A 57671-nucleotide genomic window follows, 5' to 3' on the forward strand; every position below is an offset into this window, starting at 1 on the left:
ACCGTACATGTGACGCAGTTTTTGTTTCTCCAAAAGCTGCATACCGTAGTTGGATACCTTTCTCCGTTGGTTAGGACCATGTTGTCCCGGAGGGAAAGGGCGTTTCAAATCTTTGCCTGTTCCGCTCAAGGAAATGCCAAGGCGGCGGCTGAGTTTAAATTTAGGACCAGTGTAACGTGCCATTGTATAGGTAGACTCCTTTTATCATAAAATTTTATGGGTAGGGTTCTACTTGCGCGGGCTTTGTTTGGGCGGGCGGAGGATAGATAATCCGCTCTCTGACAAGAAAGTTCAGCCGCTGTCTTGTCAGCAACAAAAACCGAGAGGGTGCTTCGCATGATTTACGCCCTAATCAAAGACTCTATCCAGTCTTTATCAACAATATATATTATAGGACCCCGGCGAGTATTGTCAAGCGGTGGATTTTGTTTAAATATAAAGGATTTTGACGATAGGCCTTTGGGCCTAATAATACTTTGAAAATGAAGCAAATTATAATGCAAAACGGCTACGAAGATAGTAAAATGAACATATAAACAAGGAACTGAACAAATATTACTATGATATTCGTGTAATTCTAAAAGGCAGAGTGAGACGGCTTCGTTTAAATTATCTCGCTGCGGGGCTGGGAGCGGCGAAAAGGAGCTTTTACATGACAAAACAAACTAGAGACGACTCGATGCAAGCGTTCATGCCAACACCAATCTACACTCTGCCGAGTTGGAATCCCGAGGAAGATCAGGATCCGATCAACTGGCTCAGATTGATGGATATTACGTCTCATGACTATCCATATATTATTGCATTGCTCGAGAATACCTGCCGTAATTGGGCCCCCCAGCTGCCCTCGACGCTGGCTTCTTACCGGGCGGAATGGTTTGTTACGGATTCGGCCGGGGAGTTCGTAAAATCCGGAGAGGATTCCCCGCCGCCTGAAACGGAGCGGACGTTCGTCGAGATGACCCGTCGCTGTCTCAAGGAGAATCAGGTGGTCATTTCCCGCTTTCCGGGAGGCTTCTGTGTGGCGGCCCCCGTACTGACCAGGCATACGGCCGAGCTGTTCGCCGTGCTGGGATGTACGATTCGCGGCCCGGAGACAGCGGCGGATTTCGCCGAAAGCTGGGTCGTGATGGCGGCCCAGTTTTTCAAAACCTGCTTCTATAAGGAATTTGAAGCGATGTTTATCTCCGACCTGCTGCACGTTCAAAAGCTGGCCAAACGGGAAGAATATCGCCGGTCGATTTTGTTCCAGGTCATTCAAGAACTGCACGATAAGAAAGACGTGGATTCCGTATTAACCGAGGTGTTCGGGCGAATCGCCGGCTTGTTTCCGGAAGCCGATGTGGAATTGCTGATGTCCCAGGATTACTTGAGTCGGGATCCACGGGTTAAATCCCTGCAACTGCAGGAGGCGCGGGATAGCATCTGCGCGCGGGCCTTCATGGAGGGCGTGCCCCTCCGTTCCGGGAATGGGGGAGGCGACGGCGAAGATTGCCTGGAAATCGCGGTCCCGCTTGTGGGAAAACAAGGGGTTTATGGCGTTTTTCATTTGGTTATGCCTCCCGGGGATGTCGAAGAGGTGGATCTGCAATTGGTCAGCATGCTCGCGGATACCGCGGGATCCGCTTTTGAGAGCGCCAAGCTGTATGAGCAGTCGAACCTTCTGGTCAGTGAGCTCCGGCTTATAAACGAATTGACGAAGCGCCTGAATCAGAGCTTGCGGCTGAAGGAAGTTTTCAAGTTCGCCACCGAGGAGCTCCTTTCCATTTTCCGGGCCGAATTTTGCTGCATCACGCAGTTGGACAAGGAAGGCGAAGTTTTTGAAGTGATGGCGTCGAATGTCCCGGCCCTGTCCAAAGCGTTTTTTTCCAAGGATTACGGCTTCAGCGGACTTGTACTGAACACAAGGGAGCCGGTGATTTTATCCGATTACAAGGCCTACGGAAAGGTAAGCTCCAAGCTGATGGATGAAACCGACTCCCGGTCGTTGATCGTAGCTCCGCTGATCGTGCGGGGCGAGGGGATGGGGGCGATTATGCTGGCCCATCGGGCGGAACGCTTTTTCTCCTACGAGAACTACAGGCTATTGCAGGTGCTGTCCTCTCACATCGGTCTTGCGATAGCCAATGCGTCCCTGCATGCCGAAGTGCAGCGAATGGCCAATCACGATATGCTTACCGGCCTGTACGCCCGGCACTATCTGGATGACCGGATCCAGAGTTTCCAGAAGCGGGACGAAGGCGGCTCCCTCATCATCGTCGACATCGATCTGTTTAAGCAAGTCAATGATACGTACGGCCATCAGATTGGGGATAAAATCCTGAAACAGGTTTGTTCGATCATTCTGCGTACGGTGCGCAAAACGGACATCGCCGCCCGCTGGGGGGGCGAAGAGTTGGCTATTTATTTGCCGGGGGCGGACATTCATAGCGGCTACCAGATCGCCGAGGCGATTCGCCTTCAGGTAGCGGCGGAGTGCGAACCCCGGGTCACCGTCTCTTGCGGGATTGCGGAATGGAACCAGGAGAGCGATAAAATCAGCGTCGAATCGCTTTTTTATCTGGCGGATATGGCGCTTTACAAAGCGAAGAAGAACGGCCGGAATCAAACGCAGATCGGCCTTAGCCCCGAGGGGGAACGATGACCAATTGGCAAGAACGTCTTGGTGGACGTTCTTTTTGTTTGGGGCTTTAGCCAGTTGAGCTGGTGAAGCGTGCGAAACCACCTGCTATGCGGGGGGTATAGTGATGCTTATAGTCAAAAACCACCTGATGGGGTCGGTTATCATAATCACATCCAAAGAGGGCGCCTGTGTGCTTCCAGGCTTCGAACTCCAAAAAGATGCAAATCTGCAGGTGTTTTAGGCCGATTCCCGGGGGAATGCGAAAAAAGATGCAAATCTGCAGGCATTTCCAGCGATTTTAGAGAAACGAGCCGGTTTCGTCGAAAATTCATGCAGATTTGCAGGTATTTAGAAATTTTGAGTCCAAACAGGAAAAAAGCATGCAGATATGCAGGAATTTTATGTTATCAAGGTTGTTTGACGAGGTACTAGGGGTTTAGTAAATAATCGCACCCCTTCAGAGATAGGCAAAAGCGGTAACGGCGCATGTAGCTTGAACGTAGTGAAAGCAAGCGCCTTTAGACGCGAGCCGGTAATAAAGGCTTATAGCCTTAGAGCAAACCACCCGTTCACACGGGTGGTTTTGATTTGCGCATAGTTTCCAACGGGCGGGAAAGGATACTGCGTAAATACGTTTTCCGGATCATCCTAGTTGCCGGAAGTAGAGGGGCGCAAGAATGAAATGAAATCCGCATACTATAGTTTCATGTCTCTGCTGTTTGCCGTTCTTCTGTTGGTCTCCTGCAGCCTTCGCGACAATAAGACGCCGGAGCAATGGTACCGGGTCACCTGGTCGGGGCTCGCCGGATGCGACTCGCTTACGTTCCGGGGCGAGGCGGCTTTGTTTAGCGGGGCTGAAGGCAAGCTTACGGAATCATTCGCTTATTCGGGTCAGCTGGACGATCATCACCGTCTGCGAATGGCCACGGTTCTTCCCGTTCCGGCGGAGGGAACAGGCCGGCTGCCGAGGACCGCGGAGTCCAAGGCGAAGGCCTATCAAGTTAACTTGCTGTGGAAAAGCGGGAACTGGAGTCTGGAAGCGAACGAGGGGGATGCCGTCCTCCAGGGACTCGCCCGGTTGAACCCGCTGGATCAGTTGGAGGGGATTCGGACCGCGCGGAAAGTGATGAGTTCGGATAAAGGAGCGGCCCGGGGAACCAAGGTGCTTAGGATCGAGCTTGACCCGGATGAGGCCAAAGCCCGCCTGAAGGCAAAGTTAACGGAGGAGATGGAGGCGGTGAAGAACGGCTGGAAGACGCGTTTGCAGCAGGTTGAAGCGCCCCGCCGCCCCCGGATGGAGGCCGAACTGAACGAGGCCTGGTCGGACAGCAAAGAACGCTTGTTGACGATGCTCGACCAATCCGAAGCCAAGGTGGTTTACCACCTGACCATCGACCGTCACAACGGGCTGCCGACCCGGTTGACGTCGGAAACCGAATTGGTGTACCCGAACAGACTGGGGCTTAAAGTAAAGGAGGCCCTGTTGACGGACAACCGGTTTGAAAACTACCGCTAATCCCCCGGAGGCTGACTTCGCGCAAACACCGTGCTACAATAGGTAAGAAGAATTAACCATTGTTCAACACATTGCAGGATCCATATGATGAATCCGCAGGGCTTTATGGGAGCCCGTTATTTTGAGGAGGCTGAAGCTGTAATGAGAGATCCAAGAATCCAGAAGCTGGCGCAGAATTTGGTAGGTTATTCGGTAGACGTGCAGCCAGGGGAAAAGGTACTGGTGGAAATGATCGGAGAAGAACGCGATCTGCTTAAGGCGGTTATCGAGGAGATCGGCAAGAAGGGCGGGCATGCGTTTGTCGAGCTCACGGACAAAGCCGTTCAGCGCACGCAACTGAAATACGCCACCGAAGAAGGCATGAAAATATGGGCGGAGTATGATTTGGCCCGGATGAAAATGATGGATTGTTACATCGGTATCCGCGCCGGCTCCAACGTGAACGACCTTTCCGATGTGCCGGAAGACAAGATGAAGATGTACAATGCCCTGTATTCCCATCCCGTACATAGTGAGCAGCGGGTCAAGCATACGAAATGGGTCGTACTCCGCTATCCGAACGCCAGCATGGCTCAACTGGCCAACGTCAGCACGGAAGCTTTTGAGGATTTCTATTTCGACGTGTGCAATCTCGATTATGCCAAAATGGACAAAGCCCAGGACCCGCTTGCCGAATTGATGAGAAACACGGACAAAGTCCGCATCACCGGACCGGGCACGGATTTGACTTTCTCCATTAAAGGAATCGGGGCGGAAAAATGCTCCGGGCAGAAAAACATTCCGGATGGCGAGGTTTACACCGCGCCGGTACGGGATTCCGTCAACGGGACGATCAGTTACAACGCGGCTACCCTGTATAACGGAGTTACGTTCGAGAACATCAAGTTCCGTTTCGAAAACGGCAAGATCGTGGAGGCCACGAGCAACGATACGGAGCGGCTGAACGAGATTCTCGATTCGGACGAAGGCGCCAGATACATCGGTGAGTTCGCTATCGGCTTTAATCCCTACATCCTGCATCCGATGAAGGATATCCTTTTTGACGAGAAGATTGCGGGCAGCCTGCATTTCACCCCGGGCCAAGCCTATGACGACACGGATAACGGAAACCGCTCGTCGATCCACTGGGATCTCGTGCTGATTCAACGTCCCGAGTACGGTGGCGGAGAAATTTATTTTGACGACCGCCTGATTCGTAAAGACGGCATCTTCGTGCTTCCGGAACTGGAAGCTTTGAATCCGGAGAACCTCAAATAAGGAGAAAATCCCTTGCCTGGAAAGCGGATTCAATGTATCATGATAATATGTTTATCTCAAAGTTGACACGGAGGGATCGCTATGGCCACAAATAATCAAGCAGTTGTGGAAATCGCCCAAACGGCGGGGAAATTCACTTCTTCGATCGTATTGCAGGCGGACAACAAGTATATCGACGTTAAGAGTATTCTAGGTCTTTTCACAACCCTGGTGAATACCAAGAGCTATGAACTGCATGTTCACGGGCCGGACGCGGATGAAGCCAAGAAGGCGGTATCGGAAGTATTCGCGAAGCACGGTTTGGACGTGAAGGTAGTGGCCGAGTAAGCGGGTCCAAGAAGCATATCTGCCTTTCCCTGGCAGATGTGCTTTTTTATTTGTCCACAGGCTTGACCGGCAAAGCTTTCCGGGACGGCGATTATTTGGCGAGGTTCTTGTATTGGCCCCCGATTTCGTCTAATATTAAGAATATGAATGTGTGGAGACTTGGAGGACATAGGGGGGATGAACATGACTTCATCTGATTTGCAGGAGCAATTGAATCTTAAAGCGCTGAATCTTCTGAAAGAAGATGCCGATAAAATAGAAAAGCTGATCGAAGTGCAGATGGAGAATCTGGCTACACGTTACTGCCCTCTCTATGAGGAAGTATTGGATACCCAGATGTACGGTTTCTCCAGACAAGTCGATTATGCGGTACGCGTCGGACTCGTTCAGGAAACGGTAGGCAAGCAGATCCTGAGCAAGCTGGAGCGGAATCTGGCTACGCTTTACGAAGCGATGAACAATAAGCAGCAGTAGCCATAGCCTTTATACAGCGGTTATATTACAAAGCGCATGACCCTCCAGAGGGCCATGCGCTTTTTTTTTTGATATCTTGATCAGACGAGGAAGAAAGAAACGCCGAGAATCAGGTAAACGGCCAGCAGAAGAAAACCTTCGTACCAGTTGGTCTGACCGTCCTGTGTAATCGATTTGGCGATAAAAACGGATACCCCGATGGCCGCAAGCTCGATCACCGTGAACACGATATCCATCGGTTTGCCGAACAAATGGCTGACGAAGATGAGGACCGGCGCGACAAAAAGGGCGATCTGCAAACTGCTGCCGACGGCGATTTCGACCGCGGCTCCGATTTTGTTTTTCATCGCCAGCATAATCGCCGCGCTGTGTTCCGCGGCGTTCCCCACGATGGCAACGACGAAGGCCCCGACGAAGAGCTCGCTGAGCCCGAAGCGGGAAGTGAGCGTATCCAGCGTATGTACCAGCCATTCACTAACGAGAGCGACCATGACGGTGGCAACGACCAAGTAGAGAATCGACTTTTTCTTGGACCAGGCGGGCTCGTGTTCGTGAGGGAGTTCCTGATCCCCGCCTTCCGTCACATCGGCCAAGTAGTTTTTATGCGTGATCATGGAGAACACCAGCCACAGCAGATAAGCCACGATCAGAATTCCGGCCACGACAAGGCTGAGCGAGTTCCGGTCTTCCTCATGGAGCACATGCGTGTTCAGGAATATGGCCGGTACGAACAACGCGATGATGGCGACAATCATCAAAGAGCCGTTCATTCCGGCTAACGTGACGTTGTATTTCTGTACCTTGAACTTTAATCCGCCCGCAAACAGGCTAAGTCCGAGGACAAGCAGCAGGTTCCCGATAATCGATCCGGTGATGCTGGCCTTGACCATATCAAAAAGGCCTTCCTTCACGAGCAAAATCGCGATAATCAGTTCGGCCGCGTTGCCGAAGGTGGCATTCAGAAACCCGCCCAGCCGCTGCCCGGCGTAATGGGCGACGCTCTCCGTCGCTTTTCCCAGGAATCCCGCGACAAAAATAACCGCAATCGCGGCGATAAAGAACTCCAAGGTGGCGGGCCAGTGGGCGTAGTGACCGATGGCGCTGAGTACGAAGAAAAGAATGAGTAAACCGGGAGACAAATATTTCTTCATTTTTACACCCCTGTTATTTAATTTTGCATTGGCAGTGAAACCGGCAGGTGTAGGGAATAACTACACTTCAAGTTCAATATAACCAATAACGTGATGATTATAAACGAAACGTGAAAATTGGTCTATATTTGCTTAATAAGAAATTAGCAATTACAATGGGTAATAATGAGGTTTGAAGGAGGAAAGACCATGACCGAGCAATTGCAACTGGATTTGGGGGTAATTCGGGTTTCTGATGATGTAGTTTCCAAAATCGCGGGAATGGCGGCCCTGGAAACCCCCGGCATTGCGGCGATGTCCGGCGGGCTGTCCGAAGGATGGGCCAAGCGGTTAAGCGGCAAAAATGTGCAAAAGGGCGTCACCGTAGAAGTCGGTCAACTGGAAGCGGCGATCGATCTGCGGATCATCGTGCTTTATGAGACTCCGATCCACGAAGTGTGCCGGATGCTGCAGCAGAATGTACGTGAAGCCGTTGAGAACATGACCGGTTTGAAAGTGGTGGAAGTGAACGTGAAGGTCGAAGGCGTGGCGTTTAAAGACGACGAGGCCTAAGCGCCCGGGCGTCCACAGTCCGATCGGCATTGTTCCTGCAAAAATCAAAAGACTCCAGGAAAGGATCCTGAAGTCTTTTTTTGCGTTCACCTGGATTCGTCAGCCTTGACGGCGTCTGCGTTGGCTCCAGTCGTAAGTGGCCGATTCTTTCATGACCACGGATTTCGTACGCTCCTGTTTGGCCGGCAGGGAGGATTGGCGGGAGATGCTCAAAACGATGCCCATCGCCACCATCATCACGAGCAGCGAGGAGCCTCCGTAACTGATGAACGGAAGCGTGACCCCCGTGACCGGAATCGTACGGGTAACGCCGCCGATGTTAACGAAAGCCTGAATCGCGATCAGGCCCATGATCCCCACCCCCATCAACGTTCCGAAGGCGCTCTGGCAGCGAAGGGACACGAGCAGACCCCTCCATATAAAGTAAATGTAAAACAACAGAAAAATCAGGGTGCCGAGAAAACCGAATTCTTCCCCGATGACGGAGAAAATAAAGTCGTTATAGGCGTTCGGAAGATAATGCAACTTCTGTATGCCTTGTCCAAATCCGGTACCGGTCACGCCGGCATGTCCGATGGCCGTCAGGGATTGAATCAGATTATATCCGGTATGCTGCGGATCCGCCCACGGATCCAGATAAGCCTGAATCCGCCCCATCTTGTAATCGCTCCCCGTGTCGGCGGTATCGCCCGGGTTGATCTTGTCCCAAAGGGCTCCGACCCCCATCACGATGCTCGCTCCCAGAACCAGCAGCGCGATGGAACCCATGATATGCTTCAGATTGGCTCCGCCCGCAAAAATAATCAGGCCCGCCGTGGCGACGAGGATCATACAGGAACCCAGGTCGGGCTGAAGCATGATCAGACCGGCCACAAAACCTACAATGACCATGACCGGTATGTAGCCTGTGCGAAGATCGCGGAATCGTTCGCCTTTCTTGGAAATCAGGGCGGACAAATACATGATGGTCGTCACCTTGGCCAATTCCGTGGGCTGAATCCCGAGCGAGCCGACGTTCAGCCAACTGCTGGCCCCGTTGATGCCGCCGGAGAACGGAACGATCATCAATAGAATAATGGCTAATATAAATACAGGGACAAACAGTTTCTTATATTTCTCATAGGGAATGTTCATCGCTATAAACATGCCGATTAGGCCTACAAAAGCAAATATGATTTGCTTTTTGGTAAAATACAACGGATCGTAGCCGAAGTTTTTGTTGACCATGGCGATGCTGGAGCTGGAGCTGAACACCATCACAATCCCGAACCCCACCATAAGCAGCGTCAGTACGAGAAGCTGAAAATCAGGGGTTCCGCGCCGGGGCTCTTCTTTGTTGTCTCTCATGAAAGCCGGGCTTAAGCCTCGAGGAGTTCCTTCAACTCTGCGAGCTTATGCGTCGCCGTCTTCATGACCAGCGCCGGAATTTCCGATTCGTATTCCAGCCCGTGTGGGAAAGTGGCCCGCCCCATGTAGACCGCTTCGATTGCCAGAATCGTGTCCGGACGCTCCAACTTGCCTTCAACCGCTCGCGTATTGATGCGAAGGTAGTATTCATCGTTGTTGTGTTCGATTTTATAGTCGTATGTAGCGCGGTAATATTCCCACTGCCAGCGAATAAAGCCAACTTTCTCGGCAGATTCGTCCAAATAGGCCAAATCGCTCTTTAGTCCATCCAAACCTGTATTTTCAACTATCATCTGTCGGAAGGCCTCCTTATAATGTTCGTAAAAAAGTCATGAGTTCTCTCCCCATGATATTATGTTTCCATCACTTGTGCAAGCACGGAAAGCCTTGTGCAAAGTGAAGTTTCCGCCTTTTCGTCCGCGGGCCGCGCATATTAAGAAGACTTGTTTTCTGTTACAATGAAATCAATGATTTCGGTAGAGAGGGAAGTGGGCGAATGGATAGGGGAGCGCTTAAGGCTTTATTTAAAGGCATGGTGGAAGACCGGCGCTATTTGCACCGGCATCCCGAACTCTCTTTTATGGAAAAAGAAACGGCGGATTACGTGCAAAAGCGGCTGGAGAAACTCGGCGTGGAGGTGACGGCCGGCGTCGGGGGATTCGGCATCATCGGGCGCGTGCGCGGCGGCCGACCCGGGAAGACGGTGGCCCTGAGAGCGGACATGGACGCGCTGCCCATTCAGGACGAGAAGGACTGCGATTACGCGTCCGGCGTTCCCGGGGTGATGCATGCCTGCGGTCATGACGGGCACACGGCCGTTCTCCTGGCCTTGGCGGAATATTATAGCGGCCGGAGGGAAGAACTGAGCGGGGAAGTGCGGCTGCTGTTCCAGCCGGCGGAGGAAGTTTGCCCTGGCGGCGCGGTGTCGATGATCGAGGCCGGCGCGCTGAACGGGGTGGACGTCATCTACGGGGTCCATCTATGGACGCCGATCCCCGCGGGCACGGCAATGAGTGCGGCGGGGCCGCTGATGGCCTCCACGGATGAGTTCTTCATCGACGTCCAAGGGAAAGGCGGGCACGGCGGGATGCCGCACAGAACGATCGACAGTGTCGTCGCGGCTTCGGCGCTGGTCCTCCAACTGCAAAGCGTGGTCAGCCGCTCGGTCGATCCCCTCAATCCGGCGGTGGTTACGGTCGGATCGATTCAAGGGGGGACCGCGCAGAACGTGATCGCCGACCGCTGCAGGTTATCGGGGACCGTCCGCTGCTTCGACGAGGACACCCGGGAGCTGATCCGGACGCGGATCCATGAACTGGCCGCAGGAACGGCCGCGGCTTATGGAGCTACGGCCAACGTCGACTATATGATGGGCTATCCCTGTCTGGTCAACCATCCCGGCGAATTTCAGCGTTTTTACGAGTCCGGAGCCCCCGATGCGGGATTAAAGCCGGCCACCTCGCCGAAGATTATGCCGGCGGAGGATTTCGCCTATTATTTGCGGCAAGTTCCGGGCTGCTTTATGCTGGTGGGGGCGGGAAACGCGGAGAAGGGGGCGGTTTATCCCCATCATCATCCGAGGTTTGATATCGATGAGGAGGCGATGCTTCACGCCGCCTTACTCATGGCGGCGATGGCCGATGCCTACTTTGCGGAGCATGCGTCCGGATCCGGCGCATAAACCGGCTCCTCCTTTGGAATTCTATTGACCGAAGGAGGGATCCAACATGAGAAAAGTGAGTGAAATTATGACCCGTAACGTCGTAACGGTGTCTCCCGAAGACAACGTTTTTGAAGTGGCGGTCAAAATGAAGGAGCATGACACCGGTTTTATTCCGGTTTGCGAACAAGGAAGCGATCGGCTGCTCGGGGTCATTACGGACCGCGACCTGGTCATCCGGGGCATCGCCGAGAAGCATCCGGGTTCGACCGCCGTCGAAAAAGTCATGACCCGCGGTCTCAGAACGGCTACGCCGGACACCTCGGTGGACGAAGCGGCCGAGCTGATGGCCGAGCAGCAAATCCGGCGGCTGCCGGTGACCGAGGGCGACCGGCTGATCGGGGTCGTTTCGATCGGCGACCTGGCCGTGCGGGGCATCTTTGCCGACAATGCCGGCGAAGCGTTGTCGGAGATATCGGAGCAGGTGCATTAGGGCAGCCGACCCCCGGTCTACGGGGAGGCGCGGGAGAAGAAGTTCGCGGCCGACCGGCTTGCGGGCTTCTTTGTTTTTTAACAGTGTGAAAGGGAGGATGCCGATGAACAGGGAAGGATCCTGCATTGTGCAGCGGGATTTGACGGTGCTGCTTGAAAAAAAACATCCCGGCTACGAATCGGCGCGGGAAAGGCTGGCCGGGTTTGCGGAACTGGTGAAGAGTCCGGCTTATTACCATACATATCGCGTTACCCCGTTGTCTTTGTGGAACGCCGCCGCGGCCGGGATGAGCGCGGAGGACATTCTGACAGAGCTGCGGCGGCTGTCCCGCTGGGAGCTGCCGGGCGGAGTGGACGAGGAGGTCCGGATGTGGGTTTCCAGATTCGGCAGCCTCAAGCTGTTCAGGGCGGAAGAGCCGGGACGCCTGGTCCTGGAATGCGTGAGCGGGGAGGAAGGCCTGATGGCCCGGCTGCTGAAGGAGAAATCCCTTGAGCCGTACAAGCTTGAGCCGGCCGGTGACTACCGCTGCTTCCTGCCCCAGGTGTGGCGCGGAGCGCTTAAACAATCCCTTGCCCATCTCGGGTACCCTGTGCTGGACGAAGTCGGGTATCATCACGGACAATCGTTGCCCATGGCCTTACGGGACGTAACGGGCGGCGGGAAACCTTTCGCCCTCCGGCCCTATCAACAAGCGGGTGTCGAAGCGTTTGCCGGGGGAGGCGACGGCGGAGGCAGCGGTGTCCTCGTTCTGCCTTGCGGCGCGGGAAAAACGGTCATCGGGCTCGCGGCGATGGCCCATTTTCAGAGTGAAACCTTGATTCTGACTTCCAACGTCACCTCGGTGCGCCAATGGATTGCGGAAATCCGGGATAAAACGACACTGCCGGAGGACGCGGTCGGCGAATACTCGGGGGAGAAGAAACAGGTTTGCCCGGTTACGGTTTCGACCTATCAGATCCTGACCCATCGCGCTAAGAAAGAAGAGGGCTTTAAGCATATGAGCCTGTTCAATCAGCGGGATTGGGGGCTGATCATTTACGACGAGGTACATTTGCTTCCCGCTCCTGTGTTCCGGGCAACCGCCGATATCCAGGCGACCCGCCGGCTTGGGTTAACCGCTACGCTCGTACGGGAGGACGGCTGCGAACGCGACGTCTTCTCGCTGATCGGGCCGAAACGTTACGAAATCCCTTGGAAGACGCTGGAGGAACGGGGGTTCATCGCGACGGTGGAATGCCGGGAAGTCCGGGTCGGCATGCCGGATGCGGTCAGAGAGCGCTATATCCGCGCGGAGGGAAAGGAGAAATACCGGATTGCGGCGGAGAACCCGCGAAAAACGGAAATGGTGCGGCGTTTGGTCAGCCGCCATGCCGGCCGGCAAATTCTAATTATCGGGCAGTATTTGAATCAACTGCGCGAAGTGGCCGAAACGCTGCGCGTTCCGCTTATTACCGGCAGTATGCCGCAGCAGGAGCGGGCAACCTGGTTCGCCCGGTTTCGCGAGGGGAAGATCCCGGTGCTTGCCGTTTCCAAGGTGGCCAACTTTGCCGTCGACTTGCCCGATGCGTCCGTCGCGATCCAGATTTCCGGAAGCTACGGCTCCCGTCAGGAGGAGGCGCAGCGGCTCGGGAGAATACTGCGGCCCAAACAGGATGGCGGAGGCGCCTATTTTTACACCCTGGTCTCGGAGGAGACCCGGGAGCAGGATTTTGCGCTGCGGCGCCAATTGTTCCTGATCGAACAAGGTTATGAATACGCCGTTACGGGAGAACGGGGGGAGGGCGCATGATCGAAGCGATTTTCCGGCGGTTCGCCGGACTGCCGTTCAAGCTGGAGAAGCTTGATGAGGCGGCGTCCGGCCGATTGACCGGAGCCGATCTGAGAGCGGCCCTGCCGGGGCTGCTGAGAGGCGGACAACTGGCCGCCGTCAAAAAGGCTTGGGGGGAAATGCTGTACTACATCCCCGCGGAGCGGCTGCCGGAGTTATGGGGACGAACGCCATTTCCCGAGCTTACGCCTTTGGCAGCTACGGATGCCCGGCTGCAAAGAGAAGCAGGTCCCGGCCTGGCCTTGGACCTATTCCGGGCCCTGACGTGGGCCGGCCGGAACGGGCTGCCCGTTACCTCCAAGGGAACCCTTCATCAACGGTCGATCGGCAAGCTGGCGGGGCACTTGTACTTGCAGGAGAACGATATCGCCGGACTCCATCTGCGCTATCCCCACCACGACGTTTATCCCCCCCAACTGGCCGTGGTGCTCGATTTGCTGCTCTCCTTCGAGTTATTGGTGAAGGAGCGCGCAAGCTGGAGTCTGAATTCCCGGGAGCTTTCGGCCTGGCTGAGCTTGGAACAAGAGGAGATGGATGCGCTGTTGTTCCGCGAACTGCTTCACCGCTATATTCCTGATGATGTTTCCGCGCAGCACGGCGTATACAGGCTGATTCAGCCCGATCTGCGGGAAGGGACATGGTACTCGCTGCAAGACATGATCAAGTCCCTGCAATCCATAGGGATGGTCCCCGGCAGTCCGCCGGAGTTTCTCCAGGGATGGCTGGAGAACTGGCTTAAAGCCCTGGCGGGTTTCGGCTGGGTGGATTTCGGGACCGATGAGGGGGGCGAAGGCTGCTTCCGCTGGCGGAAAAAGCCGGATTTGCGACGCTTGCCGAAGAACGGACAAGCTGCGGAGGGCTCCCTGGCGGACGGAGGCCTGGATGATGGCGGGAAGTATGGACTTGGGCCGTCTTCGCCCCCTTTCATCATCGTGCAGCCGGATTTTGAGATCCTGGTGCCCCCGGACGTATCCTACCGGGTGCGCTGGGAACTTGAGGCCTTCTGCGAAAATTTGACGATGGACCGAATGTCCGTTTACCGGCTGACCCGACAGAGCGTCTCCAAAGCGGCCGAGCTGGGCCGATCCCCGGCGGAGGTACTGGAGCTGCTGGAGACTCGGGCGGAAGCGGTGCCGGACAACGTCCGCTCGGCGCTCGAGCAATGGGGCCGCGAGCTGGGCCGCACCTTGCTGGAGGAGCGGATGCTGCTGCGCTGTGCGGACGAGGAAGCGGCGGAGACGGTGGCATCCTTGCCGGCCCTTGCCGGACTTTTGGAGCGGATCGGCCCCCGCGATTTTATCGTGGAGGACGCCCAGGCCGCTAAAGTCCGCAGGGTGCTGGAGGAAGCCAGATTGGCCCCGCCCAAGTCCGGGGGGCCATCCGCTGCCGCTCCGGATTTCCCGCGGCTGGAGGAAGGAACCGGACATGCGCCTGCGGCACTGCGGGGGACGCAGCCGGAGCGGGCCTGGATATTTAACGGCCGGAATCTCCATTTCTACGAACCGTCCGAGGCGATTCCGCCATTATCGGAGCTTTTTCCGGGATATGAGGAGGTTCCGGGGATGTGGTTGAAGGAGCTGCGTTCCTATCACGGCTCAACGGCGAGAAAAGTGATGGAGCAGGCCATCGCCTGGAGGACTAAAGTAGAACTGAAAATGAACGGTTCGGTGGAGGAATTCTGTCCGCTTTTTTTGAAAGGGGACGAAAAGTGGACGGTCGTCGGACGGCTGCTGAAACCTTCCCTAAACGGAGAAGAAGTTATCCCTCCGCAAGGGGAAATCGAACTGGCGCCGGACCGCTGGGAAGCCATGCGGCTGCGGCTGCCTGAACTCTCCTAATCTACGGGGCTCCCTCTTCTTCTCGTCGCAAGATTATGGTATGATTATCTCGTCTACCGCTTTGGCGGACTACACTTGTAAGGAATCGAGATGATAATTCATGAGCGTAACGGAGATCAACACGGTCGATATGGCCGAGCTGCTGACAAACGCCTATGAATTAGGCGATTTGATAAATAAATCCGCTGCGGTTTCCGACTATTTGTACTGGAAACGCCGGGTCGAGGAGGATGCCGAAATCCAGGCCCTCGTCAAGAAATTGGCGGCCAAGAAGGAGCTGTTCGAGGAAACGCAGCGCTTCGGCCATTTTCATCCCAACTACCATGAAGCCAAGGACAAAGTAACCGAGGTGGAGCTGGAGTTGGAGCAATTTGAAGCGGTACGCCGCTTTAAAGCGGCGGAGAAGGAGTTGGACGATATTCTTCACCAAATGTCCGAGATTATCGCTTATGCCGTTTCGGACAGCATTAAGGTGCCGAGCAACGATCCGAATCCGAAGGGCGGAGGCTGCGGAAGCGGCGGAGCGTGCGGTTGCGGATAAGGCCGGCGCTGAAGACATAAGGCGCTTCATGCGGAAGAGGGGGGGAGAAATCATGTTTCCGGAACGGACCGGTTATATTATTTGGGTCAGCGACCTGAAGGCGGCAAGAAATTTGGAGAAATACGGAAGCGTTCATTACTTGTCGCGGCGGATGCATTATGTGGTTATGTACGTGAACGCGGACCGGGCGGAGGAGACGATGAAGAACGTCCGCAAACTCCCCTATGTTCGCAAAATCGAACGTTCCTACCGGAACGAAATCAAGACGGAATACAGCAAGGATGTTCCGGACAAAACCCGGTATTACGGTTTATAGTTTTACGGAAAAGGCGGCCCTCGGGCCGCTTTTTTTATGGGCATCTACGGAAAGGGAGGCGCGGGATTTTTAAAGTAAGCTGTCAGGGCCTGAATTGGTACAAATTTTTCTATCTTAAGTCTTGTCGAACCGTTGGTTATGATGTATTATGTTGGGTAATTATACTTAGTTATAAAGTCCTAGAACTCGAGGTGCGGCAAATGAGAAATACGGTTACGGAGCGGCGGGCCACTTGCGGAAGACAGCCTGTTTTATTGGGGGACAAGGCCATTGCCGACATCGTTATTACCCATCATGCCAGGTTAAGATATCAGGATCGGGTCGATCGCCGCGGTTCCGCGACGAATGAGATAGCGCGCTGGGCTTGGGGATGGCTCAAGCAAGGCAGAATGAAGCCGTATTACCGAAACGGAGAGGACGTCTACCTCGTCGATGACGATTTGGTATTTGTGGCGGAGTTTACGGAGATCCCCGGGATGTATACGGAACAGGCCAAGCCTGTATATAAAATGATTATCGTAACCTTTCTGGGCAGGATGTCGGAGACGATCGAGCTTCGCGACCTGAAATCTTACTATTCCTGGCTGCGGCATTCCCGGCGCATGACCTTGATGAAGAATACGCGCAAACGCAAATAGAATGAGCATGTTCCGACAGGGGCATGCTTTTTTTTGTGCTCTTCCTCGTGGTATTGTAGGGGGAGAAGAAGGAGTGGAACAAGGATGGCGTTGAACTATCATCAACTGCATATTTTTTATACGGTTGCGGAGCGGGGAAGCTTCTCGGCGGCGGCCCAGGCGCTTCATATGACCCAGCCGGCGGTCACGATGCAGATTCAGGCGCTGGAGGATCACTTCGGCAGCAAATTGCTGGTCCGGTCGACGAAACGGATCGAGCTGACCGAAGCGGGCCATACGCTGTTTCCTTATGCAAGGCGGAGCCTTGAATTGATGCGGGAAACCGAGCGGGCCATGTCGCGTTTTGCCTCGATGCTGAAGGGAAGGCTTCAGCTCGGAGCCAGTCTGACGATCGGCGAATATGTACTGCCCAGGCTGCTGGGGGGATTCGCGGTAAAATACCCGGATGTCTCCATCGCGCTCAAGGTAATGAACACGGCTCAAATCATGGAGGAGATCGTCGGGCATCAGCTGAATTTCGGCCTTGTCGAAGCGCCTGTGCATCATCCTGATATGGTATCGGAGCCCGTGATGGAGGATGAGCTGAAGCTGATCGTTCCGGCCGGCCATCCTCTGGCGGAGAAGGAGCGGGTCCGGTTGAGCGAGGTCATGAACTATTCCTTCGTGCTGCGGGAAAAAGGTTCGGGAACCCGGCAGGTGATGGAAGCGGAACTGGAGCGGCTGGGCATCGCGGCGGAACGGATGGAAGCGGTGATGGAGCTGGGCAGCACCGGCGCGGTGAAATCGGCGGTGGAAGCCGGCCTGGGCGTCACGATCATCTCCCCGTCCTCGGTGAAGCACGAGCAGGCGTTAGGCCTGCTGAAGGTGGTGGATATTGAGGATGCCGAGTTCAAGCGCCAATTTTATTCCATCCATTTGAAATCTACGGTACTGCCCGTCTCGGCGGTTACTTTTTTAACGTATTTGCGCGGATTCAAAAAATCGTTCTATATAAGTTGAACTAAAGAATTGGCACTAGGCAAGAGTGTGAAATGATTCTGGAGAAGCTACCAGCTTTCTGAAAGAAAGCTGGCATCAGAAGCATAAGCTAAAGCTCGCCTTTGTGACCGGATTTCTACCTTGAATAAATATAAATAAAGAAATCTGGGAGCAACAGCGATCGGAAGAACATTTCACACGGCTGCAGCCACTAGCGTTGCATTAACCGTGGGGTTCAATAGCTGTAACCGCCTCTCTTTGAGCTCTGGCCGGTGGATAAGGGTCATTTGGAGCGCTATTTTGTCGAATTTGGCTCTTTGGTGTGAAATAGAGGTCATTTGGGGCCTTATTTTAGAGAAAGTCGGGCAAAAACCGGATTTTTGGGCTCGCACCAGAGAAATAGGGTCCTTTTTAGCCGCTATTCTTCCTGAAAAAGCAAATCTGGGCGAAATAGCAGCCCAAAACGCCGCTATTATAACGGACGGCCAGAAAAAGTTGCGGCCCGCAGCACTAAGTCAGGTTTAATGTAACGTCAGTGACCCACGGCTGGAAATAAGGCCTTTTTTGACCGCTATTTTCTCGGTAGAGGCGAATCGGGCCGAAATAACGGCCCAAAAGGCCGCTATTGCAGCGACAGCGAGCAGGTGAAAAGGATTCTATTCACGCTCTTGACCCGCAACTAAATGGTTGGGTTCGAAATAAAGGGAATTCTTCCCGTTAATTTGGTACGTACGCGGCCACAGGGGCCAATTAGCCGGATAACCTCCCGTTAATTCGCCTGAAATGGGGTATATCGGCAATATAGCCGCGAAATAGATGGAGCTTCTCCAGCTAAATTCGATCGAGGGGCCAAGAGCGGTACATGAACGGGAAAGTTTGCCTTTAATGATGCGGAATCCGACGGAGGGACTTTATTCTTGGAACAACATACCTGAGGAGGGGCAAAAATGATGCAAAGCAAAGGCGAAACGGGGCGGCAAGAACGATACGATTTGCATACCCATACGCGAGCTTCGGACGGGATGAACGCGCCCGCCGATAATGTCCGTTTGGCGAGAGAACAAGGCCTTACGGGTCTGGCGATCACGGACCACGATACGGTAGCGGGGGTCATGGAAGCGATGGCGGAGGGCGAGCGGCAGAGCATACTCGTGATTCCGGGGGTGGAAATCAGCACCCGGGCCTCGGGAAAAGACATCCATGTATTGGGGTACTTTATCCAAACGGACGATCCCGTGCTGCTGCAAAGATTGGCCAGCTTAAGGGAGACCCGCGAGGCCCGGAATGTCCAAATCATAGACAAGCTGAACGGTCTCGGGATTTCCATTACGTTGGACGAAGTCAAGGCGGGGCTGGGCCGGCCTTTGCGGCCGGATGAAAGCCTGGGCCGGCCCCATATCGCCGACGCGTTGGTTCGTAAAGGACTGGCCGCCGATATGCGGGATGCTTTTGACCGGTATCTCGGAGAAGGGAAGCCCGGATACGCCTCTTTGCCCCGGATTTCGCCGGAAGAAGCGATGGGATGGATCCGCGAAGCCGGAGGCGCGCCGGTTCTGGCCCATCCCGGCTTGTACGGCGATGACGAACTGGTGGAAACGATCGTGGCGAAGGGCCGGCCGGCGGGGATCGAGGTGTATCACTCCGACCACGGACCGGAGGACGAGGAGCGCTATCTCGTGCTGGCGCGGCGATACGGACTGATCGCCACCGGCGGTTCCGATTATCACGGCGTCCGGCAGGGCGTCGTCTTTCACGGCGATCTCGGCAGCCGCTACGCCGACGGAGAGTGCGTCCGACAATTGCAAAACGCCGCGGAGCACGGCGGCCGTTGAACAAAGAACCTTCCTAAAACGCAGATATTCTGCGTTAGGAAGGTTCTTGTTTTGTCGGCGGTGTGTTAGCCTCTATCCGTTTTTTACCGCACTCGGCAGTTTTTTGATCAACTGCTCATCCGGCGTCACGAACAAGGTGCGTTGGTGATCATAGATGACGAAGCCCGGTTTCGCCCCGCTCGGTTTGCGGACGTAGCGGATCAGCGTGGAGTCCACCGGCACGCTGCTCGATTCCCTGGCCTGGCTGAAATAGGCCGCCAGCTGGGCCGCTTCATTCAGCGTCGCATCGCCAAAACCGCTGCCGCGGATAACCACATGCGAACCCGGTATGTCTTTCGTATGCAGCCAGGTATCGTTCGGTCCGGCGAGCCGGTTGGTCAGGTATTCGTTTTGCAGGTTGTTCTTGCCGACGCAAATTTCGAAGCCCTCGGAAGAGGTATAAACATGCAGCGTCGGGCGGTCGTTCTTTTTCTTCTTTTTGCCTTTCTTCGCCCGGTCCCGCAAATATCCCTGCTGGATCAATTCCTCGCGAATTTCGTCGACATCGCTCAAGGAGGCGTACGACAATTGCTGGAGAAGCTCCTCAAGGTACACGATCTCCTCCCGCGTCTTCCGCATCTGCTCATCGATCACCGCAAGGCTATTTTTAAACTTGTTGTATTTTTTAAAATAACGCTGGGCGTTCTCCGAAGGAGTAAGCAGCGGATCGAGCGGAATTCGCTCCGTCTTCTGCTCCTCGTCATAGTAGTTGACCAACTCGGCCGTGCGATCACCTTTCTTGATCAAATGCAGGGACGGCAGCAGAAGCTCGCCCCAAATCCGGTAACGCTCGGCATCTTCCGCTTCCCCTAGATCTTTCTCCAGGTTGGACAGTTTTTTGATGTTTTTGTTCCGTTCATTTTGCAAAAATCGCAGCAGATCGCTGGTCTTCTGCTTTACGGTATCCCGCAGCGCCTTCTCCCCGAAATACTCCTCCATGCACTCGCTGATGGAGCCGTAAGTTTTGGCTTCCCCCCGGATCAGCGTCAGCCGGACGGCGGAGAAAACCGGCTTCCCCGCTTCGTTATCTCCGGTCACAGGAGTGTACCGGTGGTTCCGCACATCCTCCATAAGCTGGTCGAAGGCGGCCCAGAGCTTCTCCGGATCCCCGCTTCCCTGCGCTGGCCGATTGCCGCCATCAGCGCGGCGGCCGATCTCCTCCGCGATCAGCGGGCTCAAGCCGCTGTAAGCGCCGACGATCCAGCCGGCCCCCCCGTTTTGCTCGGCAGCGTTTTGCCAGGCGCTGAAGAAGTTTTCTTTGCCCGTATGCAGCGGATCCAGTTTATTCTGCTGCGGAGGCTCCGTATAGGAGAAACCCGGCATTACGACACGGTATCCGCTGATGGCGGGGGTCACGTGATGAATGCCGTCGAGCTGTGTTCCTGTTGCCGGATCGACCAGAATAATATTGCTGTGCCGTCCCATCAGCTCCACGATCAGTCGCTTCACCGAGACGTCGCCGAGTTCATCGCGCTGGCGAACATCGATATGGATGATCCGCTCCATTCCGACTTGCCGGATCGCTTCGACGATACCTCCTTCGCAGTGTTTCCGGAGGAGCATGCAGAACATGGGGGCTTCCAGCGGATTCGGAAAAGATTCCTCCGTCAGATGCACGCGGGGATAGGTCGGATTTGCCGACAGCAGCAGACGTTTATTTCCGCCGGAGGCGCGAAGCTGCATGATGATATCGCTGGATGAGGGCTGATGTATTTTATTGATGCGCCCGCCCACGATGGTTTGCAATTCGTGAACGATCGCTCGGGTTACGATTCCGTCAAGTGCCATAACAATATATTCTCCCGTCTTGTTTCAATATAAATTGCTTCGTGCTTCTTTCTATGATGCCATACTTCCGGCAAAAACTTAAGAGCCGCGCTGTGATAATTTGGGACTGGCCGGAATACATTTACCCTAGGTGGAAAAGCCTTCACGCTGTATACCGCACAAAATACGGGAGGGGAATTGGGAGGATGGAACAAAAAAACTGGCACCAGTGGAGTGGCGATGAGCTTCTTGAGCGGTTCGGCGTCACGCGCGAACAGGGCCTGACCCAGGAGGAAGCGGCTCGAAGACAGGAGCGGTACGGAGTAAACGAGCTGGCGGAGGGACAGCGCATTTCCCCGTGGCTGTTGTTCTTGAACCAGTTCAAGGATTTCATGATGCTTATCCTGATGGGCGCCACACTGATCTCGGGCATCCTCGGCGAATATTTGGACGCCGTTACCATTATAGCGATCATCGTCTTGAACGGGGTGCTGGGCTTCGTGCAGGAATTCCGGGCGGAGCGCTCTCTGCGGGCTTTAAAGCAACTGTCGGCCCCCCACGCCAATGTGCTCCGGGAAGGCGTGGTCAGGCATATTCCCGCGAAGGACCTCGTTCCCGGCGATATCGTGATTCTGGAAAACGGAGACCGGATTCCGGCCGATATCCGCTGGCTGTCGGCCAACAGCCTGGATGTGGAAGAATCGGCCTTGACCGGGGAATCGCATCCGGTCGGAAAGCACGCCGAAACGATCCGCGAAGCGGACGTACCGCTGGGCGATCAGAAGAACATCGGCTTTATGGGCACGATGATCACGCGGGGGAGCGGCCGAGGCCTGGTGATTCGCACGGGGATGGATACGGAGATGGGCAAAATCGCCGACCTGATCCAAAATACGGATACCCAGGAAACACCGCTGCAACGAAGGCTGGAACAGCTTGGGAAAATATTGATTTACCTGGCGCTGGCTCTCACCGTACTCGTCGTGGTCGTCGGGATCTTGCACGGACAGCCTGCGGGCGCGATGTTCTTTGCGGGGGTAAGTCTCGCGGTGGCGGCGATTCCGGAAGGTCTGCCGGCGATCGTCACGATCGCGCTGGCGCTCGGCGTGCAGCGGATGATCAAGCGCAAGGCGATCGTCCGCAAGCTGCCTTCCGTCGAAACGCTGGGCTGCGCCTCGGTTATTTGCTCGGACAAAACGGGAACGCTGACGCAAAACAAGATGACGGTTACCCGGCTTTGGCTGGAAGGGCGTTCGCTGGAGGTCACCGGGGAAGGCTACGAGCCGATCGGGCAAATATTGGAGAATAAGCAGCCGATCGACATCAAGATGGACCAGAGCCTCCGGCGTTTGCTGCAGGTCAGCGCGCTTTGCTCCAACGCGGAGATCTCCGAGGTCGATGCCGATGTGCGCGGCCGCAAAAAACCGAAGGAGGAGCCGCAGGGAACGCATTGGATTTTGAAGGGGGATCCTACGGAAGGCGCGCTCGTCGTGCTTGCTTCCAAAATGGGGCTGACCCCCGCGGCCTTAAGCACGTCATACCGGCGGGAGCGGGAGTTTCCGTTCGATTCGAAACGGAAGATGATGTCGGTCGTGGTGACCCACCAGGGCGGAAGGATGGCTCTCGTCAAGGGTGCTCCGGATATGCTGCTGGATAAATGCGCGTACATTCTCTGGGAAGGCAAGGTGGTTCCGTTTACGGGCACCTTGCGGAGCCGGGTGCAGGCCGAGAATGAGGGGATGGCCCGCAGCGCGCTGCGCGTCTTGGGACTGGCATACCGCGAGGTGAAACCGCACGAGTCGATGGCGGAGGAAGGGGCCGTGGAATCGCAGCTGATCTTCGTCGGGCTGGCCGGCATGATCGATCCGCCCCGCCGCGAAGCGCGGGATGCGATTGCCGTTTGCCGCCGGGCCGGCATCAAAACCGTGATGATCACCGGGGATCACCGGCTTACGGCGGAAGCGATCGCTACGGACCTCGGTATCCTGCCGCGCGGAGGCGTGTCGATGTCGGGTCAGGAATTGGCCGCGCTCAGCGATGAAGAGCTGGACCGACGGGTCGACGACACCTATGTTTATTCGCGCGTGGCCCCCGAGCATAAGCTGCGCATTGTCAAAGCGCTGCAGAGCAAAGGGCATGTCGTCGCAATGACCGGGGACGGCGTCAACGACGCGCCGGCGATCAAAGCCGCCGATATCGGCATTGCCATGGGGATAACGGGGACCGATGTGTCCAAGGAAGCCTCATCGCTTATTCTGAGCGACGACAACTTCTCCTCGATTGTAGCCGCGATCGAAGAGGGGAGAAGCATCTATGAAAATATCCGCAAGTTTATCCGCTATTTGCTGGCTTCGAATGTCGGTGAAATATTAACGATGTTCTTCGCTATGCTGGCGGGCCTTCCGCTGCCGCTGCTCCCGATTCAGATTCTGTGGGTCAATCTCGTCACGGACGGCCTGCCGGCGATGGCGCTCGGCGTGGATCAACCCGAAAAAGACTTGATGGAGCATAAACCGAGAGGGGCGAACGAGAATATTTTTGCCCGCCGGCTCGGCTGGAAAATCCTCAGCCGCGGCTTGCTGATCGGCCTGTGTACGCTCGCCGCCTTCTGGCTGACGTACCGGGTGGCTCCGAACGATCCGGCCCAGTTGGCCAAAGCCCAGTCGGTGGCCTTCGTGACGCTGGTGATGGCCCAACTGATTCACGTCTTCGACTGCCGCAGCTCGCGCTCGATTTTCCACCGGAATATTTTGCAAAACCGCTATCTCGTCCTAGCCGTTCTTTCTTCCGTGCTGCTGCTGCTCGGCGTCATGTATATCGAAGCGTTGCAGCCGATCTTCAAAACCGTGCCGCTCGGTACGCGCGAATGGGCCATCTCGCTCGTCGCCGCCGGCATTCCGACCTTCCTGCTTGGCGCGGGCAGCGTATGGTCCGGCAGACGGCGCAGGAATTATAACGGGCCCCGTCCGATGGCCACGGTGAAAAGTACAAATATTCGTGCATAGAATCAATACCATTCCACCCCTCAAGCCGATAGACTAACCCCATGGAGCAAGCTTAGCTCGGCAATGCATGCGAGGGGTGGAAGAAAATATGGAATTTACTAAAATGCATGGACTCGGCAATGATTTTCTCGTTTTTTACGGAGAAGAAGACCTCCCGGAACGGGTTTCGGAGTTGGCGATCGCGTGGTGCAACCGGTATTTTGGCGTCGGAGGGGACGGGCTGGTTTTTATCCTGCCTTCGGAGAAAGCGGATTTCCGCATGCGGATTATCAATTCTGACGGCACTGAGGCCGAACAATGCGGCAATGCCATCCGCTGTGTGTCCAAATACGTATATGACCACGGCTACACGGATAAAGACCGGATTACTATCGAAACGCTGGGCGCCGGGGTGCAGCGGGTTTCTTTGCAAATCGAGGACGGGGTTGTCCGGACCGTCCGGGTGGACATGGGCGAGCCGATTCTGGACGGTTTGGCCGTACCGACCACTTTGGAAGGGAATCCGGTGCTGGCCAGGCCGATTGAAGCGGATGGGCGCCGATTCGAGTTTACGGCCGTCTCCATGGGTAATCCGCACTGCGTCATCTACGTGGACGATGCTCCCAATTTCGACCTGGGCGTCTGGGGGCCGAAGCTGGAGGTGCATCCTTATTTTCCGCGAAAAATCAATGTGGAATTCGCTACCGTCACCTCGCGCGAACGGGTGGAAATGCGCGTATGGGAACGCGGCGCGGGACCGACCTTGGCGTGCGGAACCGGGGCCTGCGCGACACTGGTCTCCTCCGTTCTGAACGGGTTGACGGACCGTGCCGCCTGGATCGGCCTGAAAGGCGGGGATTTGTTTATCGAATGGGATGAACAGGATAACCACGTGTATATGACAGGGCCGGCGGAGACCGTATATAAAGGGAACATTGAGATTTAGGAATCAAGAAACGGGCGGCCAGAGGCCGTCCGTTTTTTTGAGCGATTGGGCCCGGCTTTTGAGCCGGTTATTGTCCGGCGGTAAAATCATTTGTCGGACGGAATTCTTATCAATCCGGTGGATTTATGATACATTAGAATGAAATTATGCACAGTAAGGGCCGCGAACCGGCATTTATAATAACATTACAGGCTTTGGAGGTACGGGGATGAAACCTGATTTGCGCGAAAGATGGGAAAACGGAGTCATTGTTGGGGACGGTGCCATGGGTACTTATTTGTACAATTTCGGTTTTCCCGTGGGCATTTCCTACGAGGAGCTGAATCTGCTTCAGCCGGAAGTCATCGGAGACGTCCATCGCCGGTATATCGACGCGGGGGCCGAGATGCTGGAGACGAACAGTTTTTCCGCCAACTATTATAAGCTGTCCAAATTCGGATTGGAATCCCAGGTCGAGGAAATTAACCGCGCCGCGGTCCGCATCGCCAAAAAGGCGTCGGCCGGACGCGCTTACGTGGCGGGAGCGGTCGGTTCGATTCGGGGCGGGAAGCGCGTCAACGTGACCGATCAGGAGCTTACCCGGTACTACGAGCAGCAAATGGCCGCTTTGCTGAACGAGGAAGTGGACGCGATTTTGCTGGAAACTTTTTACGATCTAGGAGAAATGCGCATTGCTCTGGGCCGGGCGCGGCATTTAACGGATGTTCCGGTCATCTGCCAGTTTGCGGTTGACCAGGTTGGCCGCACATTGGACGGCTATACGATTTCGGACGCCTTCGGCATGCTGCTGGGAGAAGGAGCCGATGTGCTCGGCTTCAACTGCCATTCGGGGCCAAAGGGAATCATGAGCGTGATGTCCCGGCTGGGCGGGCCGCTGAATGTGCCGCTCTCGGTTTTCCCCAACGCGGGGTTGGCCGATTATGTCGATGGAGAATATATATACGGGGCGACGCCGGAGTATTTCGGCGAATGTTCCACCGCTTTTGCGGATTTGGGAGCCCGTTTGATCGGCGGCTGCTGCGGAACGACGCCCGAGCATATCGCCGCGACGGTACAGGCGCTGGCGGCCTATCAGGCTGCCCCGCTGCGGGAAGGCAAACCGCTGCCTAAGCCGAGCGAAACGGCCGTGTTGACCAGGTCGGCGGAGGGTACCGCGAACGGTTCCTCCGGCAACGGAAGGATACCGGCCATCACGGAACTTGTGAAGGAGCGTCATACCGTCATCGTCGAGCTGGATCCCCCGCGGGATTTGGATATCGGTAAATTTATGGAAGGCGCCGCCGCTTTGAAGGAAGCCGGGGTGGACGCGCTGACGCTGGCCGACAACTCGCTGGCCGTTACGCGGATGAGCAATATGGCGCTCGGACACCTGGTGCAAGCCGAACTCGGTCTAAGGCCGCTGATTCATATCGCCTGCCGGGACCGCAATCTGATCGGAACGCAGTCGCATATGATGGGCTTCGATGCCCTTGGCATCGACCACGTGCTGGCGGTGACGGGAGATCCGGCCAGGTTCGGGGATCTGCCGGGAGCCAGTTCCGTGTACGACATGACCTCCTTCGAAATTATCCGCATGATCAAGCAGTTGAACGAGGGCGTGGCTTTTTCGGGCAAGCCGTTGAAACAAAAGGCGAAATTCGTGGTCGGCGCCGCTTTCAATCCGAACGTCAAACATCTCCACAAGGCGGTCGAGCGCCTGGAGAAGAAGATCGCGTCGGGCGCCGATTACATTATGACTCAGCCGGTTTACGATCCCGAGCTGATCGTGGCGATCAGACAGGCGACGGCCCATCTGGATATTCCGATCTTTATCGGGATCATGCCGCTGGCCAGCGGAAAGAACGCCGAGTATCTCCATAATGAAGTACCGGGCATTCAGCTGTCGGAGGAGGTCCGCCGCCGCATGGACGGGCTTCAGGGCGCCGAAGGGCGGGCCATGGGCGTGGAGATCGCCAAGGAATTGCTCGATATCGCCATGGAGCATTTCAACGGCATTTATTTAATGACTCCGTTTATGTTTTATGAGATGAATGTGGCCTTAACCCGCTACGTCCTCGAGAAATCGAAACCGAAGGCGGCCCACTTGTCTCGTTCATAATTATCAATTACAATAGGATAACGGATGTGATGCCTATGTCTCACAGTATGACAGGATACGGCAGCGCCGCCAGAGTCTTCGGCGGATATGTGATTCAGTTTGAGATAAAGTCCGTCAACCACCGCTACTCCGAAATCGTGCTCCGGTTGCCGAGGGAATGGACTTGCTATGAGGATAGCCTTCGGCGGCGGATCCAGCGCGATGTCAAGCGGGGACGGGTTGATGTATATATCAGCAAGGAGCGGGATGACGAAAGCTCCCTTCCTTTTGTACTGAATTCAGGCAGGGTGGAAGCTTACTTGCGGGCGGCGGAGGAGCTGCATACGAAGTACGGATTGGAAGCCTCGCTCAGTGCGAAAGATTTGCTCGCGCTGCCCGACGTTTTAGTCCCGCCCGATCCGCTTGGTGAAGGGGACTTTACCGGCGAAGCCTGGGAAGACGTCCTTCATGGCGGTCTGGAAGAAGCGCTCGGCGGGCTGCTGGATATGCGCAGTAAGGAAGGCCGGCATCTTGCGGCCGACCTGGAGCAGCGGCTTGCCAGGCTGGAAGAGCTGCACGCCGAGCTCAAAACTTATGCGCCTCAGGTCGTGAGCGATTACCGGACCAAACTCAAAGGGCGTTTAACCGAGCTGGTTGAGGGCGCTTTTGACGAGCAGCGCTTCGCCATGGAGATCGCCGTTTTTGCGGACCGGTCCAATATCGACGAAGAGCTCACCCGCTTGGGCAGTCATTTCGAACAGTGCCGGACCCTGCTCCGTTCCACCGAACCGGTGGGGCGCAAGCTGGATTTTTTGATACAGGAAATGAACCGGGAAACGAATACGATTGGATCGAAAGCCAATCATTTGGCTCTGGTCAACCGTGTCGTTGAAATGAAAGCGGAACTGGAGAAAATTCGCGAGCAAGCCGCGAATCTCGAATAACGTCGCATTTGACACTGGTGAGTCAAGTAAAATAGGGGGAAATACCTTAGATGGCAATTAAACTTATTAACATCGGCTTCGGAAACATCGTATCCGCCAATCGGATCATTTCCATTGTGAGTCCGGAATCGGCTCCCATCAAGCGGATTATCCAAGAGGCAAGGGATCGTCATATGCTGATTGACGCTACCTACGGGCGCCGCACGCGTGCGGTCATTATAACCGACAGCGACCATGTCATCCTGTCGGCGGTTCAGCCGGAAACGGTAGCGCACCGCCTGTCCGCGAAAGATGACGACAACGACGAATAAAATGGAGAGAAAAATGGCTAAAGGGTTACTCATTGTACTATCGGGACCTTCGGGTGTAGGCAAAGGAACAGTATGCACCGAGCTGCGGCGCCGCATGCCCGAGCTCGTCTATTCCGTTTCGGCGACGACGCGGGGACCTCGCCTCGGCGAGGAGAACGGTGTGAATTACTTTTTTAAGACCCGCGAGCAGTTCCTGGAGATGATCGAGAAGGATCAACTGCTGGAGCATGCGGAATATGTGGGCAATTTCTATGGTACTCCTCGCGACTTCGTCGAGCAGACGCTTGAGAGCGGCAAGGATATCATTCTTGAAATCGAAGTTCAGGGCGCGCTCAAGGTAAAGGAGAAGTTTCCGGAGGGCGTTTTCGTGTTCCTGCTTCCGCCTTCGCTTGACGAGCTGAAGGGGCGGATCCAAGGACGCGGGACCGAGAGCCAGGCGACGATCGATCACCGGCTGTCCGTGGCGGCTTACGAAATCGGCTTGTTGGAGAAGTACGACTACGCCGTCGTCAACGATGAAATCGATCTGGCTTGCAAAAGAATAGAATCCATTATCGTTGCCGAACATTGTAAGGTTAAGAACAAGGCGAAAGAATTGCAATTAGGCATTTGAGTCCAAAAGAAGAGGTGTTTTCCTAATGCTGTATCCATCGATTGATAAGATGCTCGGAAAAGTCGGCAGCAAATACTCGCTGGTCGTAGCGGCATCCCGCAGAGCGAGATTGCTGAGAGAAGGGGCCAAGAGCGAGCTGAAACAGCCGAAATCGCACAAGCAGGTCGGCGTTGCTCTGGAGGAGATTTACGGCGATTACGTACGGTTGAAACAAGAAACTCCGACGACGGAACCGGACGAAAATAAATAGATTTTCTGGACCTCGTGGGTCGAGGCATAAAATAACAACCTCTTCAGGACAACCGCGAGGTTGTTATTTTTTTCGTTCGGATGAACTTTAAGTCTTGGGAGAAAGCGGGGGAAGGACATTGTTAAAAGGAAAGAAGGTTCTGCTTGGCGTTACCGGGGGGATCGCTGCTTTCAAGGCCGCTTCGCTGTGCAGCAAACTTGTGCAGCAGGGGGCGGAAGTCCAGGTGATCATGACGGAGTCCGCGACGAAATTCGTGACCGAACTGACGCTCCAGGCATTGTCTAAACATCCGGTCTATACCGATACATTTGATGAAAAAGATTCGGGCGCCATCGCGCACATCGCTCTGGCCGATTGGGCGGATCTGGTGCTGGTCGCGCCGGCTACAGCCAACATTATCGCCAAAATGGCCGCCGGGCTGGCCGACGATATGCTGTCCACGACCCTGCTGGCCACGGAGGCGCCGATTATGCTGGCTCCGGCGATGAATATCCATATGTACGCGCACCCGGCCGTTACGCGCAATTTGGCCGAGCTTGCCGCGCGCGGAGTTCTGTTGGTTGAGCCCGGAGAGGGCCTGCTGGCTTGCGGTTATACGGGGAAAGGACGGATGGAGGAGCCGGAGACGATCGTCGACGTGGTGAAGCAGTTCTTTGCGCGTCAGGAGCAGCGGACGGCCCTCCCTCTTGCCGGTAAAAAGGTCGTCGTGACCGCGGGGGGGACGATCGAACGGATCGATCCGGTTCGCTACATCTCGAACGACTCGTCGGGAAAAATGGGTTATGCGCTGGCCAAAGCCGCTGCGGAACTCGGCGGGGAGGTTACGCTGATCGCCGCCAACACGCGGCTCGCGCCGCCGGCGGGCGTTCGGGTCTTGTCCGTGGAGTCGGCCCGGGAAATGTACGAAGCGGCGCTCGGCGAGTGGAGCGATACGGATATTTTGGTCAAAGCGGCGGCGGTTGCGGATTACCGGCCCAAAACGCCGGCGGATCGCAAACTTAAAAAGACCGGCGAAACCATGACGCTGGAGCTGGTTAAAAACATCGATATTTTGGAGACGCTGGGTAAGCAAAAGACCAGGCAGTTCCTCATCGGCTTTGCCGCCGAAACGAACGATGTGGAACAGTACGCGATGGACAAGCTTCGGCGAAAAAATTGCGACCTGCTGGTTGCCAACGACGTGACCCGGGAAGGGGCGGGATTCGGGATCGACACCAATGTCGCAAGCGTCTACGACGCAAACGGGCTTGTGACCTCGTTTCCGCTGCTGTCCAAGGAGGAGCTTGGCCTCCGCATTATGGAACTGGCGGCTTCCAGGCTGGCTGGAGCCGCGAAATGAGTTACCGTATAGCGAAAGTGATTGTCGATGTGCCGAGCCGGGAAACCGATCGGCCTTTTGATTATTTGATTCCGGCCGCGATGCAGGGCTGGATTGAAGTCGGAAGCCGGGTCGGCGTTCCTTTTGGACGGCGGACGGTACAGGGGTTCGTGTTATCGCTGCATGAGGACACGGAGATGGACCCGCAGCGCCTGAAGCCGATCCAGGAGCTGCTGGATCTGATGCCGCCGCTGCCGCAGGATCTCGTGAAGCTGGCCGAATGGATGAGCCGCAAGTATGCCTGCAGCATGATTTCCGCTTTGCAGGCCATGATACCGGCGGCGCTGAAAGGCAAGGCGGAGCGGTACGTCACCGTCCCGGAAACGGACGGCAACCAGGACGAGCCGGCATTCCCCGGGGAGAACGGCGGGCTTTCGAGTCCTGTGCTTCCTGTGCTGCTCACCGGGGAGGAGGAAGAGATTCTCGCTTACGTGAAGGCTTCGGGCCAGGTAACGATGGAGCATTTAAGCAAGCGTTATCCCGGCAGAGCCGGTGAGATCAAGGGTTTGATCGGGCGGGGCCTGTTGTCCGAAACTCAAATGATCAAGGACAAGGTGCGTAAAAAAATGATCAAAACCGTCGCCGCGGCCGTTTCGGGAGAGGCTGCGGAGGCTGCGCTCGCTTCCTTCAGCGGGCAAGCCCGGCGCCAGAAGGAAGTGCTTGAATTCTTGCTTGAAGTCGGCGCTCCGCTATCGCTTCAGGAAGTGCTCCAAACCTTGCGGGTTACCGCCGGGACCGTGCAAAAACTGGCGGAAAAGGGCTACGCGGTGATCGAAGAAACGGAAGTGTTCCGCGATCCTTACAAGAACCGCCGTTTTCAAGGTTCGGAGCCGCTGCAGCGGACGCCCGAGCAGGATCAGGTTTACCGCAAGGTGACCGAAGCGTTGAGTGCGCGGAGCTATGGAGTGTTTCTGCTCCATGGCGTAACCGGCAGCGGCAAAACGGAGGTTTACCTGCAGACGATTGAGCGCTGCATCGCGCTCGGACGCCAGGCGATCGTCCTTGTGCCGGAAATATCGCTCACCCCGCAAATGGTGGAGCGCTTCAAGGGGCGGTTCGGCGGCAAGGTGGCGGTGATGCACAGCCGTTTGTCCACCGGAGAACGATACGATGAATGGCGGAAAATCCGCGAAGGCCGGGTTCAGGTGGCGATCGGTGCGCGTTCCGCCGTGTTTGCGCCTTTTGCCGACCTGGGGCTGATCGTGATGGACGAGGAGCACGAAACTTCCTACAAGCAGGAGGAAACGCCAAAATATCACGCCCGTGATGTGGCTGTGTATCGCGCGCGCCAGTATGGCGCCGCCGTCATCCTGGGCTCGGCCACGCCGTCGCTGGAAAGCTACCATGCGGCGCGTTCCCAGGCGGACGAGCTGTTCGCCCCGCTGCTGCTGGAGATGAAGCAGCGGCCCGCGGGGAGCCGGCTCCCCGGCGTGCATATCGTCGATATGCGCGAAGAGCTGCGGGACGGCAACCGGTCGATGTTCAGCCGGGCGCTGCACGCGGGTATCGCCGCCCGGCTGGAACGGGGCGAGCAGACGGTGCTGTTCTTGAACCGCCGGGGCCACTCCACGTTCGTGATGTGCCGATCCTGCGGTTATGTGGCGGGCTGCCCGGAGTGCGATATCTCCCTGACTTACCATCAGAAGTCGAATAACCTGCGCTGCCATTATTGCGGTTATGCCGCACCCGCGCCTTCGATCTGTCCGGAATGCGGCAGCGAGCACATCCGGTACTTCGGCACCGGGACGCAGCGGGTCGAGGGCGAGCTGGCCAAGCTGTTTCCCGGCATCCGGGTCATCCGGATGGACGTGGACACGACGACGGAAAAGGGCTCGCACGAGAAGCTGCTGCAGGCCTTCCGCGAGAAAAAGGGAGACGTGCTGCTCGGCACGCAGATGGTCGCCAAAGGCCTCGACTTTCCGGAGGTGACGCTGGTCGGCGTTATTGCCGCGGATACGGCGCTGAACTTTCCCGATTTCCGGTCCGCGGAGAAGACGTTCCAGCTCCTGACGCAGGTGGCGGGACGCGCCGGGCGGCATCAGCTGCCCGGGGAGGTGTTTATCCAGACTTATATGCCGGATCATTACTCCATCGTGCATGCGAGCGCCCATGATTACGCTTCGTTCGTCCGCGAGGAGTTGAACCACCGGAAGGCGATGCATTATCCGCCGTACAGCCGGTTGATCCTTGTTACGCTGTCCCATGAAAAGCTGCCGGTGCTGCTGCGGATGGCCGAGAATTTTGCCGGCGATTTGCGGCATAAAGCCCAGCGGCTGGGGTGGTACGGCAATCTCGAACGGTTCGCGGCCGAGGCGCTCGACATTCTCGGTCCCGTCGCCTCGCCGATCCCACGCATCAAGAACCGCTATCGGTTCCAATGCATGGTGAAATACCGCGGGGCGCTTGACGCGGTGCGTTTGGTCCGGGAGACGTCGGCGGAAACGCTAGACCAGCTGCGGGACGCGTCGCTGCAAATCAGTATTGACGTGGATCCGCAGATGCTGATGTAGAATTATCAAATCGGGCATATTTTTTATATGATAGAAGAAACAACTCGAGAGTTAGGATGGTGGACAGCATGGCTTTAAGAATTATCGTATTGGAACCCGATGAGGTGTTGCATCAGGTCGCCAAAGAAGTCAAAAAAATTACGCCGAACGTACAGAAATTGCTGACCGATATGGCCGAAACGATGTACAAAGCCGAGGGCGTCGGCTTGGCCGCTCCGCAAATCGGGATATTAAAACGGGTGATCGTGGTGGACGTCGGGGATGAGCACGGATTGATCGAGCTGATTAACCCGGAGATCATGTCCAAGGAAGGGGAACAGTTCGGGCCCGAAGGCTGCCTGAGCATTCCGGGATACCGCGGGGATGTCCGCCGCGCTCAAACGGTGACCGTAAAGGGGCTTGACCGGAACGGCAACGAAGTGACTTATACGGGATCCGATCTGCTTGCCCGGGCGTTTCAGCATGAGATCGACCATTTGAACGGCGTGCTGTATACGGATATCGCCGAGCGAGTCTATGAAATTACCCCCGAGGGGGAAGAGAAGGAGTGACTTCTTCCGTGAATATTGTATTTATGGGAACTCCCGCGTTTGCGGTTCCCTCGTTGGAGGCGCTGCTGAAGAAGGGATACCGCGTAGTGGGGGTGGTTACCCAGCCGGATCGTCCGCAAGGTCGAAAAAAAGTGCTGACCCCCACACCGGTCAAAGAGGCGGCGCTTCGGCACGGCCTCCCCGTGATGCAGCCGCAGCGTCTGCGCGCTCCGGAAGCGGTCGAGGAGCTCGCCTCGCTGAAGCCCGACCTGATCGTTACGGCGGCTTACGGGCAGATTTTGCCCAAATCGGTTCTGGATCTGCCGAAGTATGGCTGTCTGAATGTGCATGGCTCGCTTTTGCCGAAATACCGCGGGGGGGCGCCGATTCAGCGTTCGATTATCAACGGCGAGAAGGAGACCGGGGTGACGCTGATGTATATGGCCGAGGGCCTGGACACCGGGGATATGATCGCCAAAACGGTCGTGCCGATTGAAGACGAGGATACGGCCGGAACGATCTTCGAGAAGCTGAGCGTGGTCGGGGCCGAGCTGCTGATCCGGCAACTGCCGATGATCCTGGACGGAACGGCGGAGCGGATTCCGCAAAACGACGAAGAATCCACCTATGCCCCGAACCTGACCCGGGAGGACGAAAAAATCGATTGGCATGCGACTTCCCGCGAGATTTTCAACCGGGTGCGCGGACTGGTGCCTTTTTCGGGCGGGTTTACGACCTGGAACGGTGAAGTCTTCAAGGTGTGGGCGGTCGCGAAGCCTGGCGTGAGTTCGGTGGGCGCTCCCGGACAAGCTCCGGGGACGGTGCTTAATTTGTCTCCTGCCGGAATTGAAGTGCAGACGGGCGACGGCTCGGTGCTGCTCACCCGGGTTCAGCCGGCCGGCAAGAAGGCGATGGATGCTTCCGAGTTTATCCGCGGCGGCGTGATGAGTAAAGGGACGGTGCTCGGATGAGCGCGGCCGAAGGTGGGAATCGCGGAAAGGGCCGGGGAAAGGCCGGCGGCGCTTCGTCTCGGGATACGGCGCTTCAGGTTTTAACGGCGGTGGAACAGGAAGGAGCATACAGCAATCTGCTTCTTAACGGCGCGATTCAAAAGTCGGGCCTCACCGGCGCGGACGTGGGTCTGGCTACGGAACTCGTCTACGGGACGATTTCCCGGTTGAACACGATCGATTATTTTTTGGCATCGTTTGTTACCAAGGGACTGGCCAAGCTGCAGCCGTGGGTTCGCAACTTGCTCCGGCTCAGTTTCTACCAGATTTATTATTTGGACCGGATCCCTCCGCATGCGGCCGTGAACGAGGCGGTGAACATCGCCAAGCGCCGCGGGCATCAGGGAATCTCCGGGATGGTGAACGGCGTGCTGCGGAATGTGCTGCGGCGCAAAAGCGAGTTGACGCTGCCGAAGGATCTGCCTCCGGTGGAAAGGATCGCCCTGGAGCACTCCCATCCGGAATGGCTTGTCGCCCGGTGGATGGAACAATACGGAGAAGCTGCGGCGGAGGCGATCTGCCGGGCCAACAATGAGGCTCCCGCGGTCAGCGTCCGGGTCAACCGGGCCAGAATCAGCCGGGAGGCGCTGCTGGAACGGATGCAGGAGGCGGGGGTCGAGGCGGTTCCCTCCGGGCTGTCGCCGGACGGCATCCTCGTCCGCAGCGGAGGAAATATGGCACTGACCCCATGGTACCGGGAGGGCCTGCTGTCCGTTCAGGATGAAAGCTCCATGCTGGTGGGGCGGACGGTCCGGCCGGAGCCCGGCATGTCCGTGCTCGACTGCTGCGCCGCTCCGGGGGGCAAAACCTGCCACATGGCCGAGCTTATGGAGGGCAAAGGGGAGGTCGTCTCCAACGACATTCACCCCCACAAAGCCAAGCTGATCGAGGAGCATGCCCAGCGGCTCGGCCTCGGCAACGTGCGGACCGTGACCGGGGATGCGATGAAGCTCGCGGATCAGTTCGCTCCGGGGTCTTTTGACCGGCTGCTGTTGGACGCTCCTTGCTCGGGTCTGGGAGTCATTCGCCGCAAGCCTGATTTGAAATGGGCGAAGACTCCCGGGGACATTAACGAGATTGCCGGCGTTCAGCGGCAACTGCTCGATGCCGTCTGCGGGCTTGTCAAGCCCGGCGGCGTGCTGGTTTACAGCACCTGTACGATCGAAAAGGCGGAGAACGAGGACATGGTGCGGGGCTTCCTGGACCGTCATCCGGAATTCGTACTGGACGAAGAGCAGCCGGACGGGGGACGAGCTTTAGCAGGAGCGGAAGCCCGCAGCTCCGTGGGCCTGCAAATTTTGCCGCAGGATGCGCATTCGGACGGTTTTTACATCGCGCGGTTGGTGAAGCGCCATTAAGATGGCGTGAATATGAGCGTGATCTGATTGTATTGTCCGCTTGTTAACGGGGAAATCCCCCTCGTTAAGTTAACGGTTTTTCCTGTCGGCATAAACATGTTAAGCGTGTTTAGCATGCTCAGACTCGTGCAACTCGAGGCCAACAGATTATTTTTTTGGCTGGGCGGGGTTCTATCCATTGAAAGCCGGACAGAGGGAGAAGGGAAATAAAGGCCTTTTGCGGCGCTATTTTGTCGAATTTGGCTTGCCGGTGTGAAATAGCGGCATTTTGGGGCCTTATTTTTGGAAAAAACGGGCCAACCCCCGATTTCGGTGCCCTCAACAGGAAAATAAGGCCTTTTTTGACCGCTATTTCCCCCTTGAAGCCAAATTGGGCCGAAATAGCGGCCTTTTTGGCCGCTATTTCCGCGGGCGGTTATGCGAGGCGCCGGGTCAGCCCGCTTTGCCGAGGCGAAAAAATCTTAAATGTGCAGCATCTGTAGGGTTGGTGGCAACGTCTGTGATTTTACGTAACATTGCTAAAAGTACCTGCAGATTTGCTTCTTTTGGAGTTGAACATGTGACTGCTCTCGGATTGCAAAAGTTTCTACGGATGGGGATGTTCTGTTCTCAGGAGTAGTTCGATGGAACTAGCCATTTACGGCACGTAAGGGTTGGTATATAATGGAATTGGTGAAGCACACCTTTAGAATCGCAATGCGATACATAAAGGTGTGCTTTTTATTTTTCTCAGATTTCCTTTTATTTTCAAATGTGTAACATTCAAGGGGGTGGAAGTGGTGTGATTTGTTAATGCGCAAATGAGATCGAAATGAACGAAAAGGTGGGGGATATGTTGAAGATGCGGAAAGTGATGGTCTTGTTGGTTTGTGCCGCGGCACTATTGACGACGATGGGTGGCTCAGGTTCAGGTCCTGCTTTTGGAGCGGGGGCGGGAGATCCCGGCGATTTGTCCAAGTTGGATATAAAAATGAGCCGAGCCGAGTTTATGAAGATGGTGTTGTTGACCCTTAGCTCCGGCCCTGATCAAGCCAGCGTTGATGCGGGCCACGATCAGGATTATGTTCAGTCGGCTCTGGAAGGGGAATTGTATGATGAGCGGGATTTTAGCAATACCGCTTTGTCCTGGGATCAACCTGTCATCCGGAAAGAGGCTGCCCGAATCGCAGCCCGCGCCATTGGGGAGCGGACGGAGGACGATGCGAAATGGTTTTATCTTGCGACCAGGAAAGGGCTGATGACCGGTTTGGGCCAGGGACGTTTGGGCGAGCAGGAGGCCGTGACCCGTTCTCAGGCCGCCGCCATCGTCGAGCGGATTCATAAGGTGCGGCTAGGAGGAAAGCTGCCAGTCGATAAATATGCCGTTTCCAGTGCGGAACTTGCTTGGCACGGAACAAATATTTTTACGGTAATGCCCGAGGTTTTTGTTGCGAGCGAAGAGCAGTTGAAGGGCAAACCGGTGGAAGAACTTTGGCGCAAAGACCAAATGGTGGTCGATCCCGGGAACGGTAAATACAAGAGCGAATTGGAGGCGTTGATTGCCATCGATCTGGAAGATCCTCATGATCCGAATCTGAAGCTGCTGCCTCCTTTGAAGGAGTTGAAGTGGGATTACTTTCCATCTTCCGTAAACGGGGTACCTACAAAATACATACCTGTTGCAAAATTGCCCCCAAGTTATTTTTTATTGTTTAAGGGGAAGGAAGTTTATAACAAGGATAGTAGGTTGTATAATGCAAATCCCAATGGACCTAACTATGGCATCCTAGGTATAGAATCTCCTGACTTAAAAGCTTTTTACGAAAAAGGCGTTTTGAACGGTCTAGGAACTCTATTTCACAAAAAAGCCGGGGATATTCATGGGTATATAATGCCAAAAAAGGGATGGACACAGGGGATTCATCCGATTGAGGTAAGGATTTATACCCCAGTTAGGACTAATTATGGATATAAAACAAATATATTAATTGAGGTTGATGGGCCTCTTATTAAAACCTATCCGGGTGGTTAATTTTGAGAAAATTTAAGATATTGATCATGTTGGTGCTATGTTTTATAGAACTATTAGTGCTCACTGCATTTCCTAATTTTCTTAAAGCTAAATTCAATGAGCAGAGTATGTATGAAAAGGAAATACCCTACCTTATAAAAGAGGAAAATAGATTGGATACTCCCGGAGTTGTCTTCACAAAATATAAGATCTTGGAACCTTTGATTAATGAAAATGTTGGTGAAGGGAAAATAATTACTAAGATTGAATTTTACATGGATAACAAAATAGTTAAAACAGTAAATTGGAATAATCATTCTATAAATACCTTAGTAAAATTGACGGGTAATCCCGTTAAGGTCTCTACTAAAAGAAATACAATGAAATACGGTGGTTTCTTTGCCTGGCAACGTTCAGCTTCCGCGACAAAGTGGACCCCAGGGACTGGTAATTACACGATTTTAGAGCACTTTAAAGTGCCGAAGGATGCTCATGGAGCCGATCTATATCCCGGTGTCAAAGTGGATATTCCGGTATCTTCAACACGTTCAACACCATATACGAATAGTCAATACTATGACGGCAATTTTAAAACCGGAGTTATTGATGATGATCTTCGATTGTTGCAAGAATTGAACAAAACCCAGGTTGGTGTAAACGTTGAGGTAGATTTGAGAAGATCAGATGTCCAATACCCACACGGAATAGGAAGTGTCGACCCCTCAACCCAAATCGGCAAACTAGTCGTCAGAAGCTTGGACGAAGTAGATGTACACTACATACAAACTTATGATCATGAGGGGATTAAAGTTCCTCTCCCTGCGGGCGGTAATGCCGCGATGATGTACTACCTAAACTCGAACTGGTTTATTCTTACGTCCTATACTTATCAATATCCGGATAAAATGAAAATCTATTATAAGAAAGGGGACGATACGCCTACCCCACCCCAGGGCGGCTGTACGGTTCCCGCCCCCGGAAAAGTTATAGAATCCTCTCTGAATTCACCGGATCCTTCCGGGGTAATTAAAGCTGATTCGCGCGGGAGCGAAAGGTTTGAGGTTTCCGACGGCATCCCGACGACGGAAAGTCTATATGGAAATGTGCGCGCCAAGGGCTATTTATCCCAAAACAGGTTTGTCGAGATGAGCGGGAAATGCACTTTCCCCGTTACGGTCAACCGGACGTACCAGCTTTCTTGGGACCCGGGGAAAACGGTGACCAGGCCGGACGGATCCACGTACACCGCCCCGGATCCGCAGTCGGATACCGAAGAGAGGTCTTACGATTATACGATTGAGAGGCCTTATTCCTTTTGGGTTATCGACAATCTGGAGGTCTATGAGATCAGCGAGGCCGCGCTTTGGAATTACGCTTTTGAAGGAGGCGGCATTCGAATCCGGCCTACGGGATATCAACCTCCCGGTTTTGTCACCTCTAAAACCGGCGGGTTCGAGGCTCCCACCCCGCCTGACAGCGTGGAGGCACCGTCCAGGAGTATTTCGGGCGGCCGCTCCCGGCCCGGTGTACCGACGGAGAATCTGAAGTCCTATGCGGAGTCCGCCGTTCAGAAGGTGAAGGTGAGGAATGATTCGTTCTCTTTTAACGGTGGAACGATTATGAACGGATCTCCGACCGAACAGTCCGGTCCGACGCCGGGGAACATCCCCGAGGCCGCTCAAATCAACGAGAATGTGCTGTATTCCCCGGGCAACGTTATCCCGACGAGCAAAACCAACCGGGCGAATCAACCAAGTACCGGGTCGATTTATTACTCTCTGATGAGCGGCAACATCAACGGCGGAGCCGATGTGAACTATCCTATCTATGGAATCAACCCTGTGACGGTGCATACCCCTGTGGTGATGTATCCGGACGTTTCGGACGATCAGGCCCACAATCAGAAAACCAGTCCTGCGCGGGGGCGGTCCGCGGTTATTTTGGACAGGCCTTTTACGGTGGAGATGCCGAACCGCGGGCAGCACAACAACTATAAGGGATACGGTTACAATAATTACCTTAAATATATCGGGAGCAAACAGGTGCGCTTTCCCTTCGACGTTTACAATGCCGGCCGAACGGTCTTTTATCCGAAAAACACCTGGATTGAGGTGGATAAGGCCCGGGAGTCTTTCTTGTTCGATCTGCCCGTTTGGGTGGATGAAGGCTATTACGAGGTCGAATTCATGACGGTCGCCCACAACGCTCCGGACGGGGCCACGCGTCAGAGGAACGCCAACTTGGACTTGAATCACCATATCGCTTATGCCGCTGTGCCGATTGACGTGATCGGGCGAGTGTACGACTTTCGGGTCACGGACATTGCCGATTACAATTGGGAGTCGGTTTTTCGTACTTCTCCCGGCAGTTCATCGCCTACAGGGGCCGCCTATTGGGTTGGATTGAAGGGGATCGACGGGGATGAACGGGGAAACCGGGCGCCTTTTACGCTGCCTATCCGGCCGGGGAGCCATCCGCTTTACCGGAATGCGGTCGTCAAAACCGGATACCATTTTAAGTTTGACCTTAAGACGAAAGGGAATATGTTTGGGCTGCGGGATTCTATCCGGATTACGCCGTCGTTTTATTTTATCAGCGCCAAGGATGGAGCGAGGGTACCGGTGGATCTATACTACCATGCGGGCCGGCGAAGCTATGTTAAAATCGGGTCGGCCGGTGACCGGGTGCAGCGCTATGTGATTTTGAACGAGCGGCTGCGCCATGTTCCCGTCGAAGAACTGACCGATACGGCCTTGTATAAGTACGATCACGATTATTCGTTCGACCAGATCGCGGGGATTAGCAGAAGCCAATATGTGCACACCTATATCGAAAAAATAGCGCGCCAAAAAACGCCTGTCGGCCGGTTGAGTCTGCTGGAGTTAAATTCCCGGATTCGAACGTTCATCGGGCCCAAAGGCGGCATCCCTAGTGGGGTAAATCCGGCCAGGGCCAATGCCTCCATACAGAAATGGTATGGCGAATACAGCCTGCCCGCCGATGTTTATGCCGTCCCGGCGGGAACGAATGTCGCTGAATACGGGAGGACTCACAACGGGCTGACGGAGCGGTCGCCGATTTTTTTAAGGGATGGATATATCGTTGTCAACTTCCGGGTGGAGACGGTCCGAAACGGAGAATCGGGCACCCCGCACCTGCAATATGTGCATGCCCCGATGATGAATCAATGGTTTGACATGGAAGGCTTTGAGCGATGGGGAACGGATCCCTACGGCCGGAGGTTCACCTTCTTAGACGGGGATGTTGTGTTCTATGACGCCGGCCGTTCCAGCCGGGACGATTTTCGTTCTCTGGTTACGCATTAAAAGCCGGCGGAGACGGAAAATACAAGTGAACCTCTTGCCGAAGGGCAAGGTCGGGGTGAAGGTTTTGCGGCTGGGCACCCCGGCCTTTTTGCTCTTGTCGGGAAAGGAACCAGAGGGGCTGAAGCCTGGAAAAACGCATGCTCTTTAGTGTCATCGCGATCTATGCTAAAATAGGAAGAATGAGTAGGGCAAAACCCATATAAATTTAAACGAATAGGTGTGTGAGAATGAAACCTTTTATATACGATTACAGCTTGGAAGAACTGCAGGAGTGGGCTGTAGCCCAGGGGGAGCCGGCTTTTCGCGGCGGCCAGATTTTTGATTGGCTTTACGTGAAGCGGGTTAATTCTTTTGATGAAATGACCAATCTGTCCAAAGGGCTCCGTCAAAAACTGGACGAACAGTTTGCGTTTGTGACGCTCAACGAAATCACGAAATACGAATCGAAGGACGGAACCGTTAAATTCTTGTTCGGGTTGCACGACGACCATGCGATTGAGACGGTTATTATGAAACATAATTACGGCAACAGCATCTGCGTAACTACGCAGGTGGGCTGCAAAGTCGGCTGCACGTTCTGCGCCTCCACCTTGGGAGGGCTCAAACGAAACCTTACGGCCGGAGAAATCGTGGCCCAGGTTGTCCAAGCCCAAAAAATTCTCGATTCCCGCGGCGAACGGGTTAGCAGCATCGTGATCATGGGCACGGGCGAGCCGTTTGAAAATTACGAAGCCACGATGAAATTTTTGCGGATCATGATCCACGAAAAGGGCTTGAACATCGGCCAACGGCATATTACTGTATCAACGAGCGGGATCGTCCCGAATATATATAAATTTGCCGATGAGGATACGCAGATCAATTTGGCCATTTCGATCCACGCGCCGAACGACGCGCTGCGATCCAAGCTGATGCCGGTCAACCGCCGCTTTCCGTTCGACGATGTCATGGAGGCGCTGCGCTACTATATCGCCAAAACTGGACGCAGAGTTACCTTTGAATACGCCTTGATCGGCGGCGTCAATGACCGCCCGGAACATGCGGAAGAATTGGCGGGCGTTCTTAAGAACATGCTCTGTCACGTCAACTTGATTCCGGTCAATCATGTGCCGGAACGTAAATATGTCCGAACATCAAGAAACGACATCTTCCAGTTTCAACGCATTTTGGCGGAAAAAGGCGTCAACGTCACGATCCGTCGGGAGCAAGGCCATGATATTGCGGCGGCCTGCGGACAACTGCGGGCGAAGCATATGGAGTCTGGTGCGAGGTGATCAAATTTGATAAAGACCGTTTTTGTGAGTGACATCGGGCGGGTACGCTCGGTCAATGAAGACAGCTCCTGGGTTGCCCGTTTGGAACAGGGGTATACGTTAGCCATTGTGGCCGACGGGATGGGCGGACATCAAGCCGGGGACAGAGCGAGCAAGCTGGCGGTGGATACCATCGTCGAGGATTTGCATCAGCTCCCCTCCGGCCTGTCTGCCGAGGAATGCGGTGAGAGTTTGAAGCGGGCGATTCTGCACGCGAACGAAGTCGTATACCGGGAGTCTTCGGAACACGAAGAATACCGCAATATGGGTACGACGGTGGTCGCGGTGCTTCTCGCCGACAACGAAGGCCGAATCGGACATATCGGCGACAGCCGGGTGTACAAATTCAGCCGGGGCGAGCTGGTGCAGCTTACCGAGGATCATTCCCTGGTCAACGAACTGCTCAAAACCAAACAAATCAGCGAGCAGGAGGCCCATGTCCATCCGCATAGGAATGTGGTAACCCGGGCTTTGGGAACCGATCCGGAAGTAGCTGTCGACCTGTACCCCGTTTCTTTGGAGCAGGGCGAGATATTGCTTCTCTGCAGCGACGGGCTCAGCAATTATGTAACCCTGGAACAGATGACCCGAACGCTCGGAGCTGCGGATCTCGAGTTGAACGACCGCGCCGACCGTTTGCTGCGGCTTGCTTTGATCGCCGGAGGCGACGATAACATCACCGTGGCTTTGCTGGAGCATTCCGGAGAAGACGGGTTAAGCGTAAAGGAGTGGAACACATGATCGGACACGAATTGGGCGGTCGTTACCAGATAATCGAACGGGTCGGGGGCGGCGGGATGGCCTTGGTCTACAAGGCGCAGGATATCCTGTTAAACCGGTTCGTGGCTATAAAAGTGCTGCGACAGCAATTTGTGAATGACGAGGAATTCATTCGACGCTTTCGCCGGGAGGCCCAATCGGCCGCGTCTTTATCCCATCCGAATATCGTCAGCGTATATGATGTAGGGCAGGAAGAAGATGTCCATTACATCGTTATGGAATACGTGGAGGGCCAGAACTTAAACGAGATCATCAAGGAACGGGCGCCTCTGCAAGTGGAAGAAGCCGTCCGAATCGCTTCGCAAATCGCGGATGCGCTGGATCATGCCCATCAGAACCAAATCATTCACCGGGATATTAAACCTCATAACATTTTGATCGGCAAAAACGGGCGCGTAAAGGTAACGGATTTCGGGATCGCCCGCGCGGTGACCTCGGCCACCATCACCCAGACGGGATCGGTCGTGGGTTCCGTGCACTACTTCTCGCCGGAGCATGCCAAAGGCGTTGCCACGGGGGAGAAGTCGGATTTGTATTCGCTGGGGATTGTGCTCTATCAAATGCTTACGGGCCGCCTTCCTTTTCTGGGGGAGAGTCCGATCAGCGTTGCGCTGAAGCACCTCCAGGAGCATTTTGACGAGCCTCGTGCCGTCAATCCGATGATTCCGCAGAGCGTGGAAAATATTATTCTAAAATCCATGCGCAAAAGCCCCGCTGAGCGGTACCAATCGGCCAAAGAGATGCTGCGCGATCTGGAGACCTGCCTGCTTCCGGAGAGACGGCTGGAATCCAAGCTTTCGTTCTCCGACGAGGAGGACGAGGACAGCACGCGGATTGTGCCGGCGATTAAACCGCAAAGCGCGTCGGCTGCCGGCGGGACGAAGCGATCACGGGACGCTCAGGCTCCGGAGAAGAGCCAAAATGCCGCCAAGAAAACCGCCGACAAGAAAAAAGCCATCTTGTGGATTAGTCTTACTGTCATTTTACTTATTGCCATGCTTGGCGTTGCTTGGTATGTGAACAAATTGGTGACCGTTGCCGATGTCAAGGTGCCTAGCATATTGAATATGTCTGAACAGGATGCGACCGACCTCCTGACCAAGGAGGGGCTGACGGTCGGTACGATAAAACGGGAATACAAGGAAGGGGTAGACGAAGGAATCGTCTACGAACAGAGCAAGCCTGAAGGAACCATGGTGAAGCAGGGCTCCATCCTCGATTTCACGGTAAGTACAACCAAGCCGATCGAAACGAAAAAAATGCCTTCACTTTCGGGCAGCACTTACGAGGAGGCGGTCGAGCAGCTCGTCGCCCTTGGCGTCGACGAAGACCGGATCGACAAAAAAGAGGAGCCCGACAACGAGATGGAAGCCGGCAAGGTATTCGGTCAAAGCCCGGATGCCGACGCCGATTTCGACCCCGAGGCGGTTAGTATCGTGCTTAGGGTCAGCACGGGACCCGAAGAGGTGGTTATGCCGAATCTCGTGAATATGACGCGGGAGCAGGCGGAAGCGGAACTGAAGAAGCTAGGTCTCGTACTGGCGAAAGACGGGATCAAGGAGAAGCCGAGCTACGAGATCGCCGCCGGTAAAGTGGTGGAGCAATGGCCGTATAATCCCAACGAAAAAGTCGAGCCTGGCAAAGAAGTGACGCTGTTCATCAGCTCGGGCTACCCGCCTGAAGCGATCGAATATACCTTTGAGGTGCCGGTCGCTCCCGCCGCCGAAGGCCAGATGAGCAAGATCGGGCTGATCGTCGAGGATGCCCGGGGAGAGAATCAGGATATGGGGACCACGAAAGTAGGGAAACCGCAGTACCTGTCGGTGAACATGATCCTCGCTCCGAACAAGGACGGCGTGGTCAAGGTATACCGTGACGGGGCGTACCTGGAAGCTTATCCGATCTCTTATATCGATGCCAAACAGGGAACGGTGCCGCTTCTGCCGCTTCCGGGAAGCGAGCAGACGGAGGAGCCGTCCAATTATGAGGAGCCGATGGACGAGATTCCGAATACCGGCATGATTCAAGCCAATTCCTTGGCCAAAGCTGAAAAGAAAAACGGCAAAGCAAACGGAAGAGGTAATGAAAATGGTAAAGGTAATGGCAACGGCAATAAAAACAAATAAGGAAGATCGACGCGAAAGTGAGGCCTGCCTATATGCCTGAAGGCTTGATTGTAAAGGCATTAAGCGGATATTACTATGTGAAGCCCGACGCCGCGGCTCCCGGTGAGACGATCCAGTGCCGCGGGCGGGGCATTTTCAAGAAAAAGGGCTTGTCCCCGCTGGTAGGCGACCGGGTTGTATATGCGCCTACCGAAAACGGCGAAGGGACGGTCGATCAGATTTTGCCCCGTGAAACCGAGCTGATCCGCCCTCCGGTGGCGAATGCGAAGCTGGCCGTGCTGCTTTTTTCGTTGAAGGAGCCGGATCTGAATCTGCAATTGCTGGACAAGTTCCTGGTCCATATCGAGCATGCCGGACTCAAGACGCTGATCTGCCTCACCAAGGAAGATTTGCTGGAGGAGGCGGATGACGGCAGCACCCGGGACCTAACGTTGAAGGTACAGGAAATGTACCGTCAAATCGGCTACGAGGTTCTGATTACAAGCTCGCGGACCGGCCTTGGCACGGAGGAGGTCAAATCCCGCCTTGCCGGGGAAATCAGCGTGTTCTCGGGCCAATCCGGCGTAGGCAAGTCCTCCTTGCTGAACGCCATGCTTCCAGGGCTCACCTTGGAAACGAGCGAGATCAGTATGAAGCTGGGCCGCGGCCGGCACACCACGCGGCATGTGGAGTTGATCGAGCTTGAAAACGGGGGCTATGTGGCGGATACGCCGGGGTTTAGCCAGCTTGATTTTTTGGAACTCGGCATTGAAGAACTGTCCTCCTGCTTCCGGGAGTTTCACGACTACGCGGAGGCATGCAAATTCCGGGGCTGCAGCCATCTTCACGAGCCGGGCTGCAAAGTACGGGAAGCCGCCGCCGAGGGAGTCATCGCTCCAAGCCGCTACGAACACTATGTACAGTTCCATGAAGAGATGAAAGACAAAAAACGGAGGTATTAGCTTCATGTCCAATGTCTATATTGCCCCATCCATTTTATCGGCGAATTTTGCCAAGCTCGGCGAAGAAGTAGCCGACGTGGAGCGCGCGGGAGCGGATTGGCTCCATGTGGACGTCATGGACGGCCATTTTGTGCCGAATCTGACGTTCGGGCCCCTCGTCATGGGGGCGATTGCGCCGCTGACCAATCTGCCGCTGGACGTGCATCTGATGATCGAGCAGCCCGAGCAATATATTCCGGCGTTCGCCGAAGCAGGCGCTCATGTGATTACCGTGCACGCCGAGGCTTGCGTGCACTTGCACCGCGTTATTCACATGATTAAAGAACGCGGCGTCAAAGCCGGCGTCGCGATCAATCCGGCCACACCGGCCGCGGCGATTCGCGAGGTGCTGGAGGATATCGACCTGGCGCTGGTCATGACCGTGAACCCGGGATTCGGCGGACAGGCGTTTATTCCGGGAACGCTGCGAAAAATCCGCCAACTGAACGAGTGGAAGCGAGAACTGGGCCTTTCGCATTTGCGCATTGAGGTTGACGGCGGCATTTCGGCGGAAACGGCGCCGCTGGTAACGGAAGCGGGAGCGGATGTGCTGGTGGCGGGAAACGCGGTCTTCGGACGGCCCGACCGGCGCGAAGCGATCGCGGAAATCAGAAACCGGGTGAAGTAGTTGTCCGGTGGCATAGGGCTGCGCCATGGCGCATACAATGGGTTACATGAGCAGGATTCTCATGTAGCCTTTTTTTTGCGGCGGAAATACACGGGAAAGAGGCATGGAACATAGACTATGGGTGAAGGCATGAGAATGATGGGGAGGGTGAACGATGAAATTTTACACATTCAAGCTGCCTAAATTTTTGGGAGGGTTTGTTAAGGCTGTTTTGAACACGTTTCACAAAAACTAGGGCAGGCGCATCCCTGAGACGGGTCGGTGAAACCGGGAAGCACCAAAAAAGCACCTCTATTAGAAAAGGTGCTTTTTGTCTATATGCTTATTTGAGCCTTACACGCGAGTCACTTTACCGGATTTCAAAGCCCGGGTGCTGACATATACGCGCTTCGGTTTACCGTCTACCAAGATCCGTACTTTTTGCACGTTTACGCCCCAAGAACGACGGTTACGGTTGTTGGCATGGGAAACATGGTTACCGCTGCTTGGCTTTTTGCCTGTTACATAACATTTGCGAGACATTTCATTACACCTCCTGTTCCAAATACACCTGTCTTGAAATAAGGTTCATTATCAAGTTCACGGTTATTGTTCAACCCGGCCGAGGTCGGGTGATTTCCTGAACCCAGCCTGAAGGCAGAGGAAACCTCATAAAACAATACTTAAATATAATATCATAGTAAAAAAAGCTCCGTCAACCGATCGACAAACATTATTTCGGGCCGATTCCATCTTTTATTTATTTCTCTTTACTCTTATAGTACAATATTGTTTAGTCCATAATATTTTCAAGGGAGGAGTGAGTGCAGACGTGGCTATACAATTGGATACTCAATATGGACGCATCGATATCTCGGATGAAGCGATCGCGGTAATCGCCGGATCGGCCGCCATGGAATGTTATGGACTCGTGGGAATGGCAAGCCGAAAGCAGTTTAAAGACGGTATCGCCGAATTGCTGGGACGCGAAAACTTGGCCCGCGGAGTGGAAGTCAAGCTGGATAATAACCGATTGGCCATTTATCTTTATATTATAGTCAGTTACGGCACGAAAATTTCCGAGGTAGCACACAACATACAACAAAAAGTGAAATACGTGTTGAATGAGGTCGTTGGGCTTGAGGTGGCCGAGGTGGGCATCATCGTTCAAGGCGTACGTGTATCAAGCTAGGAAGGGGAATTCTCTTGAGTAAGCGTTCTATTAACGGAACAGATTTTACCGCCATGGTCCTTGCCGGGGCGGAGCGTTTGGGGCAGCATGCCGAGCATGTCAACTCCCTGAACGTATTTCCGGTACCCGATGGGGATACCGGGACCAATATGAATCTCACGATGACAGCCGGCGTGACCGAGCTGAAAAATAGCGGAACGGGCGGTGTAGGCAGCCGGGCGGGCGTTTTGTCCAAAGGGTTGCTGATGGGTGCACGCGGAAATTCGGGGGTGATTCTGTCCCAGTTATTCCGCGGTTTCAGCCGTTCCGTCGCCGCTTACGATGAACTGAATACCGTACAGTTTGCCGCAGGCTTGCAAAGCGGTGTCGATACCGCTTATAAAGCGGTGGTGAAACCGGTTGAAGGAACGATTCTGACCGTGGCCAAGGAAGCCGCCAAGCATGCGGTGTTTTATGCCCGCCGCACGACGGACATCACCGAGCTGATGACCGAAGTCCTGGCCAAAGCGAAGGAAGCGCTGGCCAGCACGCCGGAGCTTCTTCCGGTCTTGAAACAGGTAGGCGTCGTCGATTCGGGCGGACAGGGACTGGTCTATATTTATGAAGGCTTTCTGGAGCAACTGACCGGCAAAGTGCAGCCGTACATACCTGCCCAGGAGGCGGCAAGCGGGGTTTCGGCTCCGGCTCGTCCGGAGGCGCCGACGGCGGCCGTCAACCATCCTGCGCATCACGCGTCCGCACAAGCCCAATTGGATACCGAGGATATCGAGTTTTTATACGATATGGAGTTTTTCATCAACCGTAAGCTGGGCGCCGGTCCGGGGAGCCATTTCGATGAGGATCAGTTCAGGAAAGCGTTGTCAGTGAACGGGGACTCAATTATCGTCATCGCGGATGACGAAGTGATCAAGGTGCATGTTCATTCCAAGGCCCCGGGCGAAGTGCTGAATCTGGCACTGCGATACGGAGAAATTACGCAAATTCACATTTTGAATATGCGCGAGCAGCATCGTGACTTGCTGACCGCGGGCATGGATGCGGCTCCGATGCCGGAACTGTTTGCCGAAATACCGGCTGAACCGGTTCGCGAAACCGATCCGGCCGAGCTGCCGGCCCATGAGATCGCTCCTTATGGATTCATCGCCGTAGCTTCCGGGCAAGGGATCACGGATATTTTCAAAAGCTTGGGCGTCGACGTCGTTCTGTCCGGCGGCCAAACGATGAATCCGAGTACCGAGGATTTCGTGAAGGCGATTCACTCGATCTCGGCACAGCACATTTTTGTGCTTCCCAACAATTCCAATATCGTGCTTGCGGCCCAACAAGCGAGAGACCTTCTGGAGGGCGAGCGCAGCGTGACGGTCATCCCGAGCAAGAGCATTCCGCAAGGAATCGCGGCGGCCTTCGCCTTCCAGGAAGAAGAGAATGCCGACAGCAATACGGATAACATGATCCGCGCCGTGCAGCATGTAAAGACCGGACAAGTCACTTACGCCGTACGGGATACGGTGTTTGACGATCTGGAAATTACGGCGGGTCATTATATCGGCATCGCGGATTCCAAAATCGTCAGCACGGAGGAAGGGCTGCTGGAGACAAGCCAAGCGCTGCTTGCGAAAATGCTGGCCGGCGGAGACGAAATCGTCACGATATTGGTCGGGGAAGAAGCGACGCCGGAGACCACCGGACTTCTTTCCGCCTGGATTCATGATACTTATCCCGATGTTGAAGTCGAAGTGCACAGCGGCGGTCAGCCGATTTATTATTATTTGTTCTCTGTCGAATCATAAGGCAGGGATAGAGAAGAGGGGGATTCTATTTGAAGCAGGCAGTTATCGTTGCCGACAGTACGGCTGATGTTCCAAAGAGCATGGTGGAGGAATACGGAATTCACATCGTGCCGATGCGGCTCGCTTTTGGAGACGAGTCCTATCTGGAAGGCATCGACATTACCGCCTCGGAGTTCTACGATAAATTAACCAAATCCCGTGAACTTCCGACAACTTCACAGACCTCTCCATCCCAGTATGTTGAGGTATACCGGGAGCTTATGCAGAAGCATCCCGGTTCCCCGATCATTTCGATTCATATTTCCTCCGGTATGAGCGGAACTTACCAGTCGGCCAGATTGGCCAAGGAAATGCTGGAGGAGGAGGCCGGGGAGACGGCCGATATCACGGTCATCGACTCGCTGTGTGCGACGTACGGGTTCGGCCTTCAGGTTGTGCTGGCTGCCCGGATGGCCAAACAAGGCGCGACCGCCGAGGAAATCCGCGCCGAGGTGGAACGCGTCGGCAAGGGCCGCAGGCTGTATTTCCTGGTCGATGTGCTGGAGTACCTGCAGAAGGGCGGCCGGATTGGAAAAGCGGCGGCCATTCTGGGCACGCTGCTCAACATCAAGCCGATTTTGTCGGTGGACCAGGAAGGCATTATTTACGCGGTCGATAAAGTAAGGGGCCACAAAAAGGCGGTTTCCCGCGTGATCGAGTTGTTCAAGAAAGATTTTGGCGATCACAAGGACGTTCATATCGCGGTCTGCGACGCGGTAACCCCGGAAGGGGCCGAGGAGATCATCCGGTTGATGTCCGAACACTTCACATTGCATGAGGTGGTCCGCACCAGCATTGGGGCGGTGGTCGGCACCCATGTGGGACCGGGAACCGTCGCCGTGTTCGTGTGGCCGGCCTAAAGCCCGGTTGGAGCGGGACCCTTCGCCGGAAATCATGCATCAGGGCTGTTAAAGCGAGGGATCAAGATGAACTTAAACGACATCCCGGTAAAGCAAGTCAACGGCGTGAGTGCTCTTAAAGCAGAAGAGCTTCACGCCTTTGGCATCTTTACGGTGAACGATTTAATCGAATATTATCCGTTTCGTTACGAAGACTACCGGCTTCGTTCCTTGGCGGAGGCGAAAGACGGGGATAAAATTACCGTCCAGGCCAAAATTATGGGCGTTCCCGTCCTGCAGCGCTATGGCAAAAAGTCGAGAATGACCTGCAAAATGGTGGCCGAGGACTGGATGTTTACCGCGACATGGTTCAACCGCCATTTTTTGCGAGGCGAACTGACGGCGGGACGGGACATCATTCTGACGGGCAAATGGGACCTCCGGCGCAGCCAGATGACGGTGTCCGAATCCGAATTTCCGGACAAGGGAACGATGCGAAGCGGCAGTCTGCAGCCCGTCTACTCCGTAGGCGGCAAAATCACGCAGGCATGGATGCGCAAAACGATCGGGCAGGCGCTGCAGCAGTATGGGGAGATGATTCCGGAGAATCTGCCGCCGGAACTGCTGCGTCAGTATGACCTGATGGCCCGGCGCCGCGCGATCCAGCGGATCCACCAGCCCCAGGACAGCGAGGAAGGCCAGCAGGCCCGCCGCCGGATGGTCTATGAGGAGCTGTTTCTGTTCCAGTTGAAGCTCCAGGCCTACCGGGCCATGAACCATGAGCGGATGGACGGCGTCAAGCACGAGGTCGACAACGCGACCGTGCGCGAATTCGTGCGGAGCCTGCCCTTTGAGCTGACGGATGCGCAGAAAAAGGTCGAGCTCGAGATTCTGAAAGATATGCGCTCGCCCTATTGCATGAACCGGCTTCTGCAAGGGGACGTCGGCTCGGGGAAAACGGTCGTCGCCGCGATCGCGCTGTTTGCGGCGGTTAAATCCGGGCACCAGGGCGCTTTCATGGTGCCGACGGAAATTTTGGCCGAGCAGCATATGCGCTCGCTGACCCGGTTGTTCGAGCCGTTCGGCATTACCGTCGGTCTGCTGACCGGCAGCGTGACAGGGCGGAAGCGCAAAGACCTGCTGGCTTCGCTGCAGATGGGCATGACGGATATCATCGTCGGCACGCATGCGCTGATTCAGGAGGATGTGTTTTTCCGTTCGCTCAGCCTGGTCGTCACGGATGAGCAGCACCGCTTCGGCGTCAATCAGCGAAGCATCCTGCGGCGCAAGGGCTTCAATCCCGACGTGCTGACGATGACCGCCACGCCGATTCCGCGGACGCTGGCCATCACGGCTTTCGGGGACATGGACGTATCCACCCTGTCGGAACGGCCGAAGGGACGCAAGCCAATTTCAACCTATTGGGTCAAGCAGGAGATGATGGACCGGGTCCTCGGATTTATTTCGCGGGAAATCACGCAGGGGCGGCAGGCCTATCTCATTTGTCCGCTGATCGAGGAGTCGGAGAAGCTGGATGTTCAGAACGCCATCGACCTGTACGTCGGCATGCAGCAGGCCTTCCCGGATTTCAATGTCGGCCTGCTGCACGGGCGGATGACGGCCGCGGAGAAAGACGAAGTGATGCGGGCCTTCTACGACAACGAAGTCCAGCTGCTGGTCTCGACCACGGTCGTCGAGGTCGGCGTGGACGTGCCGAACGCGACGCTGATGATCGTCATGGACGCCGACCGTTTCGGTTTGTCGCAGCTGCACCAGCTGCGCGGTCGCGTAGGCCGGGGGGAGCACGCGTCCTATTGCGTGCTCATCGCCGATCCGAAGTCGGAGGTCGGTCAGGAGCGGATGAAGGTCATGACCGAAACGGACGACGGCTTCGAAGTGGCCCGGCGGGACCTGGAGCTGCGCGGTCCCGGGGATTTCTTCGGCACCAAGCAGAGCGGGGTGCCGGAGTTTCGAATCGCGGACATGGTCAGCGATTATGCCGTGCTGGAGGCGGCGCGGGACGATGCCGCCCGGCTGGTCGGCGACCCGTCCTTCTGGACGTCGCCGCAGTATGAACCGCTGCGGGCGTTTTTGCAGCGGGAGCAGATTTTGCAGGGCGAGCTGATCGATTAGCTCGGCCGACACGGCACAAAAAAACACGCCATTCACATCGGCGTGTTTTTTTGTGCGAGCTTAACGGATTTCCCCGTTGCTCCGGATTAATTTTTGATACCAATAAAAACTCTGTTTGCGGATTCGGCGAAGCTGCTTCAAATCGAACTCTTCGCGGTCCACGTAAATAAAACCATAACGCTTGCTTGAACCCTGGTGCGTGCTCACAAGATCGATGGCCGACCATGGGCAGAAGCCGAATACTTCGACGCCGTCGGTGATGGCCAGTTGGATTTGCTCGATATGCTTCCGGAAAAAATCAATCCGGTAGGGATCCTGAACGACATCGTTCTCCTCCAGCTTATCGAAAGCGCCCAGTCCGTTTTCGGTGACAATCAACGGCAGACGATACCGGGAGTAAATTTGCCGCAGCGTGGTTCGAAACCCGACGGGATCGATTTCCCAGCCGAACTGGGTTTTCTGTAAGTTCGGATTGACGGAGCCCCGGTAAGCCCCCGGTTCTCCGACAATTTCATGCTGGTCGCCCGTATGCGAAAAGTCGTTGCCATCATTCTTGCTTTCGCCGACCGTTTGGGACGTATAGTAATTGAAGGCTATAAAATCGGGCTTCCCTTGCTTCAAGATGTCCATGTCGCCGTCTTTAATGACCGGTTCATAACCTTTTTCAAGCAAATAACTCCAGGCGATATGATTGTAGGTGCCGAACACCGCCATATCCAGGTAGAGCCAGTTGCGGATGGCCGCGTAATTGTCGGCGGCCAGCACGTCTTCCGGGCTGGAGCTTGCCGGATAAATGACCCCGATATTGGGCGCCGGTCCAATTTTGGCATCCGGCAGCATGCGATGGCAGAGGACCATAGCTTTGGCTTGGGCCACCAGCATATGATGATTTTGCTGGTAGAGCTCTTTTTGCGGATTCTCAAGCTGTTCATTCAATGTCCCGATAGAGCCGGGATGAAGAATGAGCATATTTTGCTCGTTGATCGTCAGCCAATACTTGACCCGGTCTCCGTAGTGCTCGAATAACGTTTTGGCATACTGTTCAAACGCCGTGATGGTTTCGCGGTTGGACCATCCGCCCTTGACTTCCAGCGCGTAAGGCAGATCGAAATGATACATCGTCACAATGGGCTCAATGCCGTGTTTGAGCAGTTCATCGATCAGCGAGCTGTAAAATTCGATGCCCTTTTTGTTCAGCATTCCAGAGCCTTCAGGATATATCCGTGTCCAGGCGATGGAGAACCGGTAGGCTTTAAATCCCAGCTCCGCCATTAAGGCCACGTCTTCTTTATATCTGTGGTAATGATCGCTCGCCACTTTGAAGTCTGTAACCCCTTCAACATGGTTGGCCAAGTCGATGACGGACGGACCCTTGCCGTCTTCGTCCCACGCGCCCTCGAATTGATAAGCCGAGGTGGAACCTCCCCACAGGAAATTTTCCGGAAATGGTTTAAGCGATTGATGCAGCATAGTTGATTCCTCCAGTTCAAGTTCAATTGAAATGTACAAAGGTAGAGTTAGATGAGGGTCAGTAAAACCTCGTTTCTTTTCACGGAGGCTTTATCGGTTTCAAAAACCTCGACTTCCTTTTGGGTCAGGGTGACGATCACGGGGGTCACGGTCTGATAGCCGGCCGCCTGAATTTGTTCGATATCGAATTCAATCAGCACATCGCCCTGCTTGACAACATCCCCCTCTTTAACGACGGGATTAAAGAATTTTCCTTTCAAACTTACCGTATTGATACCGATATGGATAAGGATATCCGTCCCTGCGTTTGAAGTGATGCCGATCGCATGGCCCGTCGGGAACAACGAAGTTACGACGCCGTCCATCGGGGCGACAACCACACCCTCGCCAGGCATGATGGCCAAGCCTTTTCCCATGGCTCCGGAGGAGAAAGCCTCATCCGTAACGCTGCTGAGCGGAACGACCCTTCCGGCGAGAGGACTGTAGATCTGCTCTTTTTGGATATCCATGGACGATCCCGACTTCGTTTCGGACTGTGCCGGCTGCAAAACAGGTTGCGCTTGCTCCAGCTCCGTTACTTCCGCCGTCCGCGCCTTACCTTTGCTTTCGTATCCGAAGATCAAGGTCAGGAGCAGCCCGACGCCCATGGAAAGAATCATGGATATGACAAAGATGCCTGTCGGCTTTTCTACCGGAATGGAAAAAATATTATGGAAGACATAAGCCGTGTATTTTACCCCAAAGTGGCCGTTGATCGCTCCGCCGATGGCGCCTGCGATAATGACGATGGGAATCACTCTTTTGTAACGAAGGATCAAACCGTAGACGATCGGCTCGGTTACCCCCGCCAGCAGTCCCGTGAGACCGGACGATCCGGCGATGGATCTTAACGATTTGTCCTTTTTGGCTCTAAGGAAAATCCCGAGGGCCACCCCGATTTGGGCAAAAACGGCGGCGGCGGCCATAGCTTCTATCGGGTCTCCGCCATTGTTAATGTTTTGCAGTGTGATGGGCGTGAACCCCCAATGCAGGCCGAGCACCACCATAAAGGTCATGCCTCCTCCGAGAACGATGCCCGAGAGGATTCCGCTAACGTCGATCAGCCAGGTTACTCCCGAGGCGATCCAGTCTCCGACGCTTGTCCCGAAGGGGCCGAAGGCGATGGCCGACAGCGGAACCATAATCATCAACGACAACATCGGAACCAGGAAGACCTGCAGGTCTTTCAGGATGATCTTTTTGAGGAATTTATCCAAGACCGCATAGATGCTGATCGCGATAAAAATCGGGAACACGCTGGATGAATAGTTCATCAGAACGACGGGGATGCCGAGAAATGAACTTTCGGTTCCTTTATCCAGCAAGCCCGTAAAATTAGGCTCCATAAGCGCAGCGCCGATGGCTCCCGCCACGTAAGGATTGGCCTTCAGCTTGATGCCGAGCGTAATGCCGAGGAAGATAGGCAAAAAGTAAAACACGGCATTCCCGGCGGCGGACAGAATCAGGTAATTATCGCTGGTGTCGGACAACCAGCCCGCCAGGGTCAAAACGGTAAGAAGAGCTTTCAGCATGCCGGCCCCGGCCATGACCGGAATCAGCGGGGAGAAGCTGCCCGAGATCACTTCAAACACTTTGGAGACCGCCGATACTTTTTGACCGCTTGCCGAGTTCTCCTGATTTTTATTTAAAAAGCCGGTGTTCTTCGCGATTTCGGCATACACATTAGCGACATGGCTGCCGACCACGACCTGGAATTGGCCGCCGCTTTCAACCACGGTGATCACACCTTCATGTTTTTCCAATGTTTCCCGGCTTGCCTTTTTGGTATCCTTCAGACTGAACCGAAGCCTTGTCGCACAATGAACAAGGTCGTTTATATTTTCCTCTCCGCCAACCAGACGAACGATATCGTCAGCCAATTTACGGTTATCCATAGTCATTCTCCTCTGCTGCGCATTTCAGGCATAAAAAAATACCTAAACGAATGGCCCGCGGGATCACAAGAAGTGATCATATGCCAGTCGTTTAGGTATCGCCTGCTTTACCAGTAACAATCCTTAAGTTTAGGTTGTAAGGTTACTATAAAACAAACGGTAAACGTTTGCAACCCATTTTTTTTATTCTTCGTCGTTTCGGGAAGTCACCCGCTGAATATGAATCGTCAAATACACCTTTTCGTCAATCGACATGGCGTTTTCATAATTTTGCTCCAGGTAGCGATTGATGACATTCATGCATGCAAAGGCTTTCGGGTATTTGATTTTAATCTGGTCATAGAGAAAATTGTCCCCCGAAGCGGAGCGCTCTTGTTCTCCGCTCAGCATCCGCTGCACAAAATATTGGATATGGGTGATAAAGCGGGAGTAGTTAAACGATTTTTCGTCCAGCTCCAGGTCGTAAAACTCGGTCACAATGTCGAAAATCTCGCTCATCACCTTCGTAATCTCGGCGGTCCGCTGCATACCTTGTCCGTCCTGCCGGGCATTGACAAAATGCATCGCGATAAAACTCGCCTCGTCCTCATCCATCTCGATGTCAAAATGTTTCTTGATCAATTGGAGCGCATTTAGCCCGATCGCGAACTCTTTGGGGTAGAACTTTTTGATTTGCCAAAACAGCGCGTTTTTGAGATTCAGGGAATTTCTGTAACGGGAGACGGCAAAATGAATATGATCGATCAGGGTAATATAAATATTGTCATTGAAAATATTTCCCATCTCGCTTTTGGCATAGCTGATGATGTCATCGGCCAGGGAGAAGTAATCCGCGGAGGTCTCGCCAATCAGATCGATTAGTTTCTGCGGAACTTTCCCGGGCTTCAGAATAAAGGTTTTCTCGATCTTTTCCTCGTCCACCGTTTGCCCCGGCTTTTTCTTAAATCCCAGACCATTGCCGATGACCACAAATTCGTGACCGACCTGGTCTTCAGCACGAATCA

At 54.9% G+C, this 57671-nt stretch carries 49 protein-coding genes (2 of these 49 only partly in view); 40 read left to right on the forward strand and 9 right to left on the reverse strand.

The annotated features are described in order from the left end of the window. Window positions 1-183, reverse strand: partial view of a 30S ribosomal protein S4 gene (rpsD, locus tag FRY98_RS10465; protein ID WP_148451687.1) — the 5' portion only. Its footprint begins 417 nt before the window's first position; 183 of the gene's 600 nt are visible here — the first part of the coding sequence; the start codon lies at window positions 181-183; its stop codon lies off the left edge, out of view. Window positions 184-652: 469 nt separating this feature from the next. Between rpsD and FRY98_RS10470 the strand changes: the two genes are divergently transcribed. From FRY98_RS10470 to FRY98_RS10490, 5 genes are all read left to right on the forward strand, one after another. Then, on the forward strand, window positions 653-2644 hold the full coding sequence (locus tag FRY98_RS10470; protein WP_148451688.1) for a sensor domain-containing diguanylate cyclase: 1992 nt from the start codon (window positions 653-655) through the stop codon (window positions 2642-2644). Between the two features lie 661 nt (window positions 2645-3305). Next, entirely contained in the window at window positions 3306-4139 is an 834-nt protein-coding gene (locus tag FRY98_RS10475; RefSeq protein ID WP_148451689.1) for a hypothetical protein, read from the forward strand. Window positions 4140-4280: 141 nt separating this feature from the next. Beyond that, window positions 4281-5396 (forward strand): aminopeptidase, encoded by a 1116-nt coding sequence (locus FRY98_RS10480; RefSeq protein WP_148451690.1) that lies wholly within the window; start codon window positions 4281-4283, stop codon window positions 5394-5396. A gap of 81 nt (window positions 5397-5477) precedes the next feature. Then, on the forward strand, window positions 5478-5723 hold the full coding sequence (locus FRY98_RS10485) for an HPr family phosphocarrier protein (RefSeq protein ID WP_148451691.1): 246 nt from the start codon (window positions 5478-5480) through the stop codon (window positions 5721-5723). A 183-nt stretch (window positions 5724-5906) separates the two neighbouring features. Beyond that, complete coding sequence (locus FRY98_RS10490; protein ID WP_148451692.1) at window positions 5907-6197, forward strand: Fpa/YlaN family protein; 291 nt, start codon at window positions 5907-5909, stop codon at window positions 6195-6197. A gap of 80 nt (window positions 6198-6277) precedes the next feature. Here the strand turns inward: FRY98_RS10490 and cax are convergent, their stop codons facing one another. Beyond that, complete coding sequence (cax, locus tag FRY98_RS10495; protein ID WP_148451693.1) at window positions 6278-7348, reverse strand: calcium/proton exchanger; 1071 nt, start codon at window positions 7346-7348, stop codon at window positions 6278-6280. A 189-nt stretch (window positions 7349-7537) separates the two neighbouring features. Between cax and FRY98_RS10500 the strand changes: the two genes are divergently transcribed. After that, on the forward strand, window positions 7538-7900 hold the full coding sequence (locus tag FRY98_RS10500; RefSeq protein WP_148451694.1) for an Asp23/Gls24 family envelope stress response protein: 363 nt from the start codon (window positions 7538-7540) through the stop codon (window positions 7898-7900). Between the two features lie 99 nt (window positions 7901-7999). On the opposite strand, the gene ftsW is transcribed toward FRY98_RS10500, so the two are convergent. Both ftsW and FRY98_RS10510 read right to left on the reverse strand, forming a co-directional pair. Beyond that, on the reverse strand, window positions 8000-9247 hold the full coding sequence (gene ftsW, locus FRY98_RS10505; RefSeq protein ID WP_148451695.1) for a putative lipid II flippase FtsW: 1248 nt from the start codon (window positions 9245-9247) through the stop codon (window positions 8000-8002). Window positions 9248-9258: 11 nt separating this feature from the next. Then, on the reverse strand, window positions 9259-9600 hold the full coding sequence (locus FRY98_RS10510; protein ID WP_148451696.1) for a YugN family protein: 342 nt from the start codon (window positions 9598-9600) through the stop codon (window positions 9259-9261). 203 nt (window positions 9601-9803) lie between these two features. Between FRY98_RS10510 and FRY98_RS10515 the strand changes: the two genes are divergently transcribed. The 10 genes from FRY98_RS10515 (at window position 9804) to FRY98_RS10560 (ending at window position 19431) form a co-directional block, all read left to right on the forward strand. Then, window positions 9804-10988, forward strand: coding sequence for an amidohydrolase (locus tag FRY98_RS10515; protein ID WP_148451697.1), 1185 nt, complete (start codon window positions 9804-9806; stop codon window positions 10986-10988). 46 nt (window positions 10989-11034) lie between these two features. After that, window positions 11035-11460, forward strand: coding sequence for a CBS domain-containing protein (locus tag FRY98_RS10520; RefSeq protein WP_148451698.1), 426 nt, complete (start codon window positions 11035-11037; stop codon window positions 11458-11460). Between the two features lie 103 nt (window positions 11461-11563). Beyond that, a complete protein-coding gene (locus tag FRY98_RS10525; protein WP_148451699.1) occupies window positions 11564-13249 on the forward strand; it encodes a DNA repair helicase XPB in 1686 nt (561 codons plus the stop codon). Continuing rightward, entirely contained in the window at window positions 13246-15126 is a 1881-nt protein-coding gene (locus FRY98_RS10530; RefSeq protein WP_148451700.1) for a helicase-associated domain-containing protein, read from the forward strand. Before FRY98_RS10525 ends, FRY98_RS10530 begins: the two co-directional genes overlap by 4 nt. A gap of 100 nt (window positions 15127-15226) precedes the next feature. After that, window positions 15227-15667, forward strand: a complete 441-nt coding sequence (locus tag FRY98_RS10535; RefSeq protein ID WP_148451701.1) for a YlbF/YmcA family competence regulator — start codon at window positions 15227-15229, stop codon at window positions 15665-15667. A 52-nt stretch (window positions 15668-15719) separates the two neighbouring features. Then, window positions 15720-15983, forward strand: coding sequence for a YlbG family protein (locus tag FRY98_RS10540; protein ID WP_148451702.1), 264 nt, complete (start codon window positions 15720-15722; stop codon window positions 15981-15983). 200 nt (window positions 15984-16183) lie between these two features. Further along, window positions 16184-16621, forward strand: coding sequence for a hypothetical protein (locus FRY98_RS10545; protein WP_148451703.1), 438 nt, complete (start codon window positions 16184-16186; stop codon window positions 16619-16621). A gap of 84 nt (window positions 16622-16705) precedes the next feature. Further along, entirely contained in the window at window positions 16706-17620 is a 915-nt protein-coding gene (locus FRY98_RS10550) for a selenium metabolism-associated LysR family transcriptional regulator (RefSeq protein WP_148451704.1), read from the forward strand. A 279-nt stretch (window positions 17621-17899) separates the two neighbouring features. Continuing rightward, window positions 17900-18124: a hypothetical protein gene (locus tag FRY98_RS10555; RefSeq protein ID WP_148451705.1), complete on the forward strand. Its 225-nt coding sequence runs from the start codon at window positions 17900-17902 to the stop codon at window positions 18122-18124. A 422-nt stretch (window positions 18125-18546) separates the two neighbouring features. Next, window positions 18547-19431, forward strand: coding sequence for a PHP domain-containing protein (locus tag FRY98_RS10560; RefSeq protein WP_148451706.1), 885 nt, complete (start codon window positions 18547-18549; stop codon window positions 19429-19431). Window positions 19432-19503: 72 nt separating this feature from the next. On the opposite strand, the gene FRY98_RS10565 is transcribed toward FRY98_RS10560, so the two are convergent. Next, on the reverse strand, window positions 19504-21258 hold the full coding sequence (locus tag FRY98_RS10565; protein WP_148451707.1) for an Rqc2 family fibronectin-binding protein: 1755 nt from the start codon (window positions 21256-21258) through the stop codon (window positions 19504-19506). A 185-nt stretch (window positions 21259-21443) separates the two neighbouring features. Between FRY98_RS10565 and FRY98_RS10570 the strand changes: the two genes are divergently transcribed. The 20 genes from FRY98_RS10570 (at window position 21444) to spoVM (ending at window position 47526) form a co-directional block, all read left to right on the forward strand. After that, window positions 21444-24242 (forward strand): calcium-translocating P-type ATPase, SERCA-type, encoded by a 2799-nt coding sequence (locus FRY98_RS10570; RefSeq protein WP_148451708.1) that lies wholly within the window; start codon window positions 21444-21446, stop codon window positions 24240-24242. Window positions 24243-24330: 88 nt separating this feature from the next. Beyond that, entirely contained in the window at window positions 24331-25167 is an 837-nt protein-coding gene (dapF, locus tag FRY98_RS10575) for a diaminopimelate epimerase (protein WP_148451709.1), read from the forward strand. A gap of 208 nt (window positions 25168-25375) precedes the next feature. Continuing rightward, a complete protein-coding gene (locus tag FRY98_RS10580) occupies window positions 25376-27265 on the forward strand; it encodes a bifunctional homocysteine S-methyltransferase/methylenetetrahydrofolate reductase (protein WP_148451710.1) in 1890 nt (629 codons plus the stop codon). 35 nt (window positions 27266-27300) lie between these two features. Then, a complete protein-coding gene (locus FRY98_RS10585; protein WP_148451711.1) occupies window positions 27301-28188 on the forward strand; it encodes a YicC/YloC family endoribonuclease in 888 nt (295 codons plus the stop codon). A 50-nt stretch (window positions 28189-28238) separates the two neighbouring features. Then, entirely contained in the window at window positions 28239-28499 is a 261-nt protein-coding gene (gene remA / locus FRY98_RS10590) for an extracellular matrix/biofilm regulator RemA (protein WP_044479181.1), read from the forward strand. A gap of 13 nt (window positions 28500-28512) precedes the next feature. Further along, complete coding sequence (gene gmk, locus FRY98_RS10595; RefSeq protein WP_148451712.1) at window positions 28513-29112, forward strand: guanylate kinase; 600 nt, start codon at window positions 28513-28515, stop codon at window positions 29110-29112. Between the two features lie 25 nt (window positions 29113-29137). After that, window positions 29138-29362 (forward strand): DNA-directed RNA polymerase subunit omega, encoded by a 225-nt coding sequence (rpoZ, locus tag FRY98_RS10600; protein WP_148451713.1) that lies wholly within the window; start codon window positions 29138-29140, stop codon window positions 29360-29362. Between the two features lie 118 nt (window positions 29363-29480). Further along, window positions 29481-30701 carry a bifunctional phosphopantothenoylcysteine decarboxylase/phosphopantothenate--cysteine ligase CoaBC gene (coaBC, locus tag FRY98_RS10605; RefSeq protein ID WP_148451714.1) on the forward strand — a complete coding sequence of 407 codons (1221 nt, stop codon included), beginning with the start codon at window positions 29481-29483 and terminating at the stop codon, window positions 30699-30701. Continuing rightward, window positions 30698-33250: a primosomal protein N' gene (priA, locus tag FRY98_RS10610; RefSeq protein WP_148451715.1), complete on the forward strand. Its 2553-nt coding sequence runs from the start codon at window positions 30698-30700 to the stop codon at window positions 33248-33250. Before coaBC ends, priA begins: the two co-directional genes overlap by 4 nt. Before the next feature lie 68 nt (window positions 33251-33318). Then, window positions 33319-33801, forward strand: coding sequence for a peptide deformylase (gene def, locus FRY98_RS10615; RefSeq protein ID WP_211373280.1), 483 nt, complete (start codon window positions 33319-33321; stop codon window positions 33799-33801). 8 nt (window positions 33802-33809) lie between these two features. Next, on the forward strand, window positions 33810-34751 hold the full coding sequence (gene fmt, locus FRY98_RS10620) for a methionyl-tRNA formyltransferase (protein ID WP_148451717.1): 942 nt from the start codon (window positions 33810-33812) through the stop codon (window positions 34749-34751). Further along, window positions 34748-36148: a 16S rRNA (cytosine(967)-C(5))-methyltransferase RsmB gene (gene rsmB, locus FRY98_RS10625; protein WP_148451718.1), complete on the forward strand. Its 1401-nt coding sequence runs from the start codon at window positions 34748-34750 to the stop codon at window positions 36146-36148. The genes fmt and rsmB overlap by 4 nt, the downstream gene beginning before the upstream one ends. An 811-nt stretch (window positions 36149-36959) precedes the next feature. Further along, window positions 36960-38159: a hypothetical protein gene (locus FRY98_RS10630; protein ID WP_148451719.1), complete on the forward strand. Its 1200-nt coding sequence runs from the start codon at window positions 36960-36962 to the stop codon at window positions 38157-38159. An 818-nt stretch (window positions 38160-38977) separates the two neighbouring features. After that, on the forward strand, window positions 38978-41464 hold the full coding sequence (locus tag FRY98_RS10635; RefSeq protein ID WP_148451720.1) for a DUF5704 domain-containing protein: 2487 nt from the start codon (window positions 38978-38980) through the stop codon (window positions 41462-41464). A 227-nt stretch (window positions 41465-41691) separates the two neighbouring features. After that, window positions 41692-42738: a dual-specificity RNA methyltransferase RlmN gene (gene rlmN, locus FRY98_RS10640; RefSeq protein WP_148451721.1), complete on the forward strand. Its 1047-nt coding sequence runs from the start codon at window positions 41692-41694 to the stop codon at window positions 42736-42738. Between the two features lie 6 nt (window positions 42739-42744). Continuing rightward, entirely contained in the window at window positions 42745-43518 is a 774-nt protein-coding gene (locus tag FRY98_RS10645) for a Stp1/IreP family PP2C-type Ser/Thr phosphatase (protein ID WP_148451722.1), read from the forward strand. Beyond that, a complete protein-coding gene (gene pknB / locus FRY98_RS10650; RefSeq protein ID WP_148451723.1) occupies window positions 43515-45683 on the forward strand; it encodes a Stk1 family PASTA domain-containing Ser/Thr kinase in 2169 nt (722 codons plus the stop codon). The genes FRY98_RS10645 and pknB overlap by 4 nt, the downstream gene beginning before the upstream one ends. A gap of 32 nt (window positions 45684-45715) precedes the next feature. Beyond that, window positions 45716-46624, forward strand: a complete 909-nt coding sequence (rsgA, locus tag FRY98_RS10655) for a ribosome small subunit-dependent GTPase A (protein ID WP_148451724.1) — start codon at window positions 45716-45718, stop codon at window positions 46622-46624. A gap of 4 nt (window positions 46625-46628) precedes the next feature. Beyond that, entirely contained in the window at window positions 46629-47291 is a 663-nt protein-coding gene (gene rpe, locus FRY98_RS10660; RefSeq protein ID WP_148451725.1) for a ribulose-phosphate 3-epimerase, read from the forward strand. Window positions 47292-47445: 154 nt separating this feature from the next. Then, window positions 47446-47526 carry a stage V sporulation protein SpoVM gene (gene spoVM / locus FRY98_RS10665; RefSeq protein ID WP_036621610.1) on the forward strand — a complete coding sequence of 27 codons (81 nt, stop codon included), beginning with the start codon at window positions 47446-47448 and terminating at the stop codon, window positions 47524-47526. A gap of 98 nt (window positions 47527-47624) precedes the next feature. Here the strand turns inward: spoVM and rpmB are convergent, their stop codons facing one another. Further along, the gene (gene rpmB / locus FRY98_RS10670; RefSeq protein ID WP_044479170.1) at window positions 47625-47813 is read right to left on the reverse strand and encodes a 50S ribosomal protein L28; all 189 of its coding nucleotides are present in this window, start codon (window positions 47811-47813) and stop codon (window positions 47625-47627) included. Between the two features lie 289 nt (window positions 47814-48102). On the opposite strand from rpmB, the gene FRY98_RS10675 reads away from it, so the two are divergent. The 4 genes from FRY98_RS10675 (at window position 48103) to recG (ending at window position 53263) form a co-directional block, all read left to right on the forward strand. Next, the gene (locus tag FRY98_RS10675) at window positions 48103-48462 is read left to right on the forward strand and encodes an Asp23/Gls24 family envelope stress response protein (protein WP_148451726.1); all 360 of its coding nucleotides are present in this window, start codon (window positions 48103-48105) and stop codon (window positions 48460-48462) included. A 14-nt stretch (window positions 48463-48476) separates the two neighbouring features. Further along, the gene (locus FRY98_RS10680; protein WP_148451727.1) at window positions 48477-50252 is read left to right on the forward strand and encodes a DAK2 domain-containing protein; all 1776 of its coding nucleotides are present in this window, start codon (window positions 48477-48479) and stop codon (window positions 50250-50252) included. A gap of 29 nt (window positions 50253-50281) precedes the next feature. Further along, window positions 50282-51151 carry a DegV family protein gene (locus FRY98_RS10685; protein ID WP_148451728.1) on the forward strand — a complete coding sequence of 290 codons (870 nt, stop codon included), beginning with the start codon at window positions 50282-50284 and terminating at the stop codon, window positions 51149-51151. Window positions 51152-51217: 66 nt separating this feature from the next. Further along, window positions 51218-53263, forward strand: a complete 2046-nt coding sequence (gene recG / locus FRY98_RS10690; RefSeq protein WP_211373281.1) for an ATP-dependent DNA helicase RecG — start codon at window positions 51218-51220, stop codon at window positions 53261-53263. A 60-nt stretch (window positions 53264-53323) separates the two neighbouring features. Here the strand turns inward: recG and FRY98_RS10695 are convergent, their stop codons facing one another. From FRY98_RS10695 to licT, 3 genes are all read right to left on the reverse strand, one after another. Continuing rightward, complete coding sequence (locus tag FRY98_RS10695; RefSeq protein WP_148451730.1) at window positions 53324-54733, reverse strand: glycoside hydrolase family 1 protein; 1410 nt, start codon at window positions 54731-54733, stop codon at window positions 53324-53326. Window positions 54734-54780: 47 nt separating this feature from the next. Next, window positions 54781-56667: a beta-glucoside-specific PTS transporter subunit IIABC gene (locus tag FRY98_RS10700; protein WP_148451731.1), complete on the reverse strand. Its 1887-nt coding sequence runs from the start codon at window positions 56665-56667 to the stop codon at window positions 54781-54783. 183 nt (window positions 56668-56850) lie between these two features. Continuing rightward, window positions 56851-57671 carry the 3' portion of a BglG family transcription antiterminator LicT gene (gene licT, locus FRY98_RS10705; RefSeq protein ID WP_148451732.1) on the reverse strand. It continues 31 nt past the right edge of the window, so the window shows 821 of its 852 coding nt (coding positions 32-852); its start codon lies beyond the right edge, outside the window — the gene reads right to left on this strand; its stop codon occupies window positions 56851-56853.

Source organism: Paenibacillus faecis (assembly GCF_008084145.1).
GTDB lineage: Bacteria > Bacillota > Bacilli > Paenibacillales > Paenibacillaceae > Fontibacillus > Fontibacillus faecis.

Bases quoted from the DNA above. Each gene is read 5' to 3' on its own strand.
- FRY98_RS10470 (WP_148451688.1), top strand. From the start codon at position 653: ATGACAAAACAAACTAGAGACGACTCGATGCAAGCGTTCATGCCAACA.
- FRY98_RS10475 (WP_148451689.1), top strand. From the start codon at position 3,306: ATGAAATCCGCATACTATAGTTTCATGTCTCTGCTGTTTGCCGTTCTT.
- FRY98_RS10480 (WP_148451690.1), top strand. From the start codon at position 4,281: ATGAGAGATCCAAGAATCCAGAAGCTGGCGCAGAATTTGGTAGGTTAT.
- FRY98_RS10485 (WP_148451691.1), top strand. From the start codon at position 5,478: ATGGCCACAAATAATCAAGCAGTTGTGGAAATCGCCCAAACGGCGGGG.
- FRY98_RS10490 (WP_148451692.1), top strand. From the start codon at position 5,907: ATGACTTCATCTGATTTGCAGGAGCAATTGAATCTTAAAGCGCTGAAT.
- cax (WP_148451693.1), bottom strand. From the start codon at position 7,348: ATGAAGAAATATTTGTCTCCCGGTTTACTCATTCTTTTCTTCGTACTC.
- FRY98_RS10500 (WP_148451694.1), top strand. From the start codon at position 7,538: ATGACCGAGCAATTGCAACTGGATTTGGGGGTAATTCGGGTTTCTGAT.
- ftsW (WP_148451695.1), bottom strand. From the start codon at position 9,247: ATGAGAGACAACAAAGAAGAGCCCCGGCGCGGAACCCCTGATTTTCAG.
- FRY98_RS10510 (WP_148451696.1), bottom strand. From the start codon at position 9,600: ATGATAGTTGAAAATACAGGTTTGGATGGACTAAAGAGCGATTTGGCC.
- FRY98_RS10515 (WP_148451697.1), top strand. From the start codon at position 9,804: ATGGATAGGGGAGCGCTTAAGGCTTTATTTAAAGGCATGGTGGAAGAC.
- FRY98_RS10520 (WP_148451698.1), top strand. From the start codon at position 11,035: ATGAGAAAAGTGAGTGAAATTATGACCCGTAACGTCGTAACGGTGTCT.
- FRY98_RS10525 (WP_148451699.1), top strand. From the start codon at position 11,564: ATGAACAGGGAAGGATCCTGCATTGTGCAGCGGGATTTGACGGTGCTG.
- FRY98_RS10530 (WP_148451700.1), top strand. From the start codon at position 13,246: ATGATCGAAGCGATTTTCCGGCGGTTCGCCGGACTGCCGTTCAAGCTG.
- FRY98_RS10535 (WP_148451701.1), top strand. From the start codon at position 15,227: ATGAGCGTAACGGAGATCAACACGGTCGATATGGCCGAGCTGCTGACA.
- FRY98_RS10540 (WP_148451702.1), top strand. From the start codon at position 15,720: ATGTTTCCGGAACGGACCGGTTATATTATTTGGGTCAGCGACCTGAAG.
- FRY98_RS10545 (WP_148451703.1), top strand. From the start codon at position 16,184: ATGAGAAATACGGTTACGGAGCGGCGGGCCACTTGCGGAAGACAGCCT.
- FRY98_RS10550 (WP_148451704.1), top strand. From the start codon at position 16,706: ATGGCGTTGAACTATCATCAACTGCATATTTTTTATACGGTTGCGGAG.
- FRY98_RS10560 (WP_148451706.1), top strand. From the start codon at position 18,547: ATGATGCAAAGCAAAGGCGAAACGGGGCGGCAAGAACGATACGATTTG.
- FRY98_RS10565 (WP_148451707.1), bottom strand. From the start codon at position 21,258: ATGGCACTTGACGGAATCGTAACCCGAGCGATCGTTCACGAATTGCAA.
- FRY98_RS10570 (WP_148451708.1), top strand. From the start codon at position 21,444: ATGGAACAAAAAAACTGGCACCAGTGGAGTGGCGATGAGCTTCTTGAG.
- dapF (WP_148451709.1), top strand. From the start codon at position 24,331: ATGGAATTTACTAAAATGCATGGACTCGGCAATGATTTTCTCGTTTTT.
- FRY98_RS10580 (WP_148451710.1), top strand. From the start codon at position 25,376: ATGAAACCTGATTTGCGCGAAAGATGGGAAAACGGAGTCATTGTTGGG.
- FRY98_RS10585 (WP_148451711.1), top strand. From the start codon at position 27,301: ATGTCTCACAGTATGACAGGATACGGCAGCGCCGCCAGAGTCTTCGGC.
- remA (WP_044479181.1), top strand. From the start codon at position 28,239: ATGGCAATTAAACTTATTAACATCGGCTTCGGAAACATCGTATCCGCC.
- gmk (WP_148451712.1), top strand. From the start codon at position 28,513: ATGGCTAAAGGGTTACTCATTGTACTATCGGGACCTTCGGGTGTAGGC.
- rpoZ (WP_148451713.1), top strand. From the start codon at position 29,138: ATGCTGTATCCATCGATTGATAAGATGCTCGGAAAAGTCGGCAGCAAA.
- priA (WP_148451715.1), top strand. From the start codon at position 30,698: ATGAGTTACCGTATAGCGAAAGTGATTGTCGATGTGCCGAGCCGGGAA.
- def (WP_211373280.1), top strand. From the start codon at position 33,319: ATGGCTTTAAGAATTATCGTATTGGAACCCGATGAGGTGTTGCATCAG.
- rsmB (WP_148451718.1), top strand. From the start codon at position 34,748: ATGAGCGCGGCCGAAGGTGGGAATCGCGGAAAGGGCCGGGGAAAGGCC.
- FRY98_RS10630 (WP_148451719.1), top strand. From the start codon at position 36,960: ATGAACGAAAAGGTGGGGGATATGTTGAAGATGCGGAAAGTGATGGTC.
- FRY98_RS10635 (WP_148451720.1), top strand. From the start codon at position 38,978: ATGATGTACTACCTAAACTCGAACTGGTTTATTCTTACGTCCTATACT.
- rlmN (WP_148451721.1), top strand. From the start codon at position 41,692: ATGAAACCTTTTATATACGATTACAGCTTGGAAGAACTGCAGGAGTGG.
- pknB (WP_148451723.1), top strand. From the start codon at position 43,515: ATGATCGGACACGAATTGGGCGGTCGTTACCAGATAATCGAACGGGTC.
- rsgA (WP_148451724.1), top strand. From the start codon at position 45,716: ATGCCTGAAGGCTTGATTGTAAAGGCATTAAGCGGATATTACTATGTG.
- rpe (WP_148451725.1), top strand. From the start codon at position 46,629: ATGTCCAATGTCTATATTGCCCCATCCATTTTATCGGCGAATTTTGCC.
- spoVM (WP_036621610.1), top strand. From the start codon at position 47,446: ATGAAATTTTACACATTCAAGCTGCCTAAATTTTTGGGAGGGTTTGTT.
- rpmB (WP_044479170.1), bottom strand. From the start codon at position 47,813: ATGTCTCGCAAATGTTATGTAACAGGCAAAAAGCCAAGCAGCGGTAAC.
- recG (WP_211373281.1), top strand. From the start codon at position 51,218: ATGAACTTAAACGACATCCCGGTAAAGCAAGTCAACGGCGTGAGTGCT.
- FRY98_RS10695 (WP_148451730.1), bottom strand. From the start codon at position 54,733: ATGCTGCATCAATCGCTTAAACCATTTCCGGAAAATTTCCTGTGGGGA.
- FRY98_RS10700 (WP_148451731.1), bottom strand. From the start codon at position 56,667: ATGGATAACCGTAAATTGGCTGACGATATCGTTCGTCTGGTTGGCGGA.